Below are 57,671 nucleotides of genomic sequence, written 5' to 3' on the forward strand. Positions count from 1 at the left end.
TATCTAGAAATATCTTGAGACGTCCAAGTATTTTCTTTATTACTGGACTCTTATTAGAGAGTAAAACTAAGCCTGAGATAGGGCTTAAATATTAATATACGAGGGGAATTAAGATGAAAATTTTCTTTTTACTAGGTTGTATTGCAGCGGGGCTATCTGTTGCATTAGGGGCCTTTGGAGCACACGGTTTAGAAAATAAAATTTCTGCAAAAATGTTAGAAGTGTGGAAAACAGGCGTTACATATCAAATGTTTCATGCAGGTGGACTATTCGTAGTTGCTTTATTGATGGATAAGGTTCAATCATCACTTTAAACTACTGCTGGTTGGCTAATGGTAGCTGGAATTATTATGTTCTCAGGTAGTTTGTATGCATTAAGTACGACAGGTATTAAGTTCTTTGGTCCAATTACACCTCTTGGTGGTGTAGCGTTTATTGTGGCGTGGATTCTAGTAGGGACTGCAGTTGTAAAAGGATTATAAAAAAACAAAAGCTGGCATTTGCCAGCTTTTTTTATGGTCTTGGAGTATAAGTTGCTTGTTGACTAGGTAAATACGTAATTTCTTCTGGAAATTCTACGTAATCTAAGTAGATCATTAGTAGTAAATAGCGTTTTCCTGATTGCGGTTCACTAATAACGATATGGTCACGGCCAGCTGCTTCAATAATACCTGTATAAGATTGTGTGCCAAGGGAACTGCCACGTTCATAGGTCATTACAACCGTAGCTTGCTTACCTTTGTTTAAACGAAGGATATTTTCAATATAGGATTGCTCTAGAGGTAACATGCCTTGAGAAATTGCATATTGAGCTTGCGCAGCTTGAGCTGTTTGTTGTTGCATCGCTTGCTGCTGTTGTTGAGTCATTTGTTGCGGTTGTACATAAGTTCCAGATGGTTGATAAAAACCTGTTCCATAGTACGGATTTTGTTGCTGTGCCATTCAAAAATCCCTCCTCATTTTTATTCCTTAATATACGCTAGGGCAGTCTCCAGCAGATGGCTGGAAGAAGCAGTGCTTTTTAAAGCGACCAGAGTTTTGTTGGTTATACCAAGTTGGTGGACATGCACCTTCAGGTCTAAAGAACCATAAGGCAAAGTTGGCAGGCCAAAAACGTTGCCCTTGAATGGTCCGTCTCGCTAGGGCAATATCTTGTTCGCGTGCCCGTTGATAAAAATATCCTTTTTGCGTTGCTTCAAAACCGCCGGGGTTTTGATAAACCATTTGACGTAAATTACGAATGCTTTTAAAGTCTAAACAATTTCCGCGGACACGATTTACCCCAACGTTTCCGACCATTAACATTCCTTGTTGCCCTTCTCCTTCGGCTTCAGCACGCATCAGTCTAGCCAACAACTTTACATCTTCTTCGTTATAAGCAATAACGCCCATTATGTGTCACCTCTCTTTTTGTAATACCTTTTGGAAAGAGGTTTATCCCGCATTAACGGGCAGTGAGACTCCTGCCCTAAAATTTGGTTGAAGTAAAGAAATTAGATGGGAGATCAAACTGCCCGTAAACGCCCGATTAGTTCAACTAATAATCAGCGGGTGATTCCCCCACTGATTAAAGTTTCACTTTATCTCTAGATGAAGTGTGTAACAATTACTAGTTCATACGTATGAGGAAAAGGACTCAGATATGACAACCAAACGAAGTTTTACATTGAGAGTGGAAAATAAAAAAAGCTAGCGTGAGCCAGCTTTTTTATTAAAAAACTTTAGACCATAAGTTTGAGAAGAAATCACCAATAGAGCGCATTGTTAACACAAACCAATTTGCTTTTTCAACTTCCTCTGTCGTTTTTGCAGTAACTTTCATACTTTTACTACCGTCTAAGAAACCATATTTATCAGTTGATTCTAAAGTAATTGAGCCTACTTTGGTATCTTTCTTAATAGGAGCAACTAAATGTCCATCTTCAGAAAGAGATTTATCTAATTCAGTTCCAATTTTATAAGGCTCTTTGCTACCTTTTTTCGCAATTACTGTTATTTCTTTTTCGGGTGCAACAGTTACTTGGTCTTCTTTCCCTTTTACTACAGAGATTGTATTGTTTTTATTAACTTTTAGTTTTTGTTTTTCAAAGTTATTAAATCCATATTCGATTAATTCACGAGATTCCGTGAAACGTTCATCCATTGATTTTGTTTTAATAATAACCGAGATAAGACGTACATCACCCCGTTTAGCAGTAATGGTAAATCCGTATCCAGCTGTATCAGAACTTCCGGTTTTTAAACCATCAGTACCTTCATAAGCGAAAGCAGCTCCTGGTAACATCCAATTCCAGTTTTCCATACGAATTGGTTTTGGGTGATTGTCTGGGAAGTTTCTAAATCTTTGTTTTGTATCCTCTAGCATTTCTGGATACTTTGTAATCATTGCTTTTGAAAGCATACCCATATCACGAGCTGACATAGAGTTTTCTGCATTTGGATCAGTACCCTCAGGATGTTTTCCTTTTAAGTCAGCGTTATTTAAGCCAGTAGCGTTTACAAATTTATATTTCTTTAATCCTAGCTTTTTAGCATGTTCATTTGCAAGATTTAAGAAGTTTTTCTCACTTCCTGCAAGAAGTTCTGCTAAAGCAATACTAGATCCATTTGCAGAGAATATAACAATAGAATGATATAATTCTTTTACAGTATATTGACGTCCTTTTTCGAACGGTACATTAGAGAATTCATTATTACGAGAGACTTCATAAGCGTAATCAGAAATATTTACTTTCGTATCCCATGTGATTTTTCCTTCTTTAATTGCTTCTAAAACAGCGTAAACAACAATTAATTTTGACATACTAGCAATAGCTAGCAATTCATCTGGATTTTGCTCGTGAAGTATTTTTCCTGTATCTGCATCAAATAAAAGTGCAGCCGCCGCCTCAATATGTATTTTTTCTTCCGCATGGGATGTTGTTACTCCTAAGGAAGAAATTGACAATACAAGCAATAGTAAAATAGACAAGATTTTTTTCATATAGATTATCACCTTCGCATCGTTATTTAGCATATAGCTCGTATCATTTTAGCATATCTTTACATATAAAAAGGTTACAATTTTACAAGAAATTTGAAAAAATGTTGGTTTTTCTTCAAAAGTGCAGAAAAAAGGAGATTTTTGAGGATAAATATAGAGAAGAATAAAAAAAGGAACGAATTTCGTTCCTTTTCACCATTTATATGTGTAAAAATTTCTCTACTTTTTCGTCTTGTAAAATGTTTCCAACGAAGAATGTTCCAAATTCACCATAACGAGCACTTACTTCATCGAAGCGCATTTCGTATATAAGTTTCTTAAATTGAAGAACATCGTCAGCGAATAATGTTACGCCCCATTCGAAATCATCGAATCCAACAGATCCTGAAATCACTTGGCGTACTTTACCTGCGTATTGACGACCAATTTTACTATGGCTGTACATCATTTTTTTACGTTCTTCCATAGGAAGCATGTACCAGTTGTCATCACCTTGGCGACGCTTATCCATTGGATAGAAGCAAATATGATTTGCTTTCGGTAATTCAGGATATAAACGAGCTAAAATTTGCGGGTTTTGGTATGGATCCTCATCAGCTGGAAGGTAGTTGCTTAATTCAACAACAGATACGTAAGAATATGCAGGAACCATATATTCAGCTAAAGTTGTTTTATTCAATTCTGTCTCAATTTCATTTAACTCTTCCATTGTTGGACGTAAAATCATAAGCATAATATCAGCTTTTTGGCCAACAACTGTATACATTGCGTGACTACCTTTTTTCGCAGTAGCTACTTCGTTCCATTTTTCAACGACATTTAAAAATTCAGACACTGCTTGTCCGCGTTCGTCGCTAGATAATGTTTTCCATGCAGCCCAATCAATAGAACGTAAATCATGTAAACAATACCAGCCATCTAACGTTGTTGTTGCTTCACTCATTCTATTCACCTCAGTTAATGATAGTTTTACACGTTAACTATAGCATATATAGTTTTAAAATCATCTATATAAAACCTTGGCGCATAAAATTGTCACATTTAAGTGTTTAAGCAAGGTGAATTTAACGGCTGAATTTTATGAAAATATAATCATTTTTATTTTATCTATTTTTTGGGAGCTATAAGTTTAAAATATAGAAGAAAAGCAGTATTCTTAAAGATAGAGTTTTTTTAACATATGTAGGAGGGTTTATTCGTGAGCAACTTATTTACAACAGTAAAAGAAAAAGTTCAAGGAAAAGGCATTTCTATCGTACTTCCTGAAGGAACTGATGAAAGAATTTTAGGCGCTGCAGAGCGTTTAGCAAAAGAAGAGTTAGTAAAACCAATCTTAGTTGGTAATAAGGAAGAAATTAGCGCAAAAGCTGCTAGCATGAATTTAACATTAGCAGGCGTTGATATTTACGACCCAGCTACATACGAAGAAATGGATGCAATGGTAGCATCTTTCGTTGAACGCCGTAAAGGTAAAGCGACTGAAGAAGACGCTCGCAAAATCCTTAAAGACGAAAACTACTTCGGTACAATGCTTGTATACATGGGCAAAGCACACGGTTTAGTAAGTGGTGCAGCTCACTCTACAGCTGATACAGTTCGTCCAGCACTTCAAATTATTAAAACAAAACCAGGCGTTACAAAAACTTCTGGCGTATTCATCATGGTACGTGAAGAAGAGAAATATGTATTCGCTGATTGCGCAATTAACATTGCACCAAACAGCCAAGATTTAGCTGAAATCGGTATCGAAAGTGCGAAAACTGCTGAGTTATTCGGCATTGATCCACGTGTTGCTATGTTAAGCTTCTCTACAAAAGGTTCTGCGAAATCTCCAGAAACAGAAAAAGTTGTAGAAGCAACTCGCATTGCAAAAGAAATGGCTCCTGAGTTAACTTTAGATGGAGAATTCCAATTCGATGCTGCATTCGTACCATCTGTAGCTGAGAAAAAAGCTCCAGGTTCTACAATTAAAGGTGATGCTAACGTATTCGTATTCCCAAGCTTAGAAGCTGGCAATATCGGCTACAAAATCGCTCAACGTTTAGGTAACTTCGAAGCAGTAGGACCAATCTTACAAGGCTTAAACATGCCTGTAAATGATCTGTCTCGTGGATGTAACGAAGAAGAAGTGTACAAGTTAGCTTTAACTACAGCAGCTCAAGCACTTTAATTCTATAATGAATTGAAATAAAGACCGTCGCTATTATAGCGACGGTCTTTATTTTTCTAAGCCAAGTGCTTTATTATTACGATCAATAATACGTTGTAAATTCGTCTCATATAAAGGAATCTCGTCTATTGTTAATTGAGATGTTGTTAACTTTGGAGCGAATTGCTGCAATGTTTTTAAAAGACGCATCATTAAATCTTGTACTGTAATGGTTTCGCCAAGTAATTCTGAGAGTGAGGCCATCGTACTTGGTACAATTTCAGGGTACGTAAAGCGTGTTTCTTCCCCTTGAATTGCTAGGTTGTAGAAATCACGAACGAGTGCGGCACGCTCAGAGCCACTTCCGGTAGCACAGAGGTAAATTTGGACAGCGACACCCCCGCGAATACGACGTTGTGAAATACCAGCGAATTTTTGATCGCGAATACTTAAGTCATAACTACCAGGACAGTAAGAGCCAACAATTTCTTTTGCCTCGATAGTAACGTCGTAATCCTTTAACATCTCCTTAATCAAATGCCACATTGTATCGTATCCAAGATCGATATCGATACCTTTTTCTGTTTCTTGAAATAAAAGTGATACATTTAAAACACCTTCATCAAGCACGACCGCAAGCCCGCCAGAATTACGAACAATGACATTGAAGTTGTTTTGTTTTAAAAAAGAAATACCTTCTTCTAAATGCGGAAGGCGTGAATCTTGAATGCCAAGGACAATTGTATTGTGATGAACCCAAGAACGCATTGTTGCGGCTGACTTGCCATTTCCAATGCTTGTGCATAATGTGTCATCCATTGCGAATGACTGAAGTGCATGGAATGTTGGTCCTAAACTAGATTGATCTACAATGCGCCACTCTGGCTGAGATAAAATGGAACGGGAATTGCTCATATAACTAACCCCTTATCTTTAAAATGACAATCTCTATTATAGCAAAAAATGAAGAATGGAGTTTTCTCACATATAAAGGGGGAGCTTAGAGGTGAAATAATAAAAAGGATGCATTACATGCATCCTTCTTATTCTGCAATTTTTTCTAAATTACCGTTTCGGTCCATTCGGAAAGATGTTTGAGAACGTTCTTCGTCATCCATGACTGCCAATTTACGAGCACGGTTCATAATGTTCATAAGTGTTTCGTAATCTTCTTGTACAGTATGAGATTGCTTTTCTAATTTTTCTAGTTTCTTTTCTAGTTCCTCATTCCGAAGGATTTGTGCTTTAATTTCTTGTTTCAATCTCGTATTCTCGTTTTCAAGAGCTGTCACTTTTATATTTGAAGATCCGACTGTTTGTAAAAAATAAATAACATCTTGCATTGTCATAGAGCTTCTTGCAGCAGGAGCAGTAGATTCTTGATATGGAATAGCTTCTTTATATTGTACGATTGATTCTTCTTGTACTAATTCTTCATAATCAGTTATCGAATCTGAAGCTGGTGGTGTATAAAGTAAACGTTTTTTCGCTTGTTCACCGCTTGCAGCACGCATTTTATCTTTACGATGTTTTTTTGCTAGTTGAAGAGCTTGTTCATAGCTATAGCGAACAACGGCATTCCAGCGGAAACCACAAGCAGCAGATGTACGATTTAACTGATCCCCTACTTCCTCAAATGCATTTAATTGCGTACTTCCTTCTCTAACATGACGAAGTACCGTTTCAGCAAGTAATAAATCATCCTCATCTGTCCAAGCATCTTGTCTTACTTTCATAGATTCAACTCCCTTTCTTTTTATGAACTTCCTATTTTTATAATGGGCAAAAAAATAAACTTTTATACAAAGCTTTTAAAAATATGGTAGATTTCGATGAAAGGTAAAAATTTTCCCATGAATGGTGAGCGCTTCTGTAGGAGAGCATATAAATATGTAGCAATATGTAGAGAATAGGCTTTGTAGGGAAACTTGCAACGAGCTTCAAAGAGCGGTAAAATACCATTTAGTGTTTATTTTTAAATGTACTTGAGAAAAGTTTAAAATAGAGGAAGTGTTATATAATGGGAAACGAGTTTCGCGTGTGCGATGACTGTCAGGCAACGAACGTTAAAACGTTAGTTCCGAAGCTAAAAAAAGTAGATTCATGTGCAACGATTGAAGTTGGATGTCAGTCTTACTGTGGTCCTGGTCGTAAAAAATCATTCGCATTTGTAAATAACCGTCCAGTTGCGGCTCCAACAGAAGATGAGTTAATCGTGAAAATTGAAGCAAAGTTAAATAAGTAAGAAAAAGAAGAGTGAAAAGATTCCTCTTCTTTTTTTATGCCCATAAGAGGAATGGTTTATTCTGCGAAAGTAATCTTGTGTGGATGAACGTTTTCTAAAGGATGGACATAACTTTTGTATTAAAATTCCAGTTTATATAAATTTATATTTCAAAATAATGGTTGACAGTCTTTTAAAGCGATAGGTAGAATAGAAGTGTCTGATTCTGAGAATCATTATCAGGGAAATAACAATTCACCTAATTTTTTTATTACTATTTGAGAATAAATTTCATTTCAATAAATATATGTTGTTGGTTAGGATGGTTGAGGGATGGAAGCGAGCGCAAGCAGTATAGAACAGCAAGAAGAGAATGTTAAAGAGATTAAGAGCAGACCGCTCATCGCTTCTATTATTTTAGTAGCGGGTACAATTTTGTTAGCTTTAAGCATGGCAGTTTCTATTTCTTTTGGGGCTGCAGATATTAGTTTAAAGACTGTATGGCAAGCTGTATTTCAGTTTGATGGATCTATTACACATCATAACGTAATTCAAGAGCTTCGCATGCCTAGAGCAATAGGGGGCGTAGTTGCAGGTGCCTTTTTAGCGGTATCAGGAGCAATTATGCAAGGTATGACGCGAAATCCACTTGCTTCACCATCGTTAATGGGGATTACAGATGGAGCTGTATTTGGAATTGCAATTATGTATGCATTTTTCCCTAATTCACCTTATTTAATGTTTGTTATCGCATCTTTTATTGGAGCTGCGTTTGGTGCAAGCATTGTATATGGAATTGGATCTTCTTCACCAGGTGGATTAACACCTGTGAAATTAGCTTTAGCAGGTGCAGCTATTAGTGCTTTATTAGGGGCAATTTCATCTGGAATCGCATTGTATTTCAATCTTGCCCAAGAGGTGAGTATGTGGAATGCAGGCGGAGTCGCTGGAGTGAAATGGCAAAGTATTAATATGTTAGTGCCAATTGGCCTTGTTTGTCTTTTTATCGCAATTATGATGTCGAGATATATTACAATTTTGAGCTTCGGTGAAGAAATTGCAATTGGACTTGGTCAAAATACGACATTGATTAAATTTATCGGAACAGTACTTGTTCTTGTTTTAACGGGTTCCGCAGTTTCCATGGCAGGATCAGTTGGATTTGTTGGTCTTGTAATTCCGCATATGACTCGTTTCCTCGTAGGCTCGGACTATAGATGGGTTATTCCATGTTCTGCGGTCTTAGGTGGGCTGTTAATTGAATGTGCAGATATGTTATCTCGCGTTATTAACCCGCCATTTGAAACGCCAATTGGAGCAATTACAGCGCTAATTGGGGTTCCATTCTTCCTCTACTTAGCACGTAATGAAGGGAGAGGAAAGATGTGAGGACGAGTGTCTTAACAAAAAAGAACATTTCTATATTAACGATTTTAGTAGGACTAATCGTTTCTATATTTCTTATTAGTTTAAATACAGGAACTTTTAAAATCCCGCCAATGGACGTATTAAAGTCATTGGTTGGACTAGGGGCTGAAGATCAGTCTGTTATTTTATTTGAATTCCGTATGCCGCGTATGGTAATTGCTATACTAGTCGGATCTGCTTTAGCTATGTCAGGCGCGATTTTGCAAGGTTTATCACGAAATCCGCTTGCTGATCCAGGTATTATAGGTATTAATGCTGGAGCGGGATTAACAGTTGTTATATTCGTCTACTTCTTCTTCGGAAAAGTAGGGACTGGTACATTTTTATCTGTATTCATTCTTCCATTCTTCGCACTAGTTGGAGCGATATTAGCAGCGGTAATTATTTATTTACTAGCATGGAAAGACGGCGTTTCATCGACTCGATTAATACTAGTCGGTATTGCCGTTGCAGCTGGATTTGGAGCTGTTAGTTTAATTTTCTCTATGAAGATGACATCTAACGATTTTCGTTTTGCTACGATTTGGCTGGCGGGAAGTCTATGGGGGACAGATTGGAAATTCGTATTAAGTGTACTTCCATGGATGGTTATTTTCTTACCACTTGCTATAAGTAAAGCACACATATTAAATGTAATGAACCTAGGCGATTCTACAGCAGTTGGCCTTGGTGTAAACGTAGAAAAAGAAAGACGTAAATTATTATTTATTGCAGTTTGTTTAGCAGGTGCATCTGTTGCTGTTGCCGGCGGAATTGGCTTTATCGGTTTAATGGCCCCGCATTTAGCAAGACGCCTTGTTGGTGGTAAACATCAAATTATGTTGCCCACAGCTGCGCTAATAGGAACGTTTTTACTTTTATTCGCAGACGTAATTTCAAGAAGTGTACTAACAACTTCAGAAATACCAGTCGGTCTTGTTATTTCTGTAATTGGTGCACCGTATTTCATTTATTTACTTATGAGGACAAAATAAAGGGAGGCTTTTCGTATGGCAACTTTAGCGGTGGATGCGGTATCTGTTGGCTATAATGAAGGTTTAATTATTGATGGGTTAACAGTTGAAATTCCGGAAGGGAAAATTACAACAATTATTGGACCAAATGGTTGTGGGAAGTCCACATTATTAAAAACGGCGTCTCGTATTTTGAAGGCAAAGCAAGGTACTGTTTATCTTGACGGAAAAGCAATTGAGAAACAGCCAACGAAAGAAATTGCAAAGAAAATGGCGATTTTACCACAAACTGCAGAAGTGCCAACGGGTCTTACTGTATTTGAGCTTGTGTCATATGGAAGATTCCCTCATCAAAAAGGGTTTGGCACGTTGAAAGAAGAGGATTATCGCTACATTAACTGGGCACTTGAAGTGACAGGAATGAAAGAATTTGCGAATCGTCCAGCAGAAGCGCTATCAGGCGGTCAACGTCAACGTGTTTGGATTGCAATGGCTCTTGCACAAGGAACAGAATTACTTGTATTGGATGAACCAACGACGTACTTAGATATGGCTCATCAATTAGAAGTATTAAACTTATTGAAAAAGTTAAATGAAGAAGAAGGTAGAACGATTGTTATGGTTATCCATGACTTAAATCACGCTTCTCGTTTCTCAGATCATATGATTGCATTAAAAGCAGGTAAGTTAATGAAACAAGGAACGCCAGATGAAGTTATGACAAGTGAAACACTTCGTAACGTATTTGAGATTGAAGCTCAAATCGTTCCATGTCCAGTAAACTGTAAGCCAATTTGTTTAACATATGATTTAGCGATGATTAGTAATCAATTGCGTAAAAAAGCATAAGTAGAACCCCCTCGTGAAGAGGGGGACTTCTAATGGACGTTGAGCTTCTTATATAAGAATGGGAAGTTGAACGCCCGTTAGAATGGGTTATTAACAACAATTAATAAACATATATTAATTAATTGTTATCTTTGTTTCTTATAGTTCGTTGTAACTTATAAGATAAATACAGCTAGAAGGAGTGGGAACATGAAGAATTTTAAAATGGCACTATTAGCAATGGTACTAGTTGTGACTTCTGTACTATTTGCAGCTTGTTCTAACAAAGAAGAAGAAAAGAAAGCAGATGCAAAGACTGAAGAGCGCACTGTAAAACATGCAAAAGGGGAAATTAAAATTCCTGCAAACCCAAAGAAAATTGCTGACCTTAGTGGTTCAACAGAAGAATTATTAATTTTCGGTATGAAACCGGTTATTACTGCTAATACATCTCAAGAAAAAATTGATGCACATATTGAAAAGAAACTAAAAGACGTTAAACCAGTTGGTTCTGCTTGGGGCGATAAAATTAACATCGAAGCAGTAGCTGCTGCAAAACCAGATTTAATTCTTGTAAATAATCGTCAAGAAAAGATTTATGATCAATTATCTAAAATTGCACCAACAGTTATGTTAAATACTCCATTAGATCAATGGCGTCCAAAATTTGAAGAAGTAGGTCAAATCTTCGGTAAAGAAAAAGAAACAAAAGAATGGTTCAAAAAGTATGATGAAAAAGCAAGCAAATTACATGACAAAATCGTTGCTAAAACTGGTGAAGCAACATTTATGAAAATGGCTGCATATCCAAATGCTTTCCGCGTATACGGTGACTACGGTTACGGTAGCGTAATCTTTAATGATTTAAAACTACCAGCAGTTAAAGGTACACCAACTGATAAACCGTTAGTACAAGTACAAAAAGAAGCTTTAATCGATTACAACCCAGATTACTTATTCGTGTTTACAACTGGTGACGGTTCTCAGCGCTTGAAAGAATTCCAAGAAGAATCAATTTGGAAAAACATGAACGCTGTTAAAAACAACCACGTATTTACAATTAAAAATGAAGACTTAAACAAAGGTTACTTCCCACTTGGGAAAGATATGATCTTAGACGAAGTTGCTGAATTCGTTTTAGGTAAATAATGTATAAAGGAAATCACTTTTACTTCGGTAAAGGTGATTTTTTCTTTTTATAAAGGGAATTAATACAGTCTTTCATTTCTTTCTGTTTCTCATTTCGTTTATAATATAAAGTAAGAATGTAGTAAAGAAAGGGGGATGTCGGAAAGTGGTATATTTAAACGACAAACTCAGCGAAACAAAAGTGTTTAAAGACCCAGTACATAAATATGTGCACGTGCGTGATCGTGTTATTTGGGATTTAATCGGAACGAAAGAATTTCAACGCTTGCGCCGTATTAAGCAGCTTGGAACGACATTTTTTACATTTCACGGTGCAGAGCATAGTCGCTTTACTCATTCGTTAGGTGTATACGAAATTATTCGTCGTATGATTGATGATGTGTTTGATGGCAGACCAAATTGGAATGCTGAAGATAGATTGTTATGTTTATGTGCGGCATTACTTCATGATGTCGGCCACGGCCCATTTTCTCACTCGTTTGAAAAAGTATTTTCATTAGATCATGAGAAATTTACGCAAAAGATTATCGTTGGCGATACGGAGATTAATGATGTATTAAGTCGTGTTGATAAGGAGTTTCCACAAAAGGTAGCAGATGTAATTGCAAAAACGTCTACTAATAAATTAGCGATTAGTATGATTTCGAGTCAAATTGATGCGGATCGTATGGATTATTTATTAAGAGATGCTTATTTTACAGGCGTAAAGTACGGAAACTTCGATATGGAACGTATACTGCGTGTAATGCGTCCGTATGGGAATCAAGTAGTCATTAAAAATAGTGGTATGCATGCTGTTGAGCATTACATTATGAGTCGTTATCAAATGTATTGGCAAGTATATTTCCACCCGGTAACGCGAAGTGCAGAAGTTATTTTAACGAAGATTTTACACCGTGCGAAATCACTGCACGAGAAGTATTATACATTTAAAAATCATCCTGTTCATTTCTATTCTTTATTTGAAGAAGAAGTAACAGTAGAGGATTATTTAAAGTTAGACGAGAACGTTATGTATTACTACTTCCAAGTATGGCAGGAAGAAGAAGATCCAATTTTAAGCGATTTATGCCGCCGTTTTATGAATCGAAATCTATTTAAATATGTAGAGTTTACAGATAAACACGGTTTAGATAATTGGATGGAATTAAGTAGTTTATTTAAAAAGATTGGACTTGATCCGGAGTATTATTTAGTAGTTGATTCAACATCAGACTTACCGTATGACTTTTATCGTGCAGGAGAAGAAGAAGAGCGTCTACCAATCCTACTTCTTATGCCAAACGGAGAGCTTAGAGAGCTTTCACGTGAGTCGGATATTGTTGAGGCGATTACAGGTAAGAAAAGAACGGATCAAAAGCTATTCTATCCACATGATTTAATCTATGAAGATGGAAGAAAAGGAAAATATAAAGAGAGAATTATTGAGTTGTTAGAAGGAAAGAAATAAGAAGCAGCTAATGGCTGCTTCTTATGAAAAAACTTGAAATTATTTGTCGCTTAAGCGTTTTCCGCCAACTGCATAATGGTTTTTAGACATTTCTTCGATGAAAACAACGATGTTTTCTTCAGGAGCACCAGTTGTTTCGCTTACTGCTGCTGTTACTTTCTCAGCAAAAGCTTTCTTTTGTTCTTCTGTGCGTCCTTCTAGCATTTTCACTGTTACGTATGGCATGTACAATCGCTCCTTTTATGTAAGTTACACTCTTATTATAGCGGATTATGGGGAAGAACAATCGAAAAAACAAATAATTTCTTTTTTGACATATGGAAGAGGAGATGAAGTATGGATCAGTTATTTAGATATCCATTGCACGAAATTCCGTTAGTAGCAATGGCAATTATTATTGCACTATCCGTTCATGAATTTGCACATGCATATGTTGCATATAAATTTGGGGACGATACAGCAAAGAGACAAGGGCGTTTAACGTTATCACCGATGGCCCATTTAGACCCTATCGGTTTGATTGCAGTATTAATTCTTGGATTCGGTTGGGCAAGACCAGTTCCTGTTAACCCATATAACTTTAAAAGACCGCGTCTGGCAGGTATATTAGTTTCAATTGCAGGGCCGATTAGTAACTTAATTTTAAGTGCAATTGGTTTAATTATTTGGTATAGCTTATTAAAATTTGGTGTATTATACTCAATTCCATCTGCAGTGGCAGATACGTTAGCTCAATTTTTCCAGATTTTTATTATGCTGAATATCGTTTTACTTGTATTTAACTTATTACCAATCCCGCCACTTGATGGATATCGAGTTGTGGAAGATTTAGTGCCAGCAAATATTCGCGCGAAAATGACACAGTATGAAAAATACGGGGCAATTGCGTTATTAATTCTCGTTATTACACCGCTTAGTAATTATACAATTCAACCTATTTTTCAGGTAGTTATTCCGCATGTATTTGTATTTTTAGATAGCATCATTGCGCCTATTTTTGGCCTTTTATAATTTTTAAGTGAGGAGGATTTTACATATGACAGAGAAAAAGAAAAAAATCGGTTTTAATATCGTGAAAAATGATTCAACAGATGGACATGGTGGATTTGGTGTTGGGGCATTAAGCTTAGAAAACATTTCACCTGTATTTGTTGATGTACTAGAGAAGACTGCATTCGTTGATATCGGTGCGATGCATGCGCGTAGTACAGTAGAAAAAGGTATTAAGTTTTTAACAAATAAAGATGAAGTTCCAAATGGAAAACCATTTTGGCTTGTATGGGTAACAATTGAAAGAACTGCGACAGGTGCGTATTACGCAGGTGTAACAGCTTGTGAAATGACAGTTGACCGTGAGATTCGCCGCGGATATAAATCACTTCCAGAACACGTAAATAAAATGGATAAATCATTGAAGCGTCACATTATGGTTGACCATATGGATGAATCATCTAAAAAGGTACTTGGTACGTTCTTGAAAGAACATAATGAAGCGATTTGGAACGAATCTAGTGAAGAATTGCGCCGTGCATTATTAAGTGAATAAAAAATAGCTGACGGGTGCCCGTCAGCTATTTTTTTTACCAAGGAAGATATTTGTTCCACCAACTTGTTTTTTTCTTTTCTTCAGTCGTTTTTTCAAATTCTTCTTTATCATCGACGTGATCCATACAATATTCAGTCGGTTCGGTACCTTTAGCGAAATACATTTTCACAGAAATAGGACAATTTTTTGTAGCAATTTTACCGTTCTCTGGATTGATATTAACCGCTACGACGTCACTTGGTTGTTTAAATTCTTTTTTAGGCTGTCCATCTAAGCCTTTCTCCATCGTATCAGTCCATATTTTCTTCGCATATCCTTGTTCTGCTACGTTTGAAATAGATTTAGGTTGATCATATCCGACCCATACACCTGTTACGATTTGCGGAGTAAATCCGATCATCCAACTATCCGTTTCAGTAGAACCAGATTTGCCGGCATATGTTCTTGATAATTTTGATAACATCGATTGGCCAGTTACAGCAGCATAACTGCTTAGTTTCTTATTAAACATACCAGTCATCATTTCTTCCATTACAAACGCTTTGCTCTTGTCGAGAACTTGTTTACTCTCTAAATGAGCATCGTATAATATATTTCCTTCATGATCCATAATGCGGCGAATGAAAGTAGGTTTTACTTCTTTTCCACCGTTTGCGAACATGCTATAAGCGTTAACCATTTCAATTGGTTTTACTGGTGATGTACCGAGAGCTAGAGAAGGTACATCTTTTAATGCACTTGTAATTCCAAATTGTTTCGCTGTTTTTGCAAGCGCGTCATCTCCTAAAAACAAATTCGTTTTCACAGCATATATGTTATCAGAGACTGCGAGAGCTTGTGCCATCGTTACGAAATCATCGGCATAATAATCTTTATAGTTCTTCGGTTTATACTTTGAAACGCCGTCACCTAAGGTGAATACAGTATATTCGCTTTTTAAGCGCGTAGCAGGCGTGAATCCTCGTTCTAATGCCGCATAATATAGAAATGGCTTAAATGTAGAACCAGGCTGACGAATGGCCTGTGTAGCCCTGTTAAATTGACTTGTAGTATAATCGGTTCCGCCAACAAGAGCAGCCACTTCACCTGTCGTTGGATTCATAGAGACGAGAGCAGTTTGTATGTTTGTTGTGTCAGGTATATGATCCTTTACAGCTTGTTCTGCTACAGCTTGTAGTTTAGGGTCTAGCGTTGTATAAATTCGTAAGCCACCTCGTTGTAAAGCTTGTTCGTCTAATCCGACATCACGAAGAAGCGAAGCTTGTACAGCATCTTGGAAATATGGTGCGACCTCTGCTACTTTTTTCGTATCTAATGAGGCAAAAGTTAGTGTTTCTTTCTTCGCTAAGGCTGCTTGTTGCTTCGTAATATATCCTTGCTTTACCATTTCATCTAATATGAGAGCTTGTCGTCCTTTAGCACGATCCTCTTTCAAAAAGGGAGAATAGACACTTGGCCCTTTCGGGATACCTGCCAGCATACTAGCTTCTGCTAATGTTAACTCTTTTGCCGTTTTATCGAAATATAGACGGGACGCAGCTTCGATGCCATAAGCGCCATGTCCGTAATAAATTGTATTTAAATATCCTTCTAAAATATGATTTTTATTATAGTTTACTTCAAGGCGGATAGTGTACATTGCCTCTAACAATTTTCGTTTCCACGTTTTATCATGATCTAAATACAGATTACGCGCGTATTGTTGTGTAATTGTACTAGCTCCTTGTACCTTTGCCATCGCTTTTAAATCAGCAACAATTGCACCTGCAATCCGTTTCAAATCGAAGCCGTGATGTTTATAAAATCTTTGATCTTCAATAGAAAGGGTCGCTTCTTTTACATAAGGTGAAATTTCATTAAGAGAGACATTGTAACGTTTTTGAATTTCGTTACTTTGTCCAATAACAGTATCATCGTTTGCGTAAAAGACGCTTGTTTGCGGGACCGCAACAGGAGGAGGTCCCATAATTTTTGCAACTATAATAATAACAAAAAAAGAAAAAACGAAGAAAAGGACGCACGAAAACATTGCGGTGAAGAAAAGACGTTTATATTTTTTAAGTTTTGGATTCATAGTTTGATCCATCTTTTTTCAGCCCCTCATTAATACAAGCGTTATTGTATTAGTATTGAGGGTTTTCGTTTATTTTAAACAATGAAATTTCGAAAATAAAAAAGCCCTTTCCATTAAGAAAGGAGCTCAAAGGCACGTGCTGGCCAATCGGTAATGATGACATCTACACCATAATCAATCATAGTTTGTAAATCTTTGTATTCATTAATTGTATATGGACGGAAAACATATCCTTGCTCTTGTGCTAACTGCACAAATTCTTTCGTTAATAACTGGAAGTTTGGATGTAATCCACTTGCTTCTCTATGTTTTGCTTCGGAAATTGGATCAGCAAGTGGTGTATCATATAAAATTGCTCTTGGGATTTCAGGAGCAATTTCTGCTAATAATGAAACAGAGTCATGGTTAAATGATGAAAATACAATTTGATTAGAAAGATGATATTCACGCACAAGTGCAACAGCTTTTTCCTCAATATTTGGGTAATGAATAACATCTGTCTTTAATTCAATATTTAGTTGTAAGTTCGTTGTGGAAAGCCAAATGAAAACCTCACGCAACGTTGGGATTTTTGCTTCATGGAAAGAAGGGTCTTTATAGCTACCAGCGTCCAATAATTGTAGTTCCTCTACCGTTTTTTCAGAAACAGGTCCAACGCCATTTGTTGTACGATCGACGGTTTCATCGTGAATTACGACAAGTTCACCATCTTTTGATAAGTGGACATCGAGTTCAATTCCGTGAGCACCAATGCGTTCTGCTTCTTGGAAGGCAATTATCGTATTTTCGGGATGTGTTCCTTTTACTCCGCGGTGAGCGAAAATAAGTGGTTTACTCATGTGAAATTCTCCTTATTATCTCTTTTCTTTTATTATGAAACTGCTTTAGGGAAAATACAATTGAATATGACAAACATTTACAAAAGTCTAACAGTTGCAGAAAAGTTAACGTTAACGTAAAATATAATAATCAAGTGAAGGGAGGAATAAACATGTATAAAATTGATGAAGTAACAAAGCAAGTCGGTTTAACAAAACGTACACTTCGTTATTATGAGGAAATTGGTTTAATTCATCCCCCAGAACGTAGTGAGGGAAATATCCGTCTGTATACGGATGAGGATATTGCCAGAATTAAAAGAATTGTAGAAGCGAAAGAAGTGCTAGGAATCACACTTCAAGAAATGCAGCATTTCTTATCACTAAAAGAAAGAATGGAGCAAAGAAGAAATAGCGAAAACCCTCGTGATCGTGAAGTGATTCAAGAAATTAAAGATATGCTTGAAAAACAAGTGCAAACGTTAGACGAAAAAATGGAGCAAATGCAACGTGTAAAGGCAGAACTAGAAGATAGTTTACATCGTGCAGTAACATTTTTAGAGAGCACAAAAGGAGAGTAATCAAAATGGAGAGCAAACAAAAACTAGGGAGATTGATTACAGTGGTGGCTACCTTCCTTGCCTTTTCGGGTATAGGAGTAGTCGACCCAATTTTGCCGATTATTGCAGAGAAAATTGGTGCATCGCATTGGCAAGTTGAAATGTTATTTACCGCTTATATTTTAACGATGGCAATTATGATGTTACCAGCTGGTATATTTGCATCGAGATTTGGTGATAAACGGATGATGACAATCGGTCTTGCGATTGTGACTGTATTTGCGTTTATATGTGGTATGTCGCAAACGATTGCTCAATTATCTCTTTTCCGCGCTGGATGGGGATTAGGGAATGCGATGTTCTTCGCGACGGCGATGACTTTATTGATTGCATTAAGTAAAGAAGTTCATGAAGCAGTAGGATTATACGAAGCAGCTATCGGCTTAGGTATGGCTGGCGGACCGTTATTAGGCGGGATATTAGGTGGTCATTCTTGGCGTTATCCGTTTTTCGCGACGAGTATTTTAATTTTCTTAGCATTTATTTTAGTATTCTTTTTTGTAAAAGAACCAGAACGAAAAGTGAAGCGTAAGGCTGCTGGCGTAGGGGAATTACTTAACCTGGTGAAGTATAAACCATTTATGCAAGGTGCCATTTCAGGGATGCTATACTACTACGGATTTTTTGTCGTGTTAGCATATTCACCACTTATTATGCATTTATCAGCTATTCAATTAGGCTTTGTATTTTGCGGATGGGGACTCGCGTTAGCTTACGGTTCTGCAATTTTAGCACATAAGCTAGAAGGGAAATATGAACCAAAAACATTATTGAAGGGTAGTTTACTCGTATTTGCGATTTTCTTAATTGCACTATTCTTTGTGAAAATTATGTGGTTACAAATTACTCTTATCGTTTTATCAGGGTTGGCATCTGGCTTAAACAATGCATTATATACAAGTTATGTAATGGATATTTCACCTTATGAAAGATCTGTTACGTCAGGTGTTTATAACTTTGTTCGTTGGTTAGGTGGTGCGATTGCTCCGATTTTATCAGGAATTATCGGTCATACTGTTTCACCACAAAGTCCGTTTTTAGTAGGTGGAATTGTTGTGTTAGTTGGTTGTATTATGATCCTAATTCCAATTCGTAAACCATTAGAAATAGAGACAAAAACCCTTTCTTAAGAAAGGGTTTTCTTTCCTTTTACGTTGCAAACCCTTTCCACACATATGTTAGAACCCTCTGACTAAAATATATTTTCGGTATTTTTGTACTTTTAACTATACATTTTGGATGTTTTGTTTTATTTTTGTTAGGGGACATTAATGATGTCCCTATTATAAATTTGCATTGAAAGGCGTGATTGTACGATGGAACTATGGTTCACTGAGAAACAAACAAAACATTTTGGGATTACGGCGCGTATTAACCGCACATTACATACGGAGCAAACAGAATTCCAAAAACTTGATATGGTCGAAACGGAAGAGTTCGGAAACATGCTTATTTTAGATGGCATGGTTATGACAACAGAAAAGGACGAGTTCGTTTATCACGAAATGGTAGCACACGTACCTTTATTTACACATCCAAACCCTGAAAACGTATTAGTTGTTGGTGGCGGTGATGGTGGTGTTATTCGTGAAGTGTTAAAACACCCAAGTGTAAAGAAAGCAACTCTTGTTGAAATCGATGGAAAAGTAATTGAGTACTCTAAACAATACTTACCATCAATTGCAGGCGCATTAGATAATGAGCGTGTAGAAGTAAAAGTAGGAGACGGTTTCCTACATATCGCAGAAAGCGAAAATGAATACGATGTAATTATGGTAGATTCTACTGAGCCAGTAGGACCAGCAGTAAACCTATTTACAAAAGGCTTCTACGCTGGAATTTCAAAAGCGTTAAAAGAAGATGGTATTTTCGTTGCACAAACGGACAACCCTTGGTTTACACCAGAACTAATTACAACTGTGTTTAAAGACGTAAAAGAGATCTTCCCAATCACTCGTTTATACACAGCAAACATTCCAACTTACCCAAGTGGTCTTTGGACGTTCACAATTGGATCTAAAAAACATGATCCATTAGAAGTAAGTGAAGAGCGTTTTCACGAAATCGAAACGAAATACTACACAAAAGAATTACACAATGCAGCATTCGCATTACCGAAATTTGTTGGCGATTTAATTAAGTAAGAGAATTGTATCAAACAAATAAAGTGTAAGTAGCTCATTTAAGGTGTTTGTCCAGAAGACTTGAACATGCTAGCTACTTACACTTCTGTAGAGAAAATCGTCTTCTTGTTGTTAAAAAGAAGACCCGGTAAATCGAGAAAGAGGAGCAATTCGCTCCAAATTTGAGAAATAGTGAAAGGTTGGGATACCTTAAGTTCCACATAAGGAGGAAAAGAATATGCGTTTTGATGAAGCTTATTCAGGTAAAGTATTTATTAAAAGTCATCCAAGTTTTGAAGAGTCAAAGGTAGTTATTTATGGGATGCCTATGGATTGGACAGTAAGTTACCGTCCGGGATCTCGTTTTGGCCCTGCACGTATTCGTGAAGTATCAATCGGTCTTGAAGAATATAGCCCGTATTTAGATCGTGAACTAGAAGAGGTAAAATATTTTGATGCGGGTGATATCCCATTACCATTCGGAAACGCACAACGCAGCTTAGACATGATTGAAGAGTATGTATCAAAACTTTTAGATGCCGATAAGTTTCCACTAGGTCTCGGCGGTGAGCACCTAGTGTCTTGGCCAATTTTTAAGGCAATGGCAAAAAAATATCCGGATTTAGCAATCATCCACATGGATGCTCATACTGATTTACGTGAATCGTATGAAGGGGAGCCTTTATCCCACTCTACACCAATTCGTAAAGTGTGTGATTTAATTGGTCCGGAAAACGTATATTCTTTCGGAATTCGTTCTGGAATGAAGGAAGAATTTGAATGGGCGAAAGAAGTAGGTATGAACTTATACAAATTTGACGTATTAGAACCGTTAAAAGAAGTATTACCGAAACTTGCTGGCCGCCCAGTCTATGTCACAATCGACATTGATGTATTAGACCCAGCTCACGCTCCAGGAACAGGAACGTTAGAAGCTGGTGGTATCACATCTAAAGAATTATTAGATTCCATCGTAGCAATTGCAAATTCAAATATAAATGTAGTTGGAGCAGACTTGGTAGAAGTAGCTCCAGTCTACGACCATAGTGATCAAACACCAGTCGCAGCAAGCAAATTCGTGCGGGAAATGCTGCTCGGTTGGGTGAAGTAAAAGCGGAATCGGCTCGCCCAGAATGTGAGGGGGATGGAGCTTCAGACATAGAGGCGTTTTTTGCCTCGAAGGAAGAAGCGAAGCCACCGATCATTCTAGCCGCTGCAGCTAGATAAAATAAAAGTGAAGCCGACTGTTTAGGCCCAGTGGCTAAGGTTCTTTCCTGCAAAAGGCGCTTTTTGCCTCGAAGGAAGAAGCGAAGCCACCGATTATTCTAGCCGCTGCAGCTAGATAAAGTAAGAGCCCTCTATATGATTAGAGGGCTCTTATTTTGTCGTTAGGTGCCGGTAAGTCGATATATTAAAAAAATCGCTGATATAATTCGAGTTGCGCCGATATATTAAAAAAACCGCCGATATAATTTCATTTGCCGTTACGCGATACAAAAAAGAGCTATTCCTAAACGATGGGAATAGCTCTTTTTCTTATGCAACCTTCTCTTCCGAAGTAACTCCGCGAATTTCATCAGCAGAGCGGATCGGATATTTACGGAACACAATAGATCCGATGTATCCGACAATAGTGGTAACGATTCCACATAATATAGCAGCAATTGTTACTTTTACAACGTCATTAAATCCGAATAAGACAAGAAGTCCTGGGATTGGTGATGCTGTTCCTGGTGCATTATTAACGAGCTGGAACAGAGAGGTAATAATACCAGCAAGTGCACCGCCAACGAAGTTTGTCGCATAAATTGCAATCGGATTTGCTGAAACAACATCGGCTTGTGTTAAAGGCTCGATTGCTACAGCAATTGTATCTTTCTTTGAACAAATTTTTAAGCGTTTAAAGAAAATAAAGTTCATTGGGGCTGAAGCTGCTACAGCCAGACTACCAATTGCCATTGGTAAACCTGTTAATCCAAGCATTGCAGTTAGTGCCATAGAACTCAGTGGAGAGGTAGAAATAACTGTTATTAATCCACCAAGCATAATACCCATAATGATAGGACTTTCTGTAGTTGCAACTGAAATCATAGAACCGATTTTACCAAGTGTGGCGTTAACGAGCGGATCCATAAGCATTGCCATTCCGCGTGAGATTGGTGCAGCGATAAATAGGATTGCTAAAAATTCCACACCAGCTGGTAATTTCTTTTCGAGAAATTTCACGACGAAGGCACAAACGTATCCAGCGAAAAATCCTGGTAAAATACCGAATCCACTAGTAGCGATACCAATTAAAACAGCATATACGGGGGAAACACCGATTGCTAATGCGACTAAAATCGCTGCTGCGACACCGCTCATACTACCGGAAGCTTCTCCTACTGATTGTAAAAAGTCATTATGAAACATTTCTCCACCTATATAACGGTGAAATGCTTCAATAAGAAAACTTGCAATTGCTGCATTAGCTAAAGCACCCATCGCCTTCATTCCGTAAGGCGCACGGTAACTGAAAAGTGTAAATAGACAAAGTACAACAAGTAATAGTGCTAAACCTTGCAAGATAGCCATTTGAAAACTGTCTCCTTTGATTTTTGTAATAAAAATTCGTATCATTCAATAATAATATAAAAGTGTATGAAACGGAAAAATTTTTTCTTGGGAACTGGCTGTAAGAAAAAATCCCTTACAATAATGTAAGGAAAGTGTAAGACTTTTAGATAGAGTATAGTATGCTCTTTTCCGTATAATACAAGTATAGATATAATACTAGCGAGAAAGAAGTGCAAACAGGAGGTTCATGTATGAAATTGGTAATTAAAGTTTTAGCTGTATTCGCCATTATTCTAGGTGGAACAGCGTATTATTTGAACACAAAAACAGAAGGTGTACATGCTTTTGTAGACAACTTCTTTTCAAATAAAGAAATACAAGATTATTATGCGGTTATAGATAAAGGTGAGAAAAAAGACGGAGAATACTTGTATACTTTTAAAGGGTATACAGAAGATGGAAAGTTACAGGTTATTAAAAGAATGATGAACCGTGAATTGCATACGGGGGCGTTTATAAAAATTTATGCAAAAGGTATGCAAGGAAAAGGATGGGCTGAAATCCCGAAAGAATCCATTCCGCAAAAAGCGTTGGAAAAAATAGAAAAACCATAAAAGGAGCGACTCATTCGCTCCTTTTTTAGTACGTTAAAATAGTGATAGATGTCTTCTCTTTGTGAGAAATAATTTTTGCACGTCCACCAATTGGAAAAGTGAAAATCGGGGTTGTATGCCCGAAACTTGCGTTTGCAATGATAGGGATATGTGCAAGTTCAGGTTTTGAAGCAATCATTTCTTGAATGTCTTCTATCGTACATTCTGCACCTTTTTGCATCTTTCCTATAACGATTCCCTTTATGTATTCAAAACCTTGCTGCTGCATAAGGGAATGTAAATAACGATCAAAAGTTTTAAGAGTAGATGTTCCAGTTAAACTATCTTCTTCAATAAATAAAATTTTCTCCTTTAAATTTGGCATATATGGTGTACCTTGCAGTAAGTTAAATGTGCTCATATTGCCACCGATAATATCTCCCGTAGCTTCTCCTTCTTGAATTGAAACATATCCTTCATTTTTAATAAATTCTCGATTTTCCTGATCTATATACCAAGAATCATCGCTCCATGTTTCAGATGGAAGGACTTCAATAGGCTCATTAGAAGTTAAGCACTTTAAAAAGTAATCGGTTGTATACCCGAGCCCTTTCTCCATTCCAAACGAAGAGAAATGGGGTCCTGAGTATGTAACAAGCCCTGTTTTTGCGTAAATTGCATTATTTAAGGCAGTAATATCAGAATAACCACAGAAAAATTTCGGGTTTTCACGAATTAAATCATAATCGAGATGTTTCAATAAACCATTTGAGTTGTATCCGCCAAGTGTAGTCAAAATAGCTTTTACATTAGGGTCTCGAAATGCTTCATGGAGGTCTTGAATGCGGGAAGAAATAGAGGAGGAAGCAAATCGATCTATCTCATCAGCATATTTTGAGAATGTAACTTGAAAGCCCATGTCAGTTAATCTTTTTATAGCAAGTTTTCTATTTTCATTTGAAACAATACTTAAACTACACGATGGTGAAATCACTCGTATTTCAGCACCCTTTTTTAACTTTGTTGGTATCACTACATTCACCTCTTTAATTGAAAGAATATTTAGATTTAAAAAATATTTTATCATATGAAATAAAGTAGAAGTGAATTATTTTTTGAAATGGAGTTTTCCTGATTTTTCAGCAGACAGACAGAGTCTTTTTTTGATATGATAGGAAAAGTGATTTATTATAAGTAGTATTTAATATCTATAACATTTGAAAGGTGTGCAAGACGTGGAGAAACAACTTGCAGGCTTGCCGGTACACGTTCATTTCGTAACAGAAATCCGTGAAGGGGCGAGGAAGGAAACCGTTGCTTTTGAAGCAAATGGTCAATACTATGTAAAAGGTCAAGGTACATATGTAACATTCCAGGAGCCGAACGAACAAGGCGAAGTGAAAACAATTATTAAAATTCAAGATGAACAAGTTCTCATTATGCGTTCAGGTGCTGTTTCTATGCGTCAGACGCATGCGAAAGGTGAATGGACAACTGGTACGTATACGAGTGAACTTGGTACGTTTGCATTGCAAACAAAGACTGATAACGTTCTTTTTAAATGGTCGGATGAAAAGAAAAAAGGACAACTCTTCTTAACGTACGCATTGCTTCTAAGTGAACAAGAAGCTGGCAGATATACTATTACAATTAATTTGAAGGAGGCAAAATAATGAATTCCTTAGAACAGGTAAAAGGATTGATTAAAGAAGAAATTCAGGCTGCTGTATTAAAGGCAGAATTAGCGACAGAAGAACAAATTCCAAACGTTGTATTAGAATCTCCAAAAGATAAAACAAATGGTGACTTCTCTACAAATATGGCAATGCAACTTGCACGCGTTGCGAAAAAAGCACCTCGTATGATTGCAGAAGAACTAGTTGCAAACTTCGATAAAGCAAAAGCTTCTATTGAAAAAATTGAAATCGCTGGTCCTGGTTTTATTAACTTCTATATGGATAATAGCTACTTAACAGATTTAATTCCAACAATCGTAAACGCTGGTGAAGCTTACGGTGAAACGAATACTGGTAAAGGTGAAAAAGTACAAGTTGAGTTCGTATCTGCGAATCCAACAGGTGACCTTCACTTAGGACATGCACGCGGTGCGGCAGTAGGTGACACTTTATGTAACCTATTAGCAAAAGCAGGATACGATGTATCTCGTGAGTACTACATTAATGACGCTGGTAACCAAATTCATAACTTAGCTCTTTCTGTTGAAGCTCGTTACATGCAAGCTTTAGGCTTAGAAAAAGAAATGCCAGAAGACGGATACCATGGTGCGGATATCATTGGAATTGGTAAACGTTTAGCAGAAGAATTCGGTGATCGTTATGCGAAAGCTGATGAAAAAGAAAGCTATGAATTCTACCGTGAGTACGGTTTAAAATATGAATTAGCAAAACTTCAAAAAGACTTAGAAAGCTTCCGTGTTAAATTTGATGTATGGTTCTCAGAAACATCATTATACAAAAACGGGAAAATTGATCAAGCACTTGCTGTATTAAAAGAGCGCGATGAGATCTTTGAAGAAGACGGTGCAACTTGGTTCCGTTCAATGACTTACGGTGACGATAAAAACCGTGTATTAATTAAAAATGATGGTTCTTACACATACTTAACGCCAGATATCGCGTATCATCGTGATAAATTAGAGCGTGGTTTCGATAAGTTAATTAACATTTGGGGTGCTGACCATCACGGTTATATTCCACGTATGAAAGCTGCTATTCAAGCACTTGGTTACGATAAAGACACGCTTGAAGTAGAAATCATCCAAATGGTACAACTATACCAAAATGGTGAAAAAATGAAGATGAGTAAGCGTACGGGTAAAGCAGTTACACTTCGTGAGCTTATGGAAGAAGTAGGCGTGGACGCAATGCGTTACTTCTTCGCAATGCGTAGCGGTGACTCTCATTTAGACTTCGATATGGACTTAGCTGTATCAAAATCTAATGAAAACCCAGTATACTATGCACAATACGCTCACGCTCGCGTATGCAGCATCCTTCGCCAAGGTGAAGAATTAGGATTAGCTACAGGCGGAGATGTGAACTACAAACTTGTTACTTCTGAAAAAGAAGTAGAGTTACTGAAAAAACTTGGTGAATTCCCAGCGGTAGTTGCGGATGCAGCACAAAAACGTCTACCACACCGTATTACAAACTATGCATTTGAATTAGCAGCAACATTACACAGCTTCTACAATGCAGAAAAAGTATTAAACCAAGATAATTTAGAATTAAGTAAAGCTCGTTACGAGTTAATGAAAGCAGTACGCACTACACTTCAAAATGCATTAGCAATCGTAGGAGTATCTGCACCAGAAAAAATGTAATTAAGAAAAGCGGAAGCGGACTTTCGTTTTTAAATAAAAGGCAATCACACGATGTTGTGATTGCCTTTTTATGTGGAGATAATAAAAAAATAAAATTTTATCAAACAAAAAGGGAATTTGCGTCGTCTTATATAAATGACAGGAGGCTTATGATGGAAGAAAAGGTAGAAGAATTAATTGATATATATAAGAAGCAAATATATTCCTTATGCTATAAGTTAGCGAAAACGAAAGAAGATGCGGAAGATATTTTTCAAGAGACGTGGATAAAGGTTTTTTCATCAAGGCACCAACTTTCTTATGTGGATAAAGGAGTTAAAGGAAATCTGTGAATCGAAAAAAGGTAGTTTTACAGTTACTTTAAAAGCAAATGAAGAGTATGTATTGAATATAAGTGGATTAAAAGTGAAAGATGGATTCGTAAAAGTGAATTGGCAAGAGAAATAAAAGGGGCCCTATAAAGGACCTCTTTTTTATTGAATAGTATAAGTAACAGAAAAACTAACAGGACTATAGTAAACGTAAGGTGCATGAAATTGAACATACATATTTCCATCTGTTTTTGCAGTGAAAATTCGGCCGTAACCATCAGAATAACGTCCAATTAGGTTATGATTTGAGTCATAAACACTGTAACTAGGAGTTTTGCTGTTAGGATGAATTGTTAGTTCTTGTCCTTTTTGAAGGAAAATAGGTTCTTGTTCAGAACTACCTCCAGTTTGCAAAGAATAAAATTTTGTAAAGCTTTGTTCTTGAGCGGCAGCAGCGACTTTTGTTTCAGGAATAAACGCAGTAGCTCCAGTAATTCCTGCTAAAGTTAATGCACCTGCTAAAATCATTTTTTTCATAATAGAAAAAGCCTCCTTATTAGTTGTAATCGGTGTTGTTACAGTTAATATTGTATACGATAATGGGTAGGATAAAATATGCTTTTATGCATATATATTTTTTCTCAATAAAAGACCACTGATAAAATCAGTGGTCTTTTAAATGATTAAGCAGCTTTCTGTTCAGTTTGAGGAACAGGTTTTTGAAGCGAGTTATAAACTCCTGTTCCGATAACGTCTAATGCCATTCTCATTCGTTCAGGTGAAATGTTTTCTAATACGTTATCTTGAGGTGTATGGTATACCTTCTCAATATGATAGATTAATGGATTCCAACTATCGACACCCATCCAAATGAATAGAGCAGCAGGAATACCAGCTTCAGCAAATGGAACATGATCACTAGAACCGAATTTACCTTGTAGGACGAGGTCATTATTTAGTTGTTTACCTGCTTGCAAGGCAGCGTCTGTTACAAAGTTTGTAGAGCCATCAGGTGTCATAGCGTATAAATTCTTTGCTTTATCATAATTTGTTGCAACCATGTCGGCGTTAAAGACACCTAAAATACGGTCGCGTTCTTTTTGGGATAGACTATTCACGTAATAATCCGAACCAAGTAATCCAGTTTCTTCAGAACCAAAGGTAATAAAGCGAATTTCTTTATCAGTTTCTACATTTTGAAAAGCACGAGCTAGTTCTAATACTAATCCAGTTCCAGAAGCATTATCATTTGCGCCAGGTGCTCCGACAACACTATCATAGTGCGAGCTTACAACGACTGCTTTTTGATTACCTGTACTCTTCTTTGGTTTCTTTTTGGCGATAACATTTAGAGATGTTAATTTAGATTCATGTCTCGCTTTTAGGGAAAGAATTGTTGTCCCTTTTTTAGCGATTTCTTCTTTAAATGCATTTCCTTGCGCATAAGCAAGACCAAAGACAGGGATAGATTGCTTTTTCGTTAGGCGGGGATTGAAGGTTTGTCCATAATTTCCGCGTCCGCCAATTAAACTGTATAAAAGAACACCTTTTGCACCTTTGCTAACAGCATTTTCAACTTGTTTATTATAGTCTGTAACTGTCGTTCCTCTTTCAAATAAAACAATTTTACCGTTTACTTCATTTGGAATATCTTCTAATTTTGTCCCACCTTGAACAAAGATAAGGGGAGCTGTAACAGCTTCTGTAGAAATGAGTGCATTAGGAGCAGCACCAGCTTGCCAATTACGTTTTGTTGATAGTGGTGATTCAATGAATCCAACGTATTGATCGGGCACCTGAAATGGTTGATATTCTACGTCATAGCCCATTGATTTAAGCTGCATACCAATGTAACGAGAAGCCCATTCTTCGGATTTTGTTCCACCGGGGCGAGGACCAATTGTTTCAGATAAGAAACGAACATGTTCAATCGCGCGGTTTGGATCAATCTGTTTTGTAATAGATGGAGTTTGTGTAACCTCTGACGTGGAATCCGCTTTTGCTTGCCCAATTGGAGCTAAGCTAACAGCGAGTGATACAGCAAGCAAAGAGCTTACTATTTTTTGTTTCAATGATTTTCTCATTTTTTCCTCTCCTATTCTTCTATTCTCTCTGACTGACAAAAGAAGACGGATAATGACTTTATTTTACCTTTGCACCTTTTATTTTTCAATATTCTGACATTGAGAAATAAAAACGATATATGCATATTTGCATATTTTTGAGGGAGATATGTATGCTATCATTTTAAACGAAGGTTCGCTTTCTACTCTGAAAGCTCCTACATTGCATGAATCTAGTGTACCCAAACTTTAGATTATGTAGAGGAATGGAATCACTGTAGGGTTTCATTTCTCATGTTTGAATCAGTTGATGGTAATTATGTTTCCGCATTTCATAATTATTATCAGTGATATATGTAAGGCATCCATATGAAAATAAGAGGCTGTTCAAAGGTTTTCCGTACTTTTGGGCAGCCTCACCCCGTTAAAAGGACGATACTTTATGTATCGTCCTTTTTGTATAAAAAAACATCCAATCAATTGGGAGATTGATTGGATGTGAAAAAATTATTAATAATTTTTTTTGCGTTTTGTAGCCAAAATACTTAATAATCCAGCTAGTAGAAGAAGGATACCTACTGTTTGTGTAGGGTCTTCTTTATGACCTGTATTTGGAAGGTGTTTATCCGTATTTCGATCATCTTGCTGTTTGTTATCTGTTTTATTCGATGTTTCTTCGGAAGTTCCGTTTTCGTGTTTCTCAGATATTTCATTGCCTTTGTTTTCTTCTTTATTTGGAGGAGTAACTGGCTTGTCATCTCCACCTGAAGAAGATTCAATTTTTTTATTTGAAACTGTAATTTGTAGTGGCGTAGCTTGGGCTTTATCAATTGTAAAGTTTATTGGTGATGCATCTAATTGATAGCCTTTAGGAGCCTTTGTTTCTACTAATTGATAAGTACCAGGTTTCAAATCATTTACGATTACTTTTCCGTGTTGATCTGTTTTTAAACCTTCTCGGATAACTTTTCCATCTTGGTCTAAAATATTGAAAATGGCACCTTCAAGTGTTCCATGGTGATCAATATCAACTTTAGTTAACTCAATTGAACCTGTTGTTAAACTATTTAAGGCTGTAACAGAGGTAACCTGAGATTGTCCTTTCGTAATTGTGAAAGGAATTGGTTTAACGTTTAAATCATAGCCAGTTGGAGCTTTCGTTTCAATGAACTGATAGTCACCTGGACGTAAATTAGAAACAGAAATCTTACCATCTTTATCAGTAGTTAAGTCGGTGCGAACGTCTTTGCCGTTCATATCCACAATTTTAAAGATAGCCCCTTTAAGAGTAGTGCCATCGATGTCATCAACTTTAATTAATTCAACTGCACCTTTCGTTAAGCTGTTAGTAGCAGTAACAGAGGCGATTTTTTCTTGGCCTTTTTTAACTGTGAACTTAATAGGTGTGTCGTTTAAGTCATAGTGTTCAGGAGCTTTTGTTTCAATAAACTCATAGTCTCCTGGTGGTAATTCATCCACAACTAAACGGCCGTTTTTATCAGTAGTTAAATCGGTACGAACATCGTGTCCATCCTTATTAACAATTTTAAATACTGCACCTTCAAGTGTTGTGTTTTGCTTGGTATCATCAACTTTAATTAACTCCACACTACCTTTCGTTAAGCTATTAATAGCTGTAACGAAGACATGCTTTGTTTGACTTCTTTCGATTGTGAACTTAATTGGTTCTTCATTTAAGTCGTAATGTTTAGGAGCTTTCGTTTCAATAAATTGATAGTCTCCTGGTTGTAGGTCTTTCGCGATGATTTTACCATCTTTATTTGTAACTAAATTCGTACGAATGTCGTTACCATTCATATCAGTAATTTTAAATACCGCACCTTCTAGCATCTCTTTTTTATCTACAGAGTCAATTTTCGTTAATTCCACGCCACCTTTTGTTAGGCCGTTCTTAGCAGTAACAGAAACGTGAGTTAGTTGACTTCTCTCGATAGTGAAATCGATAGGTGTTTTATTTAAATCGTAATCTTTCGGAGCTTTCGTTTCAATGAACTGATAATCTCCCGGACGTAAATCAGAAACAGAAATCTTTCCATCTTTATCAGTAGTTAAATCAGAACGAACAATTTTACCCTTCGCATCGATGATGTTAAACACTGCATCAGAAAGTTTTGTATCTGGATTTATATCATCCACTTTTATTAATTCTACAGTACCCTCAGTTAAGCTATTTGTAGCAGTAACTTGGAGCTTTTCTTTTTGGCTTTTCTTAATTGTAAACTTAATAGGTGTACTATCTAATTTATAGTGTTCAGGAGCTTTCGTTTCAACAAACTGATAGTCCCCAGGACGTAAGTCAGAAACAGAAATTTTTCCATGTACATCTGTTGTAAGCTCAGTGCGAATGTCGTTACCATTCATATCAGTAATTTTAAATATCGCATCTTTAAGAGCAGTACCATCTACATCATCTACTTTAGAAAGTTCCACAGCGCCTTTCGTTAAGCTATTTGTAGCTGTAACGGAGATAGGATCAGCTTGGCTCTTTGTGATTGTGAATGGAATTGGCTCTTTGTTTAAATCATAGTGTTTCGGAGCCGTTGTCTCGATGAATTGATAATCACCAGGACGTAGGTCAGAAACGCTAATTTTACCTTGTTGATTCGTAACAAGATCTTTGCGAATTACAGTGCCATTCATATCCACAATTTTAAATACTGCGCCTTCAAGAGTAGTGCCATCGACATCATCCACTTTAGAAAGTTCCACGCCACCTTTTGTTAAACTATTTTTCATAGTAACGGTAGCAATATCTTTTTGGCTTTTTTCAATTGTAAATATAATTGGTTTTTTGTCTAAATCATAGTGTTCAGGAGCCGTTATTTCAACGAATTGATACGTACCAGGACGTAAGTTTTCGATAACGATTTTACCTTCACTGTTTGTTTTTAAATCTGTTTTAAGTACTTTGCCATCTTGATCTAGTAAATTAAATACCGCATCGGCAAGTTTTGTTTGAGTGTTTAAATCATCAACTTTAAGTAATTCGATACTACCTTGTTTTAAGCTATTTGTAGCAGTTAAAGAAATAGCTTTCTTCTGTCCTTTTTCAATAGTGAATTTGATTGGTGTTTCATCTAAAACGTAATGCTTAGGAGCTTTCGTTTCGATAAATTGGTAATCACCAGGACGTAGGTCGTTAATTTCGATTATTCCTTGTTCATTTGTAACAAGGTCTTTATGAACTACATCACCGTTCATATTAACAATTTTAAATACTGCATCTTTAAGAACAGTGCCATCAACATCGTCTACTTTAGAAAGTTTAACTGCACCCTTTGTTAAAGCGTTTGTAGCAGTGAGATGAAGAGTTTCAGTTTGGCTCTTTTTAATTGTAAATACGATAGGTTTTTTATCTAAATCGTAATGTTCAGGAGCAATTGTTTCAACGAATTGATACGTACCAGGACGTAGATTTTCAACAACAATTTTACCTTCATCATTTGTTTTTAAGCCTTCTTCAACTAGCTCCCCGTCTGCATCTAATAAATTAAATACGGCGTTAGCAAGTTTTGTATTCATATCAATATCGTCAATCTTTGTTAGTTCAACGCTACCTTTTTTCAAAGCATTTTTGCCTGTAACATTGATCTCTTTCGTTTGACTTCTTTCAATTGTAAATGGAATCGTTGTTTCATCTAATACATAGTGCTCAGGAGCAATTGTTTCAATGAACTGATAGTCTCCAGGGCGTAAATCAGAAACAGAAATTTTACCGTTTTTATCTGTAACAAGATTCGTATGAACTTCCTTACCATTCATATCAACAATCTTAAAGATTGCACCTTCGAGCATCGTACGATCGATGTCATCAATTTTTGTTAATGTTACTGCACCTTTCTTTAAACTGTTAGTAGCAGTAACAGTAATATTCTCTTTTTGACTTTTTTCGATAGTAAACGGAATAGAGTCTTTGCTTAAGCTATAGTCTTTTGGAGCTTTTACTTCAACAAATTGATAGTCTCCAGGACGTAAATCAGAAGCAGTAATTTTACCGTTTTTATCAGTCGTTAAACCTTTGCGAATTACCTTTTTAGTATCATGAGCGTCAACGATTATAAATTCTGCACCTTCAAGAGTAGTGCCATCAACATCATCAACTTTTGTTAAAGTGACGCCACCTGTAAGTAAACTATTTTTTACAGTAACAGGGATAGGAAGATCTTCCTTACTACCTTTTTTAATTGTGAACTTAATAGGTGTTTTGTCTAATTTATAATGTTCAGGGGCTTTTGTTTCGATAAATTGATAATCCCCTGGTGCTAAATCAGGAATAACTAATACTCCGTAATCATCTGTTGTTAAATCTTTCATAATTTCTTTGCCAGTTGCGTCTTGCAATGTGAATACAGCGCCGGCAAGAGCTTTACTACTTTCCACATCATCTTCTTTAATAAGTTTAACTTTTCCTTTCGTTAAACTATTTTTAAATGTAAGTGGAAGGAGTTTTTGTTGTCCTTTTTCGATTGTAAATTCAATTGGTTCTACATTTACATCGTAATAAGTTGGAGCCTTTGTTTCGATAAGTTTATAGTTACCAGGACGTAAGTCATCTACAACTAGCATTCCTTTACTATTCGTAACAAGGTCCGTACGAACATCTTCATTAGTATCTCTATTAACGATTTTAAATACAGCACCTTCAAGTGTTTCCTTTTCATCTGCAGCATTCACTTTTGTTAACTCAATACCGCCTTTTGTTAAACTGTTTTTAGCGGTAACAGTAGCCTGAGTTGTTTGACTTTCTGTAATCGTAAATTTAATTGGTTTTGTATTTTTGTCGTAATACTTCGGTGCTGTTACTTCGATAAATTTGTAATCGCCAGGGCGTAAGCCAGTAGCGATAGCTTTACCATCCGCGCCAGTTTTTACATTTTCGCGAATGACTTTCTTTTCATCATTTGCATCAACAATTTTAAATACAGCACCTTCAAGAGCTGTACCATCGATATCATCAACTTTTGTTAATTCAACATCCCCTGGTTTTAAAGCATTTTCAGCTTTCACAAGTAGAGTTTCTTTCTGACTTCTATCGATTGTAAATTCAATAGGTTCTGCTCGTAAAACGTAATGTTCAGGAGCAGCTATTTCAATAAATTTATAGGTACCAGGACGTAGGTTACTAACTTTAACTTTACCGTTTTTATCAGTAGTTAAGTTAGTGTGAGGGGAAACGTCATTATTATTTGTATCGACAAGTTTGAATACAGCACCTTCTAGTGGTTTTTTCTCACCAAACTCATCAACTTTTAATAATTCAACCTCGCCCGTTTTTAAGCTGTTATTTGCCGTAACAGTAGCAAGAGCTTGTTGGCTTTTATCAATTGTAAACTCGATAGGGTTTGTACTTAACGTATAATCCTTAGGAGCTTCTGTTTCGATAAATTTATAAACACCAGGCTCTAGATCTTTAACGGTAACTTTTCCATCTGAACCTGTTTTTATATTTTCACGAATTACTTGTTTCTCGTCATTCGCATCGACAATTTTAAATACAGCACCTTCAAGGGCAGTGCCATCGACATCATCGACTTTTGTTAAAGTGACACCACCTTTAATGAGGTGATTCGTCGCAGTAACAGTAACTGCTTTCTTTTGACTTTTTATAATTGTAAACTCAATTGGTTTTTTATCTATGTCGTAATCTTTAGGTGCTTTTTCTTCGACAAATTGATAGTCTCCAGGGCGTAAATCTTTTGCTTCGATTTGTCCTTGATCATTTGTCGTTAATTTTTCATATCCACGAATTACTTTGTTATATCGATCGCGTACACTGAACTCCGCACCTGCTAAAGTTTTTCCATCTTTATCGAATTTTGTTAAAATGGCCGATCCTGGAATCAAACTGTTTATTGCAGTTCGGTTTATTACTGTTGTTTGATCTTCTTTGATTGTGAATTGAATAGGTGTACTGTCTAATTTATAATGCTCAGGAGCAGTTGTTTCTTGTAAGTAGTAAGTTCCTGGTTTTAAATTATCTACAGTAATTTGTCCTTGATCATTTGTTGTTAATTTTTCGTGTTCTGAAATTATTTTTTTGTCTTTATCAAGTAGTGTGAAAACGGCACCTTGCAGTGTGACGTTTTTATTCAGGTCATCAGACTTTGTTAAAACTACTTTACCGACAAACTTCTTATTTGCAAGTTTATATGTTGTAGTCTCTTGTGTACCAAGTTCAACAATTTTCCCTTGTTTTAAATCCCAGCTAATTACATAGCCTTCAGGAGCCTTTGTTTCTTTTAATAAATATTTATCGCGTTTTAAATTATTAAATTTAGCGATACCGTCTTTGTCTGTTGTAATTTTACGGATAACAGTTTTACCTGTACGATCGTATAAAGTAAATTCTGCCCCAGCTAATAGTGCGTTCTTATTGTCGTTATCTACCTTTATAATTTCAAGGTTTCCACGGCCTTTAGTAGCAGATCCTCCGCCTGAACCAGAAGACATTCTCACTTCAATCGTTTCAGTAGTTTCTGTGTTTTTAACTGTCAACTTATTGCCTGTGATTTTCGCTTTATTACTTACTTTTTCTTTATCGTCTGCATTAATAAGTGAGCGATATTCTAAAATATAAGCTCGATCAATTTTTTTCAAGAAGGCAATTTCGAAATGTTGCTTTCCGGTATTATTGTCTGTTGTTATTTTGAGTTTATAGTCTGTTCCTTCTTTTAATTCGTTTACTGTATCTTTTGTTAAATTTCCATATGGATCAACAGTTGTAGGATATAAGTGGAATGAATCTTCCACAATTACCTGATTTTCGGTTGGGTCATCTGTTACAACGGCATCTGCAATGGTTGATTGGCTTTCGTTAATTGCGATACTCCAATTAATATAGTTGTCGTCTTGCACAGCTTTTTTAGTAACGAAGCTACCACCTTTATTTACTTGAGTGTCACCTGTAAGGGTGTTTACGATTTTAGAGCCATCTTTTAAATCTGCCTCGTTTTTGTAGGTGCCTTGGATAAGTTCACCATCAAGGCTTGTTTTAAAGATAATATAGTAAGGTGAATTAATTGATTGTTTGAAATGAACCTTTAGGGTGTTTTTATTTTTCTCTGTAGGTTCTTCAAGTTCATATTTCTCAGTTGGTACAGCATTACCAGGTTGTGCATTATCAGGATTTCCATTTAGAATCATATCGCGCACTTCAATGGATCCAGGCACTAATTTTTGTTTATCTTGTATTACGTCTATAACATAAGGATCTTTAATCTCAACATTATTATAGTTAAAGCCTATTATCCAAGTAATTTCCTTCGTTTGGGCGTTATAAGAACCGTATTTATAACCATTTGCCTTTGTGAAAGTATCAGGATCGAAATTAGCTTCAACTTTATTTGATTGTGGATTAGAATCCGTATCTATCCAAGAAAGGTTACCTGTATTTTTAAATGAAGTTTTACCACTTTCTAGCTTTGTATAATCAAAGTCTGTCGTATATTTTACGACTAATGTCTTTGTCATATTAGACTGATACGTACCTATAAGAGTAATTTTGAAGCCTTTATCTGTTACATCTAAAACATAGTCAGTCCCAGCTTGAAGGGTATAATTTCCGTCTTTAATTTCTAGTTTCTTATCTTTTAATTGTAATCCACCATGATCAAAGGTGTCCGTAATAATCGCGTTGCTTAATGGATAGTTGTTATTATTTACTATAATTGTCCAAGTTGTTGTTTTGTCTTTATAATTTGTTTCAGCTTTATTATTAGATTTAATAATATTTTGCTGCTTGAAGCTAGCTTCATTTTCTTTACTTGAATCATTATCAGCTGTAACTTTATTTTTTACTTTTCCATCTTCTATAACTTTATTAGTTGGCTTAGTTTTATAGGTAATCACATAAGCACTATTAATATCATCATTAAACTGTAAATCGAATCCATTCTTCTTGTTACTTACAGTGTAATTATTAACAGCGTCTCCTGTTACAAGCGTTCCTTTTTCATTATATGAAGCGTTTTTTACAACAATAGAATTTGCATCTAGTTCGTGTGTATCGTCAAAAATATCTTTTAAAATCGCACCTGCTTTTTTGATCTCTCTTTGATCACCATTGTAAGTAATTGTCCACTCAATTGTTTGCGTCTTTGGATCATATTTACTTGTTTTATTTAAGTGTGTACCACGAGAAACCGTTACAGTAGAACTTGCGTTTTGTTGCTTTTGATTATCACTCGTTATCGTAACGTTATTTCGGAAACTTTTAATATTTTCATCAGTAATTTTTGTGGCATATTCGATTTGATATGCTTTATTGATAGAATCTTTGAAAGCAATCTCCAATTTTGAGCCATCTGATGAAATAATATTGTAATCTGTTGGCTCAGCTTCTGCACCACGCGTTACATTCCCATTAACATCAACTTCTAAATAATAAACTTTAATAGAATCTTTATTTAAGCTTGTACCCTGTGGAATGTTATCTTTAAAAACAGCGTTTTTAAGGGTGTCTTTCGTTTTGTTCATCTCTACTTTCCAATTAATTTCATTTGTATTAATTGGTCTATCAGGTAAACCCTTTTTATTCGTAGCTGTTTGTACATTAGGCTTAAAGTCAACTGTAATAGAAACATCCTTATCTTTAATCGGGAAAGGAATTTCTTGTGTTGTTGTACCTTTAATTTCAGCTTTATTAAATTCTGTCTTTAATTGTAGGTTACCAGCAACATCTGGATGCTCTTCAACATAATCGTTGAATGTCATCGTGACTTTTCCATCTTTTGTAACAGTAAAATTACCAATTTGATGGTTTTCACTATCATATAAAGGACTGTTAATTGTATTGTAAATCTTAAAATGTTTAGGAAGATCAAAAATATAGTAATCTCCATTTTTCACATTCATTGATTTTAAAAGTTCCCATGTAAACTCAATATTGGCAGGGGAATCTGTATTTGGACGGTTATCCTCTGTAAATGGTTTTCCGTCTTTATCCGTCAACTTTACACTGGTTAAAATGTTTGTTGTTATTTGCTTTGGACCTGAATTTGTATTCTCAGCAGGGTCGCTTGATAGCTTTTGTTCTGGATTGTCAGTAGCAATTTTAGCTGCTGGGTTTTGTTCCGGATTATCAGTGGCAGTTTTAGCTGCTGGGTTTTGTTCCGGATTATCGGTAACAGTTTTAGTTGCTGGGTTTTGTTCCGGATTATCAGTGGCAGTTTTAGCTGCTGGGTTTTGTTCCGGATTATCAGTAACAGTTTTAGCTACTGGATCTTGCGCTTGTTTATTAGTATCCTGTTTGGTGCCATCTTCTTTAGAGTTTTCTACTTGAACAGGAACTGATATAGGCTGAACCATTGTTCCTAAAGGAAAAGCGATTTGAACTGATTTTTCCCCAGGTTTTAAAGTTGAGTTAAACACGGTATCAACTTTAATTTTTCCTTTAGCGTCTTTCAAATTTTCTACTTGATCATTAAATATTAATTTTAATTTATTATCTTTAGCTGTTATAAAATATTGACCAATATTTTTTTGATCTGTTACTAAATCTCCTTGCAAATCTTTAGATACTTTTAATGCAAGTGGTATTTGAACTACTGCTGTATCATTTGCGTGTGCAACTTGTTGATCTTTTATTGACCAAGCGTATTCTACTTGAATGGTTGATCCTATCTTTATTAAATTGTTAGGATTTTTTGATTCGTCAATAATATGATTCGTTGCATCTTTCATTTCAACAGTGTCAAATAAGGAATCTCCTGTTAAGGTTTCCGCTCTTACTTGATTGTATGGAAAACTAGCAAGTTGCGAAAATAGTACGAATACAATTAAACATACATTAAAAAGTTTTTTCATTTTTCCTCCTCTGAACATTCATTTGTCCATTGGGGACTTATTCCACATGAACAAATGGAATATTAAAAGTATTTGTTATAAGCTATTTATTTTTGTTATCCCTCCGTTTCTATACGCGTTCTCAGACAAACAGAATTATGTTCAAAGCAATATTATTTAACGTAAAACAAAATGTATATTTACACAGTTCTATGGAAATATACACAATTCGACAAAAAATGTCGAAAAAAATACTGATATAAATAATGATATCAGACCTTTATATGTGAGATAGTTTTCATGTATATCTAGTAAAAAAGAATGGTTATAAAGGTAAGTTTTACGATACATACTAACCAAGGTAGTGTATCCCTTTGTGAAGGCTTATTTTTGCCTTAAAGTTATGTGGAAATAAAAATCTAGATAGGGTTGGTTTTGGTCAGAATGAAGACAATATGTACTTTGAAAATAGTCATTTATTTTGTCTAAAGAGAGTTGTGCGACTAGTGGACCGAAGTTGAAAGGTGATAGTTTCTTACATTGTTAGAGAAATATAAGGATTACAGAATATTCGACTAACACGTTACTACGGTCATTTTTGAGCCTGTTTAAACAATAAGAAAGAAGGTGTTTTACTCCTTAGTTACAATATCTTTTTAGTAAAGATAAGCTTAAGTAACCTCCGCTAAAGATTATATACTTAAATGATAAAGAGTTCAACAATGGTTCACATATTTTCCCAAAAATAAAAACGGCTGTTTTATGTGGAATAAATCTACAAAACAGCCGTTTTTGATATTAGATTTCTGTTAAGATTATTGGCTCGCCGCGTGTTACGACAACAGTATGTTCACATTGTGCAACAAGACTTTTATCAGGTGTAACGAATGTCCAACCGTCGTCACCACGTTCAATAATATGATCAGCTTTCATAGAGATGAACGGTTCTACAGCGATAACAAGACCGTCTTTTAGAAGCGCATTATCCATTGGATCATAGTAACTTAAAATGTGATTTGGTGCTTCATGTAAGCTAAGACCAATGCCGTGACCAGTTAAGTTTTGAATAACATTGTATCCACTTTTATGTGCGAAGTTTGAAACAGCACGACCAATTTGATTTTGTTTTGAGCCAGCTCTAACCTTTTTCATTGCTGCCCAAAATGCATCAACTGCTGCTTGGCAAAGTTTTTCTTTTGCCTCGTCTTCTCCAAGAACAAATGAAATGCCTGTATCTGCATAATAGCCATCAAGTGCAGCAGATACATCGACGTTTACTAAGTCGCCTTCTTTTAATACACGATCTCCTGGAATACCATGAGCAACTTCTTCATTTACACTAATGCAAGTTACACCTGGAAAATCATATTCTTTTTCAGGTGCAGAAATAGCACCATGTTCATCTAATACTTTTTTACCGATCAAATCAAGCTCTTTCGTTGTCATACCTGGCTTCGCTTGTTTTTTCATTTCTTCACGTGCAAGCGCAACGATGCGGCCGATTTTTCGTAAGCCTTCTAAATCTTGTTCATTACGAATAATCATGAAAACCACTGTCCTTCCTCGAATATATATCTTATCCGATTGTATCATGTTTATTTTCGTCCTGCTACTCGCTTGCGGTATACGGGTTGATTCCTCTCATAAAGAATACATGACAATTGTCATGACGCATCATACTGTTTCCTAAGTTTTCCAAGTAATACAATATAAATATAAGAAACAGCGGGGGTGGAGAGATGGAAAAGATTATTGAAGTAAATGGTGTTTCTAAAACATTTAAACATAAAAACGCAGTAAATAATGTTTCATTTCATGTAAATAAAGGGGAAATAGTAGCGTTGCTTGGGCCAAATGGTGCTGGGAAAACAACGACGATGTCGATGATGCTTGGATTAAAGGAACCAACGGAAGGTAAGGTCTCTATATTTGGAAAGAGTCCAAAGCATAGAGATGTTCGTAATAGCCTCGGTGCGATGCTGCAAGAAGTAAGTGTCATTGATAGTATTACGGTGGAAGAGGCAATTGAGTTATTCCGTAGTTATTATACGAATCCTATAGCGAAAGAAACGTTACTGCAGTTATCAAATTTAGAATCAGAGCGAAAGCAAAGATGTGAGAAGTTATCAGGTGGGCAAAAAAGAAGGTTAAACTTTGCGCTTGCATTTGCGGGAAATCCAGATTTGTTATTTTTAGATGAGCCGACAGTCGGAATGGATATTACGTCTCGAAGAACGTTTTGGGAAACGATTCGAAAGTTAGCAAGTGAAGGGAAAACGATTATTTTAACGACGCATTATTTAGAAGAAGCAGATGCTTTAGCAAATCGTATCTTATTATTTGCGAACGGAAAGATTATCGCAGATGGTACACCAGACGAAATGAAAGCAACAATTTCGAGAAAAACAATCACATTTTACTCAAAGGAAAGCATTCCTACAAAATTACTAAAGGAATTACCAAATGTAACAGAAGTAAAGTCAAACGAAGGACGCTTCATTTTAACAACGGAGGATACGGATGCAACTTTAAAAGCCATTTATCAAAGGAGTTTACCTGTAACAGATGTTTCAGTTGAACGTGGAAGTCTTGATGAGGCATTTGAACAATTCGTTGCAAATCAGAAGGAGGAAATCGCATGAGAGCGTTATGGATGCAGTGCAAAATAGAAATTTTACGTACATTCCGCAATAAATTATTTATCTTTTTCTCATTATTAATGCCTGTTATGTTTTACTACATTTTCACAAATGTTGTTCAAGTACCACAAAACGGAGATGCGTGGAAAGCACACTATTTAATTTCGATGGCAACTTTCAGTATTGTAGGGACTGCACTCTTTAGTTTCGGTGTGAGACTTTCTCAGGAAAGAGGGCAAGGATGGACACATCTTCTAAAAATTACACCGCTTCCAGAGGGAGCATATTTAACAGCAAAAATTATCGCTCAAACAGTAGTAAATGCTTTTTCAATATTAGTTATCTTTATTGCAGGGATACTAATTAATCATGTTGAGTTAACGGTAGGGCAATGGATAGGTGCGGGGTTATGGTTATTGTTAGGGGTAACACCATTTTTAGCGTTAGGAACAGTAATAGGTTCCATTAAGAAGGCGGACGCAGCTGCTGGCTTAGCAAATATTTTAAATATGAGTTTAGCTATAGTTGGCGGGTTGTGGATGCCGATTGAAGTATTCCCAAAAATATTAAGAACGATTGGTGAATGGACACCGACATACCATTTCGGAAGTGGTGCGTGGGATATTGTAGCTGGAAAATCAATTGGATGGGAAAATATCGCGGTATTAGGAGGTTATTTCCTTATATTTGTTGTAGTATCAATATATATAAGAAAAAGACAGGAAGCGGTATAAATGATAGAGAAGAAGAGGATTGAGATTTTTCCGAAACATATGGGATTTTTTCCGTACATGTGGTTTGTTTATCTATTATTTCCAATTTATCACTTAGCACAAGCATCAGGATGGAAGCTTGTGCTAGGAAGCAGTATGTTGATACTTTTTATTATCACATACCGTCAGCTATATTTTGTTCAGAAGACGTTTATTTTATGGGCATGCATTCAAATGATACTCATCTTTTTATTTGCTTTATTTTATAATCCTTTTATGATATTTTTTGGCTTTTTCACAGCAAGTGCGATGGGATTTGCGCCAAATAAGAAAGTATTTCGAGTGCTGTTATGCTCGTTAGTTATAATGCTTGGAGCATTTTTATTTGTAAATATGAATCAACTAACAACTACAAGTTTAGTAAATATCGTTCCGATGTTTATCTTAATGCTTCTTACGCCATTTGGTATGCGTAATTTTAATCAGAAAAAGATGTTAAGAAATCAATTAGATGAGGCGAACGAGCAAATTAAAGATTTAGTAAAACGTGAAGAACGGCAGCGAATTGCAAGAGATCTTCATGACACATTAGGGCATACCTTATCTCTTATTACTTTAAAAAGCCAGCTCGTTGAGAAGTTAATTGTGAAAAATCCAGAGCGTGCAAGTGCGGAAGCGAAGGAAATTACACAAACTTCTCGTACCGCCTTAAAACAGCTTAGAGAATTAATTTCTGATATGCGTATGATTACGGTAGAAGAAGAGCTAGAGCAAATAAAAGCGATCTTACAAGCAGCTAATATTGAATTAGAAGTGAGGCAAGAAGCAAGATCGAGCTCGTTATCACCAATTGAACAAAATATTGTCGGGATGTGTTTACGTGAGGCCGTTACAAATGTTGTAAAACATAGTAAGGCAACGCGGTGCGCAGTTTCTGTATTAGAATCACAAGGTGAACTGATTTTGAAAGTAGAAGATAACGGAATCGGTTTAACAGATCAAAATCATGATGGAAATGGTATTCGCGGTATGAAAGAACGAATTGCTCTTATTGATGGATTTGTTGAACTAGGTACAATCAATCCAGGGACGTTATTAACGGTAAAAGTTCCAGTTGTTATTAGAACAGGAAAAGATGAGGTGAGGGCATGATTCGAATTATTATTGCAGAAGACCAGCGGATGCTTCGTGGTGCATTAGGGGCCCTGCTTGATCTAGAAGATGATATCGAAGTAATTGGGCAAGCTGCGAACGGGGAAGAGGCGTTAAAATTAATTGAATCGTTAAAGCCAGATGTAAGTATTATGGATATTGAAATGCCGATTCAAAGTGGATTGGATGTCGCTGAGACTTTAAAGAAAGAAAAATCATCATGCAAAGTAATGATTTTAACAACATTTGCACGGCCGGGATATTTTGAAAGAGCAATGAAAGCTGGTGTGCACGGCTATTTATTAAAGGATAGCCCAAGTGAAGATTTAGCGGCAGCAATTCGTAATGTAATGAAGGGGAAACGAGAGGTCTCCCAAGATTTAATGTTTGGCTTATGGCAGGAGCAAAATCCGTTGTCAGATCGCGAAAAGGAAGTACTGTTGCTTGCGAAAGAAGGAAAGACGGCAAACGAAATTGCGAAGGCACTTTATCTTTCGCCGGGTACAGTACGTAATTATATTTCTGAAGTATTAGCGAAGCTTGATGCGAAAAATAGAATTGAGGCAATTACAATTGCGGAAGAAAAGGGTTGGATATAAAAAGAAGGTTATCTATGAGAGGTAACCTTCTTTTTATAATTATTGTACTTCTATTACTTGATTTACTTTTTGTAACGGTTTGTAACCGTGTGCTTCAAATGCCTTTGCAAATTCATTTGATACGGCAGTGCCATATAAATCTTTTGAAGCTTGTACGATATGAGATTGAAGTGATTCAAAGTCTTCAGCGGAAGTTGCATAATTTTGCAATGCACGCATAACAACTTTACTTACTTTTTCATTTCCTTGTTTTTGAACAGCAATACCGTTATATGTTTTACCTTCAGCTAATTGATATAATACGTGACTGATAATACCAGAATTCACGTGTGATTCTTGATTATTACCATCGTTATAGAAATCTTGTAAATTTGTATATAGTTTATGACCGCCGTCACCAATTTCCCTTGGGATATCACGAATTGTTAGGCCACCTAATGTATCGCCCATAATCCAGTTTCCTTTATCTTTCTTTACGTAATATTCGATTTGTGTACCCCAGAAATCCGCTAATCCCTCGTTTAGTGCAGATGTTTCAGCGCTTGGATATCTCACAACTTTATTTTTCGTCGTGCCACTGAATACAGCATGTCCAAATTCATGAGCTGTTACATCAAGAGCGGATGTTAGTTTTCCGTCTAAACCATCACCAAATACCATTTGGTTCCAAGCGGGATGCCAAAATGCATTTACATAGTCTTCTTTTACACCATCACTAACTTCAGTAGAATCAAAACCGTGTACACTAGCAACAACTTTTGAATCTTTATTGTCGTAACTTTTTAGATTATGTTCTTTCTTAAAGTAATCGTAAATATCACTCATGTTCTTCATAGCGCCCGCGGCTTCTTTATCTGCAAAATTAGGAGTACTACTTGAAATTAGTGTCCCTGGATAACCAGCTTGACTATATCCTCCAAGGGAATCGGCGTAGTTTGCATTATAAATATAAATACCATTTCCGCGTGATAAATCCGCTAAATAAAATTTTCCATCAGTTCCTTTGGCAATATTGAAAGAGATGTTTTCTTGAAGTGCATTTTTCCCAGTTCCTTGCTCACTTGCAGGGGATAATCTAGGTGATGTTACTTGATTTATAGTCTTATTCTCTTTGTTTTTAATGAATTTTTCTTGAAAAAGTACTTCGCCAGTTTTTAAATCAACGATAGCATTGCCGTTTATAATTTGTTCATTGTTTTCATAAGTAAATGTAATAACAGTTGCGAATGTATAATAGCCATCTTTTTTCTTATAAACAACGGTTTCGCTAGAGAATTCAGTCTCAACTGCATCGCTTGGAATTTGAACTATATCGCGTAATTTAGATTTTACTTCATTTTTCGACAAAAAATTTGTTATAGTAAGATTAGGTTGTTGATTTAAATTTTGAATAACTTTACCACTAACAGTTGTGATCACTCCATTTTTATCTACTTTTACAATGAGATCTTGGCCATATACTTTATAGTTTTTATATGTTTGTGCAAGGCGAACTTCGGTTTGATTTTCTTTGGTTTCTTTATTGGTAGGTTGGAAATCTACATTTTTTTCAGTAGTGACTTGTTCTTGTTGAGCTTTCGCCCCATTTACCTCACCTTTTAAATACTTTTTAGCAATATTTTCTTTCGTATCATTTTGAGGTTGTGTTAATTTCCCGATTGTTAAACCAGGCTGAGCAATTTCAACTTTGACTGCACTTTTGTCTAATTCTTGAGCATGAATAGCTTCTGTTGATAAAGGGCAAAGAAGACCGAATGTAACGAAAGCACTAGCAAGTTTTCTATAATTCATCTATAACACTCCTAATCTATTATTGTATGTGAGATGAATTGTATGAAAAATTTGCCGAATTTTATATATATTATGCATTATTTCATATCAAAAATTGTCGAATTCACATTATTGTAGTGGTATGACAACTTAACAAATTAGATTGTTATAATGGGATGGTGAGTAAGTATGCACACAGAGAAATTAGGAAGTGAAATTAAGAAAATTAGAGTGTTGAGAGGATTAACACAAAAACAGTTATCCGAGAACATATGTCATCAATCGGAAGTGAGCAGAATTGAATCGGGTGCGGTATACCCAAGTATGGATATATTGCAAGGTATTGCAGCAAAGTTACAAGTTCCCATTATTCATTTTTATGAGGTACTCATTTATTCCGATATTGAGAGGAAAAAGCAGTTAAAAGATCAAATCATTATGCTTTGTAAGCAAAAGAAATATAAAGAAATTTATAATAAAGTATGGAATGAGTTGAAAAAGGAAGAATATCATCCTGAGTTTCAGCAATTTCTTCAATGGCAATATCATGTAGCAGCGTATGTATTGAAGAAAAGTGATTATGAATATTGCATTTTAGAATTGAAAAAATTATTAAATCAACAATTAACTGGGATTGATGTGTACCAAAATCTTTATATAGAGAATGCAATTGCAAATATTTATGCTGAAAATGGTTACTTTAAGAAGGGCATGGAGTTATTTGAAGGTATATTAAAGCAATTAGAGGCATTACCTGAAAATAAAGAGTTTGATGTGAAGGTAAGACATAATTATGCGAAAACATTATACTTAGATAATCAATATGAAGAGGCTCTTTATCAAATAAATAAAGCTATTGAAATATCGTGTCGAATTAATAGTATGGCATTGATTGGGCAGCTATACTATCAAAAAGGTGAATGTTTAGAAAAGCTAGGCTACGATGAGGTAGAGAGTGAAGAAGCTTATGAAAAAGCTTATTTCTTTTTTGATATACTAGAAATGCATACGTATAAAGAAAAGTTTATGAAAAAAATGACGAAATAAAATAACGCAAAAACTAAATATGCATAATTGCATAATGTATGGATAAATTTTCATGATATATTAAAAGAAAAAATGTGGGTGATGGAATATGAAGAAACTACTTATCGGTAGTCTATTAACGTTAGCAATGACATGGGGTATTTCATTAGCGGATACAGCTTTAGAGAAAAGCCAAGTAATTTCTCATGATGATCAAGAGGTACAATTAGCTTCAGATATGCCTTTTGAGTTTTAAAAAAAAACAACCGTCTTACTTAGACGGTTGTTTTTTTATGGAGTAACATCCAAACGTCTTTACTAGAAACAGGTTTGCTAATAAAGAATCCTTGAATGTGATCACAATTTTGTTTATGTAAAAATTCCCATTCTTCTTCCGTTTCTACACCTTCTGCAATCACTTTTAAATTTAGTTGTTTTGATAGTGTAATAATGGAAGAGACAATTGCTTCTTCTAAAGGGCTAGTTGTAATTCCACAAATAAACTCTCGAGCGATTTTTAATGTGTTGATTGGATATTTTGTTAAATAAGCTAAAGAACTATAACCAGTTCCAAAGTCGTCGATTGAAATTTGAATACCGAGATTTTGAAGTTGTTCGAGTTTTGCAACTACAGATTGATTTTGATTAATTGCGATGCTTTCCGTAATTTCAATATCTAGTGCTTCTGGTTTCAGTTCTGTTTCTTCCAATACCTTTGAAATAGTTGGGATTAAATCTGCATGGTTAAATTGAACAACAGATAGATTTACACCAACTTTTAAGTGAGAGAAACCTTGATTATGCCATCTTTTTGCCTCTAAACAAGCAGTACGTAAAATCCAATTGCCAAGTTCAATAATAAAACCAGTTTCCTCTGCTAGAGGGATAAATTGGGCAGGAGATACGATACCGAGTTTTGGATGCTTCCAACGTATTAATGCTTCAAAACCGATAATTTGTTTTGTTTTTGTGCTTACTTGTGGCTGGTATTCAAGGAAAAATTCATTTTGTTGTAATGCTTTTGAAAGTTCACCTTCTAAGAATTGAATTTCATTTTGAGCGATACTCATTTCTTTTGAGAAGAAAACAAATCTGTTTTTTCCATTTGCTTTCGCACGATACATAGCCATATCAGCATTTTTCATTAACTCATTTACATCAGTTCCATAATCAGGGTACATCGCAATTCCGATACTTGGTGTAATAGAGAGTTCTTCGCCTTGAATGAAGAATGGTTTGTTTAAAATAGTTAAAATCTGTTCAGCTATAAAAATTGCACTTTTTTCTGAGTACATTTCTGGCAATAGAATTGTAAACTCATCTCCACCTTGGCGAGCGACGATATCTTTTGAACGCAAGCAACCGCGTAATCTTTTTGCTACTTCAATTAATAATAAATCTCCAACGTCATGGCCAAGTCTATCGTTAATTTTTTTAAATCGATCTAAATCAAGGAATATGACGGCGACATCATTTGCGTTAGTTTGGGCTGTATTTAAAATGGCTTTTAAATCTTTTTCGAACTTTCGACGATTTGGTAATCCAGTAAGTGCATCGTGAAAGGCTAAATGTTCTACTTGTTTTTGTTTTTCATATAAGGTGGTAATATCACGTGCTATCCCAAACATTCCGACCACTTCTTTGTTTATAAAAGTAGGGATAAGTGTAATATGGAGATAATAATAATAGCCTTCTTGTTCTTTTGTACGAACTTCTAACGTTTGTGGCCTACCTTCCTTTGTAATTTGTAAAGCCTTCTTTAGTAGTTCGTGGTCTTTTGAATCAATGAAGTGTACCAGAGAATAGCTTGCCACTTCGCAATAATAGGCAGTAAATAAGCTTTCGCACGCCTTATTAGATTGTTGAAAAATGCCATTCATATTTAAAGAGAAAACGGCATCGGGATGGTCCTCGAATAAAGATTTATAACGTTGTTCACTTTTTGATAATGCAAATGCACCTTCTTCAACTTCGTCCTCTAGTTGTGTAGTCAACTGTTCATATGTATGAATTAGTGCTTGATTATCTTTCCACATGTAAAGTTGCCGCAAGAATAACAAAATAAGTGATAATACGAGACCGATTAACATGAATTTATCATCCCAAGGTTGAATGATAATAAAAGAAAAAGTAATAATTATACTAAAATAAGGTAGTATAAAACGTACATAATCGAATCGATAATATTTTGTTTTCGTTTCATGCTGCATTGGTTTATCTAAAATATATAGTATGGAAGAAAGTCCAATTAATAAAATAGAAGCAGTGTGTATTAAATAATTAATTTCAGCAGAAGTTTTCATCCCAAAATTCAATTGAAACAGATGAATATAACCGTATACGAGTATAATAGTGAAACCGATAATTAATGCAATTCTACTAGAAGAATATTGTTCTCTTCTATATAGGCTAATAACGGCGTAAATTACTAATGATTGTGCAATGAAATACCCAATTAAAATCCAAGTATCCTTTGTTAACATGCGGAAGCTTGAAAGGTCTAAGATAAAAGTTAAGGTGAAATAAATGTTCATAATAATAATAAAGATGCTATCGAATGAAAATTGAGAAAGCCCCTTAATAGAATAATTTTTTATAAACTTTATAGCAAATCCAACAAAGAGCAAAATATATTGTATGATAAAAAAAGGTAATGCTTTATATGAAAATATAGATTGATCATGTATAGAAAGTGAACTAAGAAATAGGGTTATCTCCATAACTAATCCACATAGGCAAGTACATAGTAATAAAATCCAAAATAGTTTATCACTGCGTTTCATTCTCTTAATAGCTTTATATAAACAGTGACAAGAAAAAAGTGCAGCGAAACAGAATAAGAAAAGAATTCCAATCTCCTTTATATGCGACTCATTTGGAATAAAGAGTATCCAAAGAGCAAATATAGATATGTATATTATGACAAATTGTACATATTTTTTTTGATTAATCATATTATGACTCCGTTTCAATAAAGTTGAATCTCGAGGGAATGCTAATTTAAATAATAGCATATAAAATAGGATGTTTTTTACTATAAAAATTACTTTTTTGAAAAAATGGTGCAAAGTTACAATTTACCACTGTAACATTGCACCACTTATTCTTTTAATTCCTCTTATAGCAGAAAGTTCATCTATTAATTGGAATAATGCTAAGTCTTTTTGTTTACTTTCAATCATAATATCGAAATTATGATTGTGTTTTTTTGCAATGTGTAAGAAAGGCTTAATAAACTCTAAATCGATATATTCAGCATGAGCCCTAAATTCTTTTTCCGATCTCGGGGAGGAAATGTGAACTTTAGGAGAGATATTTGTATGTGACCAAGTTTCAAAAATTGCAGGAAGCAACTCTTCTAGTGGTTCCTCGCAAAGATTGGCCATATGATGATGATAATCAAATACAAATGGAATATTTTCTTTTTGGCAAATTGATAAAGTTTCAGCGGTTGTATAGGTTTTGTCATCATTTTCAAGAGTCATTTGTTTTTTTATATGTGTAGGAAGTTTTTTTATGTTTTCATGGAAGCGCTCAATTGCCTTTTCTTTATTTCCATAGGCTCCACCTACATGAATATTAATGTAAGAAGAATCTGCAATGCCTATAGCATCCAATATTTTATAATGATAAGTCATATCCGTAATAGCGTTAGTAGTAATATGTGGCTTGTCGCTTGTAAATAGCGTAAATTGATTTGGATGAAAACTTATTCGTAAATTGTGTTCTTTAATTAAAGCCCCTATTTTACGCTAAAGTGGTGTGAATACCCCAATATAGTCAAACTCGACTTCGGGATGTGTTGCAAGTGGGACGATGGAAGACGATAGGCGATATAGTGGGATTTCATGCGCTATATTGTAATGAAGGATACGTATTGTGTGCTCTAAATTTTGCCTTATAACATGGTACAGTTTGTCTTCTCGCTCTTGCTTGCTGAGTTTCTTAAAGCTTGTAAACGTCATTGTTTTGGCAGGAGAACAGTCCCAGAGTGCCATTGCATGTGAGACATATCCAAACCGTATAAGCATATGAGATACACCTCTTTTATTCATTGTCTTTCCTATAAAAAGAAAGCAAACATTGTTCCAATCCATTCCTTTCCTCTATCGATAAGAGAAGGCGGGTTTACATCGCTATAGGAAAGTACAGATGCATTCTCTAGATCTTCATGGAATTTCTTTTTTACTGTTTGAATGAAATGTTTATTATATAACAGGCAGTTTATTTCATGGTTAATATATAAACTTCTCATATCAAAGTTTGCTGTTCCGATATCGCAAATATCATCGTCTACTATAATAATTTTGGCGTGAAAAAAACCTTGTTGAAATGCATAAATATTGCAACCAGCCTGTATTAATTTTCGGCAGTACGGAAATTTGGCTTCTCGAACAAGAGGGTGATCAGCTTTTTCTGGAACAAGAATTGTGATTTGAACCCCTCTTTCTCTTGCTTTTAATAAGGCATTCATAATTTTTTTTCCAGGAATGAAATATGGTGTACCGATACAGATTTCTTTTTTTGCCGCGTTAATTAAATGTAAAAAAGTATGCTGTAAATAAGCCCCATCAGTCGGAATAAATTGATGCAGGATGGTACCTGGGTTTTGTTTTGGAAAATAAAGAGAAGCATCTAATAAATTTTGTTTCGTATCATCAAACCAGTCATGCAAAAATTGCTTTTGTAAATCTTGAACCCCTTCTCCTGTAAGACGTAAATGGTAGTCTCGCCATAATCCTAAATATTCATTATGCCCTAGATACTCTTCACCGATATTAAATCCCCCGATATAGCCGGTTTTCCCATCAATCACTGTAATTTTCCTATGATTTCGTTGATTGGCAGAAAAGAAAGGCAGAGGAAATTTTACCTTATGACAAAATGAAAAAGATACACCATGTTTTTGCAGGGAGCGAATAGCTTCGTTTGATAAAGAATGGCTGCCAAATCGATCAAGTAAAAGTCGTACTTCAATTCCTTCCTGAGCCTTATCAATCAGCAATTTTAAAAATTCACGACTGATTTTATCGTTTTTTACAATGAAGAATAAAATATGAATGTGATGCTGTGCTTGTTTTATATCAGTAAATAAAGCGTCATACAAATCTTTCCCGTATGTATAAAGGTGAAAATCACTTTGACGTAAAGGGAAAGTGCGAGAGCTTACTCGTTTTAAATGAAGAAGTCTCCCGTATGAAAGGTCAATTGTAATCCAAAGAGTAACGGATATTAACAAAAGAGATAAGTAGAGCATTAGTGAATTCCCTCCTTCGCATTCTTTTCACCTTCAGTGTGTTACAAATGATACGGGTAGCACGGCTGTTATTATAAATTTCTTTAGAGGATAGATCTTGTACTGGTTAAAGTGTCACTTTATCCCGCTTTAACGGGCAGTAAGCTTCCTATTTCAAAAATTGATGAATAAGCAGAAGCTAGTTTGGAAATCAACTGCCCGTAAAAGCCCGATTGGTTCAACTAATAATCAGCGGGGGATGAACCACCCCTGCTGATTAAAGTTTCACTTTATAGTTTCACCGAAATAAACAGCTTTATGAAAAAATGTGTTGTTCTATAACAAAAAACTGTTGACTGAATGCTCACTCATTATATAATGGGGATAGGGGATATAATTCAGAAAATTATATATTTTTGAAGATTCAAAAAAGAAAGAAGGCTTACAAAGAGAGGGGTAGCATAAAAATGAATAGCTTACTGATCATTAATTGGCTGGCTGCCATTGCTGTTATTGCTTATGCAGGATATTTGTTTGTATATCTTATACGGACGAGAATGGCCTACATACAGTTAGGGAAAAAGATTGAATTTGACCGTCGTTTTAAAGAGCGTTGGGATCTCCTTAAGGTCAATGTTTTCGGTCAGAAAAAGCTGCTGAAAGATAAGAAAAGCGGCATCATTCACGTTATGTTCTTTTACGGATTTATTCTTGTCCAATTTGGAGCAATTGACTTCGTTTGGAAAGGACTCGCACCAGGATCACATCTTCCACTTGGACCACTATACCCTGCATTTACATTCTTCCAGGAAATTGTCACACTTGTTATTTTAATTGCAGTATTTTGGGCTTTTCATAGACGTTATGTAGAAAAGCTTGTTCGTTTAAAACGTAACTTCAAATCAGGTCTTGTTCTTATTTTTATCGGTGGTTTAATGATTTCTGTGCTACTTGGTAACGGTATGGGACTTATATGGCATGGCGAGGAGCTTTCATGGAGTGAACCAATTGCTTCTGCAATCGCTTACGTTTTTAGCGGGATAAATGAAACCGTAGCCATTTCAGTGTTCTATTTTTCTTGGTGGGTGCATTTACTAATTTTGTTAACGTTTTTAGTGTATGTTCCACAATCAAAACATGCGCATTTAATTGCAGGACCAGCTAATGTATTCTTCGGTCGTCTTTCAAACCCAGGGAAGCTTGAAAAGATTGATTTTGAAGATGAAACGCAAGAAACATTTGGTGTTGGTAAAATTGAAGACTTTAGACAAAATCAACTTATTGACTTATACGCTTGTGTAGAGTGTGGCCGTTGTACAAATATGTGTCCGGCAACAGGAACAGGAAAAATGTTATCACCGATGGACTTAATTTTAAAACTTCGCGATCATTTAACTGATAAAGGAGCTGCGGTAACATCAAAAGCACCGTGGGTTCCAGTAGTTGCCTTCAATAATACACAAGGAAATCAGTTAGCGATGATGGCAGCTGGAAAAGGGCAACAAGAATCAGCGTCTACAACGCTCGCTTACGATCCGAGTTTAATCGGAGATGTTATTACAGAAGAAGAGATCTGGGCATGTACAACGTGCCGTAACTGTGAAGATCAATGCCCAGTTATGAATGAGCATGTTGACAAAATTATTGACTTACGTCGATATCTCGTTTTGACTGAAGGAAAAATGGACGCGGAAGCACAACGCGCGATGACAAATATCGAGCGTCAAGGAAATCCGTGGGGGCTGAACCGTAAAGAGCGTGAAACATGGCGCCAAGGTGATGACGAAGTAACAGTTCCAACTGTAAAAGAAAAATCAAAAGCTGGGGAGGAATTCGAGTATTTATTCTGGGTTGGTTCAATGGGATCATACGACAATCGTAGTCAGAAGATTGCGATATCGTTTGCGAAGTTAATGAACGAAGCAGGCATTTCATTCGCAATTCTCGGTAATAAAGAAAAGAATTCTGGAGATACACCACGCCGCCTTGGAAATGAATTTGTATTCCAAGAGATGGCGACAAAGAATATCGAAGAATTTGAAAAGGCAGGAGTGAAGAAAATCGTTACGATTGATCCTCATGCTTATAACACATTTAAAAATGAGTATCCGGACTTTGGCTTGCAAGCAGAAGTCTATCATCATACAGAATTGTTAGCTCAGTGGGTGAAAGAAGGGCGCTTAAAGCCTGTTCACGCTATTGAAGAAACAGTTACGTACCATGATTCCTGTTATTTAGGAAGATACAACGAAGTGTATGAAGCGCCACGTGACATTTTGAAAGCGATTCCTGGAGTGAATCTTGTAGAAATGGCACGTAACCGTGAAACGGGAATGTGCTGTGGCGCAGGTGGTGGCTTAATGTGGATGGAAGAAACAACAGGTTCACGTATTAACGTTGCTCGTACAGAACAAGCATTAGCTGTACAGCCATCCATTATCGGTACAGGTTGTCCATATTGCTTAACGATGATCAGTGATGGAACGAAAGCGAAAGAGGTAGAAGAGAAGGTTCAAACTCTTGATGTGACAGAGATTTTAGAACGATCTGTTATCGGACAGAAAAAAGAAGCGATGTAGTTTGTAAGAATGTATACAACTTTAGAAAGAGGTGCAATGATTGCACCTCTTCTCAACGTAGGGATACCGAGCGAGCGCTCAGTGTTAAAAAATGAAATGGGGGAAAGAAACATGAGTAAAACAGTTATTTTAAGTGCTGCAAGAACACCAGTTGGAAAATTTGGAGGATCTTTAAAAGATGTAAAAGCGGCGGAACTTGGAGGAATTGCAATTAAAGCAGCGCTTGAAAGAGCAAATGTTGCGGCTAGTGATGTTGAAGAAGTTATATTTGGAACGGTTATTCAAGGTGGACAGGGGCAAATTCCATCGCGCCAAGCTGCAAGGGCTGCTGGAATCCCATGGGAAGTGCAGACGGAAACAGTGAATAAAGTTTGTGCATCAGGACTTCGTGCGGTTACGTTGGCGGATCAGATTATTCGTACTGGCGATCAATCACTAATTGTAGCTGGCGGTATGGAGTCGATGAGTAACAGTCCTTACATTTTACGCGGAGCAAGATGGGGATACAGAATGGGCAATAACGAAGTTGTTGATTTAAACGTTGCTGACGGTTTAACATGTGCATTTTCAGGTACACACATGGGCGTTTATGGCGGAGAAGTTGCGAAGGAAGATGGAATTTCTCGCGAAGCGCAAGATGAATGGGCATATCGTAGCCATCAGCGTGCGGTTTCAGCGCATAAAGAAGGGCGTTTTGAAGAGGAAATCGTGCCAGTAACGATTCCGCAAAGAAAAGGCGATCCTATTGTCGTTGCAAAGGATGAGGCGCCACGTGAAGATACAACGATTGAAAAGTTAGCAAAGTTAAAACCTGTATTTGATAAGACAGCGACGGTGACAGCTGGTAATGCGCCGGGACTAAATGATGGTGGTGCCGCACTTGTATTAATGAGCGAAGACAGAGCGAAGCAAGAAGGAAGAAAGCCATTAGCGACAATTTTGGCGCATACAGCAATTGCAGTGGAATCTAAAGATTTCCCAAGAACGCCAGGTTATGCAATTAACGCATTGCTTGAAAAAACAGGCAAGAAAATTGAAGACATCGATTTATTCGAGATTAATGAAGCATTTGCAGCGGTAGCAATTGCAAGTACAGAAATCGCAGGAATTGATCCGGAAAAATTGAATGTAAATGGCGGCGCGGTAGCGATGGGACATCCAATTGGAGCAAGCGGAGCGCGCATTATCGTTACACTAATCCATGCACTTAAGCAGCGCGGCGGCGGAATTGGAATTGCTTCGATTTGTAGCGGTGGCGGTCAAGGGGACGCAGTGATGATTGAAGTCCACTAATTAAAGTTCGAGGGTATAAAATTTATTAACAATTAAGGGGGAAGAAAAAATGGGTGTACAAAACATTGTTGTAATTGGTGCAGGGCAAATGGGATCAGGAATTGCACAAGTATGTGCAATGGCAGGATATGACGTGAAGGTACAAGATTTAAAGCAAGAGCAATTAGATAGAGGATTGGCTATCATTACGAAAAACTTAGCACGCCAAGTAGAAAAAGGACGTATGAAGGAAGAAGAGAAGGAAGCCACATTGAATCGTCTTACAGTAACGCTTGATTTAGATTGTGTGAAAGAAGCGGATCTTATTATTGAAGCAGCTGTTGAGAAAATGGATATTAAAAAGAAAATCTTTGCGAATCTAGATGAAATTGCTCCAGAACACGCAATTTTAGCGACGAATACGTCATCTCTGCCAATTACAGAAATTGCAGCGGTAACGAAGCGTCCGGAAAAAGTAATCGGTATGCACTTTATGAATCCAGTTCCAGTTATGAAGCTTGTTGAAATTATTCGTGGTTTGGCTACCGATGATGCGGTATATGAAGCAATTGAAGATATTACGAAAAAAATTGGGAAAGTACCAGTTGAAGTGAATGATTTCCCAGGTTTTGTATCAAATCGCATTTTGCTACCGATGATTAACGAAGCAATTTATACGTTATATGAAGGTGTAGCGACGAAAGAAGCAATTGATGAAGTCATGAAGCTTGGTATGAACCATCCGATGGGGCCTTTGACACTCGCCGATTTTATCGGTTTAGATACGTGTTTATACATTATGGAAGTGTTGCATGAAGGATTAGGAGATAGTAAATATCGCCCATGTCCGTTATTACGTAAGTATGTGAATGCAGGATGGTTAGGGCGTAAAACAGGTCGTGGATTCTACGTTTACGAATAAATGCCCCCTTTGTTACAACATAGTGGTCTTACCAAATTATTTAAAGGATATATAGCAAATGGAGGCGGAATATATGAACTTTCGTTTTAATGAAGAGCAGCAAATGATGAGGAAAATGGTTCGGGATTTTGCACAGAAGGAAATAGCTCCCTTTGTTCCTAGTATGGAACAAGGGGTGTTCCCGAAAGAGATTTTGCAAAAGATGGGTGAGCTTGGATTAATGGGTATTCCAGCGCCTGCAAAATACGGCGGGGCAGAAATGGACTTTATTTCTTACATTCTAGCAATTGAGGAAATCTCAAAGGTAAGTGCAACAGTTGGTGTAATTTTAGCTGTACATACGTCAGTTGGAATGAATCCGATTTTATATTTTGGAACAGAAGAACAGAAGAAAAAATATGTTTCTAAACTTGCAACCGGGGAATATTTAGGTGCATTTGCTTTAACAGAGCCAAATGCAGGATCAGATGCAGGGAGTTTGAAATCAAGAGCTGTGAAAAAAGGTGATCATTATATTATTAATGGATCGAAAGTGTTTATTACAAATGGTGGTGAAGCAAGTACATACATTGTATTCGCTTCTACAAATCCAGAGGCAGGAAAAAGTGGTATTTCTGCATTTATAGTAGAGAAAGATACACCTGGTTTAATCATTGGAAAAGATGAACATAAGATGGGACTTCTCGGTTCTCGTACAGTACAACTTACTTTTGAAGATATGAAAGTGCCAGCTGAGAATTTACTTGGG

At 36.1% G+C, this 57,671-nt stretch carries 44 protein-coding genes and 4 pseudogenes (1 of these 48 running past the window's edge); 29 read left to right on the top strand and 19 right to left on the bottom strand.

Features of this window, described 5'->3' with window-relative positions; all coding sequences use genetic code 11:
• The first annotated feature begins 113 nt into the window (after positions 1–113).
• Positions 114–482 (top strand): annotated as a pseudogene (locus MR168_RS04340) (DUF423 domain-containing protein).
• A 31-nt stretch (positions 483–513) separates the two neighbouring features.
• On the opposite strand, the gene gerQ reads toward MR168_RS04340, so the two are convergent.
• The 4 genes from gerQ to hemQ all read right to left on the bottom strand — a co-directional run bounded on the left by gerQ (position 514) and on the right by hemQ (position 3,926).
• Complete coding sequence (gerQ, locus tag MR168_RS04345; protein ID WP_000068652.1) at positions 514–942, bottom strand: spore coat protein GerQ; 429 nt, start codon at positions 940–942, stop codon at positions 514–516.
• Between the two features lie 27 nt (positions 943–969).
• Positions 970–1,392, bottom strand: a complete 423-nt coding sequence (gene cwlJ, locus MR168_RS04350) for a cell wall hydrolase CwlJ (protein WP_000538167.1) — start codon at positions 1,390–1,392, stop codon at positions 970–972.
• A 319-nt stretch (positions 1,393–1,711) separates the two neighbouring features.
• Positions 1,712–2,983, bottom strand: coding sequence for a serine hydrolase (locus MR168_RS04355; RefSeq protein ID WP_000722870.1), 1,272 nt, complete (start codon positions 2,981–2,983; stop codon positions 1,712–1,714).
• Positions 2,984–3,182: 199 nt separating this feature from the next.
• Positions 3,183–3,926, bottom strand: a complete 744-nt coding sequence (hemQ, locus tag MR168_RS04360; RefSeq protein WP_001287598.1) for a hydrogen peroxide-dependent heme synthase — start codon at positions 3,924–3,926, stop codon at positions 3,183–3,185.
• A 255-nt stretch (positions 3,927–4,181) separates the two neighbouring features.
• Between hemQ and pta the strand changes: the two genes are divergently transcribed.
• On the top strand, positions 4,182–5,153 hold the full coding sequence (pta, locus tag MR168_RS04365) for a phosphate acetyltransferase (protein ID WP_086412183.1): 972 nt from the start codon (positions 4,182–4,184) through the stop codon (positions 5,151–5,153).
• Between the two features lie 48 nt (positions 5,154–5,201).
• Here the strand turns inward: pta and lipL are convergent, their stop codons facing one another.
• Positions 5,202–6,047 carry an octanoyl-[GcvH]:protein N-octanoyltransferase gene (gene lipL / locus MR168_RS04370; protein WP_000071951.1) on the bottom strand — a complete coding sequence of 282 codons (846 nt, stop codon included), beginning with the start codon at positions 6,045–6,047 and terminating at the stop codon, positions 5,202–5,204.
• Positions 6,048–6,175: 128 nt separating this feature from the next.
• Complete coding sequence (locus MR168_RS04375) at positions 6,176–6,868, bottom strand: RsfA family transcriptional regulator (RefSeq protein ID WP_000868358.1); 693 nt, start codon at positions 6,866–6,868, stop codon at positions 6,176–6,178.
• A 284-nt stretch (positions 6,869–7,152) separates the two neighbouring features.
• Here MR168_RS04375 and MR168_RS04380 point away from each other — a divergent pair, with 284 nt between their 5' ends.
• The 6 genes from MR168_RS04380 (at position 7,153) to MR168_RS04405 (ending at position 13,164) form a co-directional block, all read left to right on the top strand.
• Positions 7,153–7,377: a YuzB family protein gene (locus tag MR168_RS04380; protein WP_000526079.1), complete on the top strand. Its 225-nt coding sequence runs from the start codon at positions 7,153–7,155 to the stop codon at positions 7,375–7,377.
• A gap of 312 nt (positions 7,378–7,689) precedes the next feature.
• Entirely contained in the window at positions 7,690–8,745 is a 1,056-nt protein-coding gene (locus MR168_RS04385) for a FecCD family ABC transporter permease (RefSeq protein ID WP_000388294.1), read from the top strand.
• A complete protein-coding gene (locus MR168_RS04390; protein ID WP_001260757.1) occupies positions 8,742–9,758 on the top strand; it encodes a FecCD family ABC transporter permease in 1,017 nt (338 codons plus the stop codon). The genes MR168_RS04385 and MR168_RS04390 overlap by 4 nt, the downstream gene beginning before the upstream one ends.
• Before the next feature lie 15 nt (positions 9,759–9,773).
• Positions 9,774–10,586: an ABC transporter ATP-binding protein gene (locus MR168_RS04395; RefSeq protein WP_000212068.1), complete on the top strand. Its 813-nt coding sequence runs from the start codon at positions 9,774–9,776 to the stop codon at positions 10,584–10,586.
• Positions 10,587–10,775: 189 nt separating this feature from the next.
• Complete coding sequence (locus tag MR168_RS04400) at positions 10,776–11,714, top strand: ABC transporter substrate-binding protein (protein WP_000787724.1); 939 nt, start codon at positions 10,776–10,778, stop codon at positions 11,712–11,714.
• A 145-nt stretch (positions 11,715–11,859) separates the two neighbouring features.
• Positions 11,860–13,164 carry an HD domain-containing protein gene (locus MR168_RS04405; protein ID WP_000262730.1) on the top strand — a complete coding sequence of 435 codons (1,305 nt, stop codon included), beginning with the start codon at positions 11,860–11,862 and terminating at the stop codon, positions 13,162–13,164.
• A gap of 39 nt (positions 13,165–13,203) precedes the next feature.
• On the opposite strand, the gene MR168_RS04410 is transcribed toward MR168_RS04405, so the two are convergent.
• Complete coding sequence (locus MR168_RS04410) at positions 13,204–13,389, bottom strand: 2-hydroxymuconate tautomerase (RefSeq protein ID WP_086412182.1); 186 nt, start codon at positions 13,387–13,389, stop codon at positions 13,204–13,206.
• A 111-nt stretch (positions 13,390–13,500) separates the two neighbouring features.
• Between MR168_RS04410 and MR168_RS04415 the strand changes: the two genes are divergently transcribed.
• On the top strand, positions 13,501–14,175 hold the full coding sequence (locus tag MR168_RS04415) for a site-2 protease family protein (protein WP_000372446.1): 675 nt from the start codon (positions 13,501–13,503) through the stop codon (positions 14,173–14,175).
• Positions 14,176–14,200: 25 nt separating this feature from the next.
• Positions 14,201–14,710 carry a YwhD family protein gene (locus MR168_RS04420; RefSeq protein ID WP_000136678.1) on the top strand — a complete coding sequence of 170 codons (510 nt, stop codon included), beginning with the start codon at positions 14,201–14,203 and terminating at the stop codon, positions 14,708–14,710.
• Between the two features lie 34 nt (positions 14,711–14,744).
• On the opposite strand, the gene MR168_RS04425 is transcribed toward MR168_RS04420, so the two are convergent.
• Entirely contained in the window at positions 14,745–16,796 is a 2,052-nt protein-coding gene (locus tag MR168_RS04425) for a transglycosylase domain-containing protein (protein ID WP_000372950.1), read from the bottom strand.
• Between the two features lie 101 nt (positions 16,797–16,897).
• Positions 16,898–17,623 (bottom strand): glycerophosphodiester phosphodiesterase, encoded by a 726-nt coding sequence (locus MR168_RS04430; protein ID WP_086412181.1) that lies wholly within the window; start codon positions 17,621–17,623, stop codon positions 16,898–16,900.
• Between the two features lie 152 nt (positions 17,624–17,775).
• Between MR168_RS04430 and MR168_RS04435 the strand changes: the two genes are divergently transcribed.
• The 4 genes from MR168_RS04435 (at position 17,776) to speB (ending at position 21,456) form a co-directional block, all read left to right on the top strand.
• A complete protein-coding gene (locus tag MR168_RS04435; protein WP_000276560.1) occupies positions 17,776–18,183 on the top strand; it encodes a MerR family transcriptional regulator in 408 nt (135 codons plus the stop codon).
• A 5-nt stretch (positions 18,184–18,188) separates the two neighbouring features.
• The gene (locus MR168_RS04440; RefSeq protein ID WP_000444227.1) at positions 18,189–19,352 is read left to right on the top strand and encodes an MFS transporter; all 1,164 of its coding nucleotides are present in this window, start codon (positions 18,189–18,191) and stop codon (positions 19,350–19,352) included.
• Positions 19,353–19,538: 186 nt separating this feature from the next.
• Positions 19,539–20,366 (top strand): polyamine aminopropyltransferase, encoded by an 828-nt coding sequence (gene speE / locus MR168_RS04445; protein WP_000424696.1) that lies wholly within the window; start codon positions 19,539–19,541, stop codon positions 20,364–20,366.
• Between the two features lie 217 nt (positions 20,367–20,583).
• Positions 20,584–21,456: an agmatinase gene (gene speB / locus MR168_RS04450; protein ID WP_001209831.1), complete on the top strand. Its 873-nt coding sequence runs from the start codon at positions 20,584–20,586 to the stop codon at positions 21,454–21,456.
• 425 nt (positions 21,457–21,881) lie between these two features.
• Here the strand turns inward: speB and MR168_RS04455 are convergent, their stop codons facing one another.
• A complete protein-coding gene (locus tag MR168_RS04455) occupies positions 21,882–22,919 on the bottom strand; it encodes a PTS sugar transporter subunit IIC (RefSeq protein ID WP_242291198.1) in 1,038 nt (345 codons plus the stop codon).
• A gap of 233 nt (positions 22,920–23,152) precedes the next feature.
• Here MR168_RS04455 and MR168_RS04460 point away from each other — a divergent pair, with 233 nt between their 5' ends.
• Positions 23,153–23,515, top strand: coding sequence for a YxeA family protein (locus tag MR168_RS04460; RefSeq protein ID WP_000779921.1), 363 nt, complete (start codon positions 23,153–23,155; stop codon positions 23,513–23,515).
• Positions 23,516–23,540: 25 nt separating this feature from the next.
• Here the strand turns inward: MR168_RS04460 and MR168_RS04465 are convergent, their stop codons facing one another.
• Positions 23,541–24,527: a S66 family peptidase gene (locus MR168_RS04465; protein WP_006922030.1), complete on the bottom strand. Its 987-nt coding sequence runs from the start codon at positions 24,525–24,527 to the stop codon at positions 23,541–23,543.
• 202 nt (positions 24,528–24,729) lie between these two features.
• On the opposite strand from MR168_RS04465, the gene MR168_RS04470 reads away from it, so the two are divergent.
• The 4 genes and pseudogenes from MR168_RS04470 to MR168_RS04485 form a co-directional block, all read left to right on the top strand.
• Positions 24,730–25,167: a YwiB family protein gene (locus MR168_RS04470; RefSeq protein ID WP_000414865.1), complete on the top strand. Its 438-nt coding sequence runs from the start codon at positions 24,730–24,732 to the stop codon at positions 25,165–25,167.
• Positions 25,167–26,837 carry an arginine--tRNA ligase gene (argS, locus tag MR168_RS04475; RefSeq protein ID WP_001086454.1) on the top strand — a complete coding sequence of 557 codons (1,671 nt, stop codon included), beginning with the start codon at positions 25,167–25,169 and terminating at the stop codon, positions 26,835–26,837. The genes MR168_RS04470 and argS overlap by 1 nt, the downstream gene beginning before the upstream one ends.
• 89 nt (positions 26,838–26,926) lie before the next feature.
• Positions 26,927–27,145: pseudogene (locus MR168_RS04480) on the top strand (sigma factor); the annotation flags it as partial.
• Positions 27,144–27,284, top strand: a pseudogene (locus tag MR168_RS04485) (anti-sigma factor); the annotation flags it as partial. The pseudogenes MR168_RS04480 and MR168_RS04485, both read left to right, overlap by 2 nt.
• A gap of 26 nt (positions 27,285–27,310) precedes the next feature.
• On the opposite strand, the gene MR168_RS04490 reads toward MR168_RS04485, so the two are convergent.
• The 4 genes from MR168_RS04490 to map form a co-directional block, all read right to left on the bottom strand.
• On the bottom strand, positions 27,311–27,685 hold the full coding sequence (locus MR168_RS04490) for a hypothetical protein (RefSeq protein ID WP_000738221.1): 375 nt from the start codon (positions 27,683–27,685) through the stop codon (positions 27,311–27,313).
• 146 nt (positions 27,686–27,831) lie between these two features.
• Positions 27,832–29,232, bottom strand: coding sequence for a M28 family metallopeptidase (locus MR168_RS04495; RefSeq protein ID WP_086412178.1), 1,401 nt, complete (start codon positions 29,230–29,232; stop codon positions 27,832–27,834).
• A gap of 489 nt (positions 29,233–29,721) precedes the next feature.
• Complete coding sequence (locus MR168_RS04500; RefSeq protein WP_242291199.1) at positions 29,722–39,036, bottom strand: SpaA isopeptide-forming pilin-related protein; 9,315 nt, start codon at positions 39,034–39,036, stop codon at positions 29,722–29,724.
• A gap of 777 nt (positions 39,037–39,813) precedes the next feature.
• Positions 39,814–40,608, bottom strand: coding sequence for a type I methionyl aminopeptidase (map, locus tag MR168_RS04505; protein ID WP_003313889.1), 795 nt, complete (start codon positions 40,606–40,608; stop codon positions 39,814–39,816).
• 146 nt (positions 40,609–40,754) lie between these two features.
• Here map and MR168_RS04510 point away from each other — a divergent pair, with 146 nt between their 5' ends.
• The 4 genes from MR168_RS04510 to MR168_RS04525 are packed head-to-tail and all read left to right on the top strand — an operon-like array spanning position 40,755 to position 44,118.
• Positions 40,755–41,657: an ABC transporter ATP-binding protein gene (locus MR168_RS04510; protein ID WP_086412176.1), complete on the top strand. Its 903-nt coding sequence runs from the start codon at positions 40,755–40,757 to the stop codon at positions 41,655–41,657.
• Positions 41,654–42,388, top strand: a complete 735-nt coding sequence (locus MR168_RS04515) for an ABC transporter permease (RefSeq protein ID WP_001202431.1) — start codon at positions 41,654–41,656, stop codon at positions 42,386–42,388. The genes MR168_RS04510 and MR168_RS04515 overlap by 4 nt, the downstream gene beginning before the upstream one ends.
• Positions 42,389–43,519, top strand: a complete 1,131-nt coding sequence (locus MR168_RS04520) for a sensor histidine kinase (RefSeq protein WP_000570615.1) — start codon at positions 42,389–42,391, stop codon at positions 43,517–43,519.
• Positions 43,516–44,118: a response regulator transcription factor gene (locus MR168_RS04525; RefSeq protein WP_000619259.1), complete on the top strand. Its 603-nt coding sequence runs from the start codon at positions 43,516–43,518 to the stop codon at positions 44,116–44,118. Before MR168_RS04520 ends, MR168_RS04525 begins: the two co-directional genes overlap by 4 nt.
• 39 nt (positions 44,119–44,157) lie before the next feature.
• On the opposite strand, the gene MR168_RS04530 is transcribed toward MR168_RS04525, so the two are convergent.
• Entirely contained in the window at positions 44,158–45,909 is a 1,752-nt protein-coding gene (locus tag MR168_RS04530) for a M4 family metallopeptidase (protein ID WP_016123892.1), read from the bottom strand.
• A 168-nt stretch (positions 45,910–46,077) separates the two neighbouring features.
• Between MR168_RS04530 and MR168_RS04535 the strand changes: the two genes are divergently transcribed.
• Both MR168_RS04535 and MR168_RS04540 read left to right on the top strand, forming a co-directional pair.
• Positions 46,078–46,935 carry a helix-turn-helix domain-containing protein gene (locus MR168_RS04535; RefSeq protein WP_242291200.1) on the top strand — a complete coding sequence of 286 codons (858 nt, stop codon included), beginning with the start codon at positions 46,078–46,080 and terminating at the stop codon, positions 46,933–46,935.
• Positions 46,936–47,023: 88 nt separating this feature from the next.
• On the top strand, positions 47,024–47,170 hold the full coding sequence (locus MR168_RS04540) for a quorum-sensing peptide PapR (RefSeq protein ID WP_000734744.1): 147 nt from the start codon (positions 47,024–47,026) through the stop codon (positions 47,168–47,170).
• A gap of 19 nt (positions 47,171–47,189) precedes the next feature.
• Here the strand turns inward: MR168_RS04540 and MR168_RS04545 are convergent, their stop codons facing one another.
• From MR168_RS04545 to cls, 3 genes and pseudogenes are all read right to left on the bottom strand, one after another.
• Entirely contained in the window at positions 47,190–49,868 is a 2,679-nt protein-coding gene (locus tag MR168_RS04545) for a DUF4084 domain-containing protein (protein ID WP_016123891.1), read from the bottom strand.
• Between the two features lie 123 nt (positions 49,869–49,991).
• A pseudogene (gene uvsE / locus MR168_RS04550) lies at positions 49,992–50,945 on the bottom strand (UV DNA damage repair endonuclease UvsE).
• A 32-nt stretch (positions 50,946–50,977) separates the two neighbouring features.
• Positions 50,978–52,171: a cardiolipin synthase gene (cls, locus tag MR168_RS04555; protein ID WP_086412175.1), complete on the bottom strand. Its 1,194-nt coding sequence runs from the start codon at positions 52,169–52,171 to the stop codon at positions 50,978–50,980.
• 446 nt (positions 52,172–52,617) lie between these two features.
• On the opposite strand from cls, the gene MR168_RS04560 reads away from it, so the two are divergent.
• From MR168_RS04560 to MR168_RS04575, 4 genes are all read left to right on the top strand, one after another.
• Complete coding sequence (locus MR168_RS04560; RefSeq protein ID WP_001086776.1) at positions 52,618–54,729, top strand: (Fe-S)-binding protein; 2,112 nt, start codon at positions 52,618–52,620, stop codon at positions 54,727–54,729.
• Between the two features lie 9 nt (positions 54,730–54,738).
• Positions 54,739–56,022 (top strand): acetyl-CoA C-acetyltransferase, encoded by a 1,284-nt coding sequence (locus MR168_RS04565; protein WP_002025101.1) that lies wholly within the window; start codon positions 54,739–54,741, stop codon positions 56,020–56,022.
• 49 nt (positions 56,023–56,071) lie between these two features.
• A complete protein-coding gene (locus MR168_RS04570) occupies positions 56,072–56,923 on the top strand; it encodes a 3-hydroxybutyryl-CoA dehydrogenase (RefSeq protein ID WP_000538874.1) in 852 nt (283 codons plus the stop codon).
• Positions 56,924–56,996: 73 nt separating this feature from the next.
• Positions 56,997–57,671 carry the 5' portion of an acyl-CoA dehydrogenase gene (locus MR168_RS04575; protein ID WP_001011179.1) on the top strand. Its footprint extends 456 nt past the window's final position, so only the first 675 of its 1,131 coding nucleotides appear in the window; the start codon lies at positions 56,997–56,999; the stop codon falls past the right edge of the window.

Origin of the sequence: Bacillus cereus group sp. BfR-BA-01356 (assembly GCF_022663635.1) — a bacterium.
Taxonomy (GTDB): domain Bacteria; phylum Bacillota; class Bacilli; order Bacillales; family Bacillaceae_G; genus Bacillus_A; species Bacillus_A cereus.

Coding starts and splice junctions, on each gene's coding strand:
- MR168_RS04355 (WP_000722870.1), bottom strand. CDS start 2,983: ATGAAAAAAATCTTGTCTATTTTACTATTGCTTGTATTGTCAATTTCT.
- MR168_RS04510 (WP_086412176.1), top strand. CDS start 40,755: ATGGAAAAGATTATTGAAGTAAATGGTGTTTCTAAAACATTTAAACAT.
- MR168_RS04400 (WP_000787724.1), top strand. CDS start 10,776: ATGAAGAATTTTAAAATGGCACTATTAGCAATGGTACTAGTTGTGACT.
- MR168_RS04435 (WP_000276560.1), top strand. CDS start 17,776: ATGTATAAAATTGATGAAGTAACAAAGCAAGTCGGTTTAACAAAACGT.
- MR168_RS04540 (WP_000734744.1), top strand. CDS start 47,024: ATGAAGAAACTACTTATCGGTAGTCTATTAACGTTAGCAATGACATGG.
- cwlJ (WP_000538167.1), bottom strand. CDS start 1,392: ATGGGCGTTATTGCTTATAACGAAGAAGATGTAAAGTTGTTGGCTAGA.
- MR168_RS04545 (WP_016123891.1), bottom strand. CDS start 49,868: ATGATTAATCAAAAAAAATATGTACAATTTGTCATAATATACATATCT.
- MR168_RS04410 (WP_086412182.1), bottom strand. CDS start 13,389: ATGCCATACGTAACAGTGAAAATGCTAGAAGGACGCACAGAAGAACAA.
- hemQ (WP_001287598.1), bottom strand. CDS start 3,926: ATGAGTGAAGCAACAACAACGTTAGATGGCTGGTATTGTTTACATGAT.
- MR168_RS04385 (WP_000388294.1), top strand. CDS start 7,690: ATGGAAGCGAGCGCAAGCAGTATAGAACAGCAAGAAGAGAATGTTAAA.
- MR168_RS04380 (WP_000526079.1), top strand. CDS start 7,153: ATGGGAAACGAGTTTCGCGTGTGCGATGACTGTCAGGCAACGAACGTT.
- MR168_RS04415 (WP_000372446.1), top strand. CDS start 13,501: ATGGATCAGTTATTTAGATATCCATTGCACGAAATTCCGTTAGTAGCA.
- gerQ (WP_000068652.1), bottom strand. CDS start 942: ATGGCACAGCAACAAAATCCGTACTATGGAACAGGTTTTTATCAACCA.
- MR168_RS04495 (WP_086412178.1), bottom strand. CDS start 29,232: ATGAGAAAATCATTGAAACAAAAAATAGTAAGCTCTTTGCTTGCTGTA.
- speB (WP_001209831.1), top strand. CDS start 20,584: ATGCGTTTTGATGAAGCTTATTCAGGTAAAGTATTTATTAAAAGTCAT.
- MR168_RS04430 (WP_086412181.1), bottom strand. CDS start 17,623: ATGAGTAAACCACTTATTTTCGCTCACCGCGGAGTAAAAGGAACACAT.
- speE (WP_000424696.1), top strand. CDS start 19,539: ATGGAACTATGGTTCACTGAGAAACAAACAAAACATTTTGGGATTACG.
- MR168_RS04530 (WP_016123892.1), bottom strand. CDS start 45,909: ATGAATTATAGAAAACTTGCTAGTGCTTTCGTTACATTCGGTCTTCTT.
- MR168_RS04525 (WP_000619259.1), top strand. CDS start 43,516: ATGATTCGAATTATTATTGCAGAAGACCAGCGGATGCTTCGTGGTGCA.
- MR168_RS04440 (WP_000444227.1), top strand. CDS start 18,189: ATGGAGAGCAAACAAAAACTAGGGAGATTGATTACAGTGGTGGCTACC.
- lipL (WP_000071951.1), bottom strand. CDS start 6,047: ATGAGCAATTCCCGTTCCATTTTATCTCAGCCAGAGTGGCGCATTGTA.
- MR168_RS04420 (WP_000136678.1), top strand. CDS start 14,201: ATGACAGAGAAAAAGAAAAAAATCGGTTTTAATATCGTGAAAAATGAT.
- MR168_RS04535 (WP_242291200.1), top strand. CDS start 46,078: ATGCACACAGAGAAATTAGGAAGTGAAATTAAGAAAATTAGAGTGTTG.
- cls (WP_086412175.1), bottom strand. CDS start 52,171: ATGCTCTACTTATCTCTTTTGTTAATATCCGTTACTCTTTGGATTACA.
- MR168_RS04560 (WP_001086776.1), top strand. CDS start 52,618: ATGAATAGCTTACTGATCATTAATTGGCTGGCTGCCATTGCTGTTATT.
- MR168_RS04425 (WP_000372950.1), bottom strand. CDS start 16,796: ATGGATCAAACTATGAATCCAAAACTTAAAAAATATAAACGTCTTTTC.
- MR168_RS04490 (WP_000738221.1), bottom strand. CDS start 27,685: ATGAAAAAAATGATTTTAGCAGGTGCATTAACTTTAGCAGGAATTACT.
- MR168_RS04570 (WP_000538874.1), top strand. CDS start 56,072: ATGGGTGTACAAAACATTGTTGTAATTGGTGCAGGGCAAATGGGATCA.
- MR168_RS04460 (WP_000779921.1), top strand. CDS start 23,153: ATGAAATTGGTAATTAAAGTTTTAGCTGTATTCGCCATTATTCTAGGT.
- MR168_RS04565 (WP_002025101.1), top strand. CDS start 54,739: ATGTATACAACTTTAGAAAGAGGTGCAATGATTGCACCTCTTCTCAAC.
- MR168_RS04395 (WP_000212068.1), top strand. CDS start 9,774: ATGGCAACTTTAGCGGTGGATGCGGTATCTGTTGGCTATAATGAAGGT.
- argS (WP_001086454.1), top strand. CDS start 25,167: ATGAATTCCTTAGAACAGGTAAAAGGATTGATTAAAGAAGAAATTCAG.
- MR168_RS04515 (WP_001202431.1), top strand. CDS start 41,654: ATGAGAGCGTTATGGATGCAGTGCAAAATAGAAATTTTACGTACATTC.
- MR168_RS04375 (WP_000868358.1), bottom strand. CDS start 6,868: ATGAAAGTAAGACAAGATGCTTGGACAGATGAGGATGATTTATTACTT.
- MR168_RS04455 (WP_242291198.1), bottom strand. CDS start 22,919: ATGGCTATCTTGCAAGGTTTAGCACTATTACTTGTTGTACTTTGTCTA.
- MR168_RS04500 (WP_242291199.1), bottom strand. CDS start 39,036: ATGAAAAAACTTTTTAATGTATGTTTAATTGTATTCGTACTATTTTCG.
- MR168_RS04520 (WP_000570615.1), top strand. CDS start 42,389: ATGATAGAGAAGAAGAGGATTGAGATTTTTCCGAAACATATGGGATTT.
- map (WP_003313889.1), bottom strand. CDS start 40,608: ATGATACAATCGGATAAGATATATATTCGAGGAAGGACAGTGGTTTTC.